Origin of the sequence: Acinetobacter colistiniresistens, assembly GCF_024582815.1 — a bacterium.
Classification (GTDB): Bacteria; Pseudomonadota; Gammaproteobacteria; order Pseudomonadales; family Moraxellaceae; genus Acinetobacter.
The window spans coordinates 2,420,499-2,478,169 of the sequence record NZ_CP102099.1; the positions used below are offsets into that span (position 1 = coordinate 2,420,499).

Annotated in this window: 62 protein-coding genes, 4 pseudogenes and 1 other annotated feature (2 of these 67 cut by a window edge); of the genes and pseudogenes, 46 read left to right on the forward strand and 20 right to left on the reverse strand. The window is 37.4% G+C overall.

The window, feature by feature from the left end; genetic code table 11:
- The 23 genes and pseudogenes from NQU59_RS11600 to NQU59_RS11705 all read left to right on the forward strand — a co-directional run.
- Nucleotides 1-160, forward strand: the 3' end of a protein-coding gene (locus NQU59_RS11600) for a hypothetical protein (protein ID WP_257063529.1). It extends 356 nt beyond the left edge of the window; the window shows 160 of its 516 coding nt (coding positions 357-516); its start codon lies beyond the left edge, outside the window; its stop codon occupies nt 158-160.
- A complete protein-coding gene (locus NQU59_RS11605; RefSeq protein ID WP_257063530.1) occupies nt 157-540 on the forward strand; it encodes a TonB C-terminal domain-containing protein in 384 nt (127 codons plus the stop codon). Before NQU59_RS11600 ends, NQU59_RS11605 begins: the two co-directional genes overlap by 4 nt.
- 615 nt (nt 541-1,155) lie before the next feature.
- Complete coding sequence (locus NQU59_RS11610) at nt 1,156-1,440, forward strand: type II toxin-antitoxin system Phd/YefM family antitoxin (RefSeq protein ID WP_257063531.1); 285 nt, start codon at nt 1,156-1,158, stop codon at nt 1,438-1,440.
- On the forward strand, nt 1,394-1,660 hold the full coding sequence (locus NQU59_RS11615; RefSeq protein WP_257063533.1) for a type II toxin-antitoxin system RelE family toxin: 267 nt from the start codon (nt 1,394-1,396) through the stop codon (nt 1,658-1,660). Before NQU59_RS11610 ends, NQU59_RS11615 begins: the two co-directional genes overlap by 47 nt.
- Before the next feature lie 181 nt (nt 1,661-1,841).
- The gene (locus tag NQU59_RS11620) at nt 1,842-2,060 is read left to right on the forward strand and encodes a hypothetical protein (protein WP_257063536.1); all 219 of its coding nucleotides are present in this window, start codon (nt 1,842-1,844) and stop codon (nt 2,058-2,060) included.
- Nucleotides 2,061-2,345: 285 nt separating this feature from the next.
- Entirely contained in the window at nt 2,346-3,098 is a 753-nt protein-coding gene (locus NQU59_RS11625) for a CAAX protease (protein ID WP_257063537.1), read from the forward strand.
- 292 nt (nt 3,099-3,390) lie between these two features.
- On the forward strand, nt 3,391-3,624 hold the full coding sequence (locus NQU59_RS11630; protein WP_257063539.1) for a hypothetical protein: 234 nt from the start codon (nt 3,391-3,393) through the stop codon (nt 3,622-3,624).
- 99 nt (nt 3,625-3,723) lie between these two features.
- Complete coding sequence (locus NQU59_RS11635) at nt 3,724-4,245, forward strand: hypothetical protein (RefSeq protein WP_257063540.1); 522 nt, start codon at nt 3,724-3,726, stop codon at nt 4,243-4,245.
- A gap of 110 nt (nt 4,246-4,355) precedes the next feature.
- Nucleotides 4,356-4,721: a hypothetical protein gene (locus tag NQU59_RS11640; protein ID WP_257063541.1), complete on the forward strand. Its 366-nt coding sequence runs from the start codon at nt 4,356-4,358 to the stop codon at nt 4,719-4,721.
- A complete protein-coding gene (locus NQU59_RS11645; protein ID WP_257063542.1) occupies nt 4,718-5,056 on the forward strand; it encodes a hypothetical protein in 339 nt (112 codons plus the stop codon). The genes NQU59_RS11640 and NQU59_RS11645 overlap by 4 nt, the downstream gene beginning before the upstream one ends.
- Nucleotides 5,040-5,240, forward strand: coding sequence for a hypothetical protein (locus NQU59_RS11650; RefSeq protein WP_257063543.1), 201 nt, complete (start codon nt 5,040-5,042; stop codon nt 5,238-5,240). The genes NQU59_RS11645 and NQU59_RS11650 overlap by 17 nt, the downstream gene beginning before the upstream one ends.
- A gap of 110 nt (nt 5,241-5,350) precedes the next feature.
- Entirely contained in the window at nt 5,351-5,806 is a 456-nt protein-coding gene (locus NQU59_RS11655) for a hypothetical protein (protein ID WP_257063544.1), read from the forward strand.
- A 243-nt stretch (nt 5,807-6,049) separates the two neighbouring features.
- Nucleotides 6,050-7,354 carry a hypothetical protein gene (locus tag NQU59_RS11660; RefSeq protein WP_257063545.1) on the forward strand — a complete coding sequence of 435 codons (1,305 nt, stop codon included), beginning with the start codon at nt 6,050-6,052 and terminating at the stop codon, nt 7,352-7,354.
- Nucleotides 7,355-7,434: 80 nt separating this feature from the next.
- On the forward strand, nt 7,435-7,848 hold the full coding sequence (locus NQU59_RS11665; RefSeq protein ID WP_257063546.1) for a hypothetical protein: 414 nt from the start codon (nt 7,435-7,437) through the stop codon (nt 7,846-7,848).
- Entirely contained in the window at nt 7,797-8,480 is a 684-nt protein-coding gene (locus tag NQU59_RS11670; protein ID WP_257063547.1) for a hypothetical protein, read from the forward strand. Before NQU59_RS11665 ends, NQU59_RS11670 begins: the two co-directional genes overlap by 52 nt.
- A 114-nt stretch (nt 8,481-8,594) precedes the next feature.
- Nucleotides 8,595-8,957, forward strand: a pseudogene (locus tag NQU59_RS11675) (LPD3 domain-containing protein); the annotation flags it as partial.
- A 267-nt stretch (nt 8,958-9,224) separates the two neighbouring features.
- Nucleotides 9,225-9,470, forward strand: a pseudogene (locus NQU59_RS11680) (hypothetical protein); the annotation flags it as partial.
- A complete protein-coding gene (locus tag NQU59_RS11685) occupies nt 9,469-9,906 on the forward strand; it encodes a hypothetical protein (protein ID WP_257063548.1) in 438 nt (145 codons plus the stop codon). The pseudogene NQU59_RS11680 and the gene NQU59_RS11685, both read left to right, overlap by 2 nt.
- A 120-nt stretch (nt 9,907-10,026) precedes the next feature.
- Nucleotides 10,027-10,998, forward strand: a complete 972-nt coding sequence (locus NQU59_RS11690; RefSeq protein WP_257063549.1) for an RES family NAD+ phosphorylase — start codon at nt 10,027-10,029, stop codon at nt 10,996-10,998.
- 14 nt (nt 10,999-11,012) lie between these two features.
- On the forward strand, nt 11,013-11,210 hold the full coding sequence (locus NQU59_RS18865; RefSeq protein WP_373463006.1) for an RES family NAD+ phosphorylase: 198 nt from the start codon (nt 11,013-11,015) through the stop codon (nt 11,208-11,210).
- 495 nt (nt 11,211-11,705) lie between these two features.
- The gene (locus tag NQU59_RS11695) at nt 11,706-12,056 is read left to right on the forward strand and encodes a hypothetical protein (protein WP_257063550.1); all 351 of its coding nucleotides are present in this window, start codon (nt 11,706-11,708) and stop codon (nt 12,054-12,056) included.
- Nucleotides 12,057-12,181: 125 nt separating this feature from the next.
- Complete coding sequence (locus NQU59_RS11700; protein ID WP_257063551.1) at nt 12,182-13,009, forward strand: hypothetical protein; 828 nt, start codon at nt 12,182-12,184, stop codon at nt 13,007-13,009.
- 10 nt (nt 13,010-13,019) lie between these two features.
- Entirely contained in the window at nt 13,020-13,421 is a 402-nt protein-coding gene (locus tag NQU59_RS11705) for a hypothetical protein (RefSeq protein ID WP_257063552.1), read from the forward strand.
- Here NQU59_RS11705 and NQU59_RS11710 read toward each other — a convergent pair.
- From NQU59_RS11710 to NQU59_RS11720, 3 genes are read right to left on the reverse strand one after another with little or no spacing between them, the layout of a single operon-like run.
- On the reverse strand, nt 13,399-13,740 hold the full coding sequence (locus tag NQU59_RS11710) for a hypothetical protein (protein ID WP_257063553.1): 342 nt from the start codon (nt 13,738-13,740) through the stop codon (nt 13,399-13,401). The two genes, NQU59_RS11705 and NQU59_RS11710, sit on opposite strands and share 23 nt — an antisense overlap.
- Nucleotides 13,741-14,484, reverse strand: a complete 744-nt coding sequence (locus NQU59_RS11715) for a hypothetical protein (RefSeq protein WP_257063555.1) — start codon at nt 14,482-14,484, stop codon at nt 13,741-13,743. It lies immediately after the preceding gene.
- Nucleotides 14,478-14,996: a PAAR domain-containing protein gene (locus tag NQU59_RS11720; protein WP_306436571.1), complete on the reverse strand. Its 519-nt coding sequence runs from the start codon at nt 14,994-14,996 to the stop codon at nt 14,478-14,480. Before NQU59_RS11720 ends, NQU59_RS11715 begins: the two co-directional genes overlap by 7 nt.
- 721 nt (nt 14,997-15,717) lie before the next feature.
- Here NQU59_RS11720 and NQU59_RS11730 point away from each other — a divergent pair.
- From NQU59_RS11730 to NQU59_RS11770, 9 genes are all read left to right on the forward strand, one after another.
- Nucleotides 15,718-16,086: a hypothetical protein gene (locus tag NQU59_RS11730; RefSeq protein WP_257066261.1), complete on the forward strand. Its 369-nt coding sequence runs from the start codon at nt 15,718-15,720 to the stop codon at nt 16,084-16,086.
- Between the two features lie 261 nt (nt 16,087-16,347).
- Nucleotides 16,348-16,539: a hypothetical protein gene (locus tag NQU59_RS11735; protein ID WP_005241116.1), complete on the forward strand. Its 192-nt coding sequence runs from the start codon at nt 16,348-16,350 to the stop codon at nt 16,537-16,539.
- Nucleotides 16,540-16,632: 93 nt separating this feature from the next.
- The gene (locus NQU59_RS11740; RefSeq protein WP_257063556.1) at nt 16,633-16,962 is read left to right on the forward strand and encodes a hypothetical protein; all 330 of its coding nucleotides are present in this window, start codon (nt 16,633-16,635) and stop codon (nt 16,960-16,962) included.
- Between the two features lie 275 nt (nt 16,963-17,237).
- A complete protein-coding gene (locus NQU59_RS11745; RefSeq protein WP_257063557.1) occupies nt 17,238-17,855 on the forward strand; it encodes a hypothetical protein in 618 nt (205 codons plus the stop codon).
- A 184-nt stretch (nt 17,856-18,039) separates the two neighbouring features.
- Complete coding sequence (locus tag NQU59_RS11750) at nt 18,040-19,911, forward strand: non-contractile tail sheath protein (protein WP_257063558.1); 1,872 nt, start codon at nt 18,040-18,042, stop codon at nt 19,909-19,911.
- Between the two features lie 215 nt (nt 19,912-20,126).
- Nucleotides 20,127-20,459, forward strand: coding sequence for a hypothetical protein (locus tag NQU59_RS11755; RefSeq protein ID WP_032865340.1), 333 nt, complete (start codon nt 20,127-20,129; stop codon nt 20,457-20,459).
- 197 nt (nt 20,460-20,656) lie between these two features.
- Nucleotides 20,657-20,938 (forward strand): hypothetical protein, encoded by a 282-nt coding sequence (locus NQU59_RS11760; RefSeq protein WP_005241127.1) that lies wholly within the window; start codon nt 20,657-20,659, stop codon nt 20,936-20,938.
- A gap of 186 nt (nt 20,939-21,124) precedes the next feature.
- Nucleotides 21,125-21,379, forward strand: coding sequence for a hypothetical protein (locus tag NQU59_RS11765; RefSeq protein ID WP_257063560.1), 255 nt, complete (start codon nt 21,125-21,127; stop codon nt 21,377-21,379).
- Nucleotides 21,380-21,547: 168 nt separating this feature from the next.
- Nucleotides 21,548-22,324 (forward strand): PDZ domain-containing protein, encoded by a 777-nt coding sequence (locus tag NQU59_RS11770; protein WP_257063562.1) that lies wholly within the window; start codon nt 21,548-21,550, stop codon nt 22,322-22,324.
- Between the two features lie 79 nt (nt 22,325-22,403).
- On the opposite strand, the gene NQU59_RS11775 is transcribed toward NQU59_RS11770, so the two are convergent.
- From NQU59_RS11775 to NQU59_RS11825, 11 genes are all read right to left on the reverse strand, one after another.
- Entirely contained in the window at nt 22,404-23,645 is a 1,242-nt protein-coding gene (locus NQU59_RS11775) for a mechanosensitive ion channel family protein (RefSeq protein WP_005241133.1), read from the reverse strand.
- A gap of 120 nt (nt 23,646-23,765) precedes the next feature.
- Nucleotides 23,766-24,305, reverse strand: coding sequence for a DUF2058 domain-containing protein (locus tag NQU59_RS11780; protein WP_005241136.1), 540 nt, complete (start codon nt 24,303-24,305; stop codon nt 23,766-23,768).
- Nucleotides 24,306-24,308: 3 nt separating this feature from the next.
- Nucleotides 24,309-24,989 (reverse strand): YoaK family protein, encoded by a 681-nt coding sequence (locus tag NQU59_RS11785; RefSeq protein WP_257063563.1) that lies wholly within the window; start codon nt 24,987-24,989, stop codon nt 24,309-24,311.
- Nucleotides 24,990-24,995: 6 nt separating this feature from the next.
- A complete protein-coding gene (sstT, locus tag NQU59_RS11790) occupies nt 24,996-26,198 on the reverse strand; it encodes a serine/threonine transporter SstT (protein ID WP_005241138.1) in 1,203 nt (400 codons plus the stop codon).
- Nucleotides 26,199-26,392: 194 nt separating this feature from the next.
- Nucleotides 26,393-28,093 carry a SulP family inorganic anion transporter gene (locus NQU59_RS11795; RefSeq protein WP_257063564.1) on the reverse strand — a complete coding sequence of 567 codons (1,701 nt, stop codon included), beginning with the start codon at nt 28,091-28,093 and terminating at the stop codon, nt 26,393-26,395.
- 81 nt (nt 28,094-28,174) lie between these two features.
- Nucleotides 28,175-28,486, reverse strand: a complete 312-nt coding sequence (locus NQU59_RS11800) for an ArsR/SmtB family transcription factor (RefSeq protein WP_005241140.1) — start codon at nt 28,484-28,486, stop codon at nt 28,175-28,177.
- Nucleotides 28,487-29,034: 548 nt separating this feature from the next.
- Nucleotides 29,035-29,601 (reverse strand): TetR/AcrR family transcriptional regulator, encoded by a 567-nt coding sequence (locus NQU59_RS11805; protein ID WP_005241141.1) that lies wholly within the window; start codon nt 29,599-29,601, stop codon nt 29,035-29,037.
- A gap of 473 nt (nt 29,602-30,074) precedes the next feature.
- Nucleotides 30,075-30,581 (reverse strand): hypothetical protein, encoded by a 507-nt coding sequence (locus NQU59_RS11810; RefSeq protein ID WP_257063565.1) that lies wholly within the window; start codon nt 30,579-30,581, stop codon nt 30,075-30,077.
- Between the two features lie 47 nt (nt 30,582-30,628).
- A protein-coding gene (locus NQU59_RS11815; RefSeq protein ID WP_107114716.1) for an IS3 family transposase occupies nt 30,629-31,848 on the reverse strand; the annotation gives its coding sequence in 2 pieces (ribosomal slippage) (nt 30,629-31,572 and nt 31,572-31,848; 1,221 coding nt in all).
- Nucleotides 31,457-31,573: a sequence feature (AL1L pseudoknot), on the reverse strand. (Overlaps the previous gene by 117 nt.)
- Nucleotides 31,849-31,929: 81 nt before the next feature.
- On the reverse strand, nt 31,930-32,973 hold the full coding sequence (locus NQU59_RS11820; RefSeq protein WP_373463007.1) for a linear amide C-N hydrolase: 1,044 nt from the start codon (nt 32,971-32,973) through the stop codon (nt 31,930-31,932).
- Between the two features lie 220 nt (nt 32,974-33,193).
- Nucleotides 33,194-34,354 carry a cupin domain-containing protein gene (locus NQU59_RS11825; RefSeq protein ID WP_257063567.1) on the reverse strand — a complete coding sequence of 387 codons (1,161 nt, stop codon included), beginning with the start codon at nt 34,352-34,354 and terminating at the stop codon, nt 33,194-33,196.
- A 192-nt stretch (nt 34,355-34,546) separates the two neighbouring features.
- Here NQU59_RS11825 and dnaX point away from each other — a divergent pair, with 192 nt between their 5' ends.
- Together dnaX and NQU59_RS11835 are read left to right on the forward strand one after the other, a co-directional pair.
- Complete coding sequence (gene dnaX, locus NQU59_RS11830) at nt 34,547-36,601, forward strand: DNA polymerase III subunit gamma/tau (RefSeq protein ID WP_257063568.1); 2,055 nt, start codon at nt 34,547-34,549, stop codon at nt 36,599-36,601.
- 321 nt (nt 36,602-36,922) lie between these two features.
- The gene (locus NQU59_RS11835) at nt 36,923-39,151 is read left to right on the forward strand and encodes a phosphocholine-specific phospholipase C (RefSeq protein WP_257063569.1); all 2,229 of its coding nucleotides are present in this window, start codon (nt 36,923-36,925) and stop codon (nt 39,149-39,151) included.
- A 50-nt stretch (nt 39,152-39,201) separates the two neighbouring features.
- On the opposite strand, the gene NQU59_RS11840 is transcribed toward NQU59_RS11835, so the two are convergent.
- From NQU59_RS11840 to NQU59_RS11855, 4 genes and pseudogenes are all read right to left on the reverse strand, one after another.
- Nucleotides 39,202-39,633, reverse strand: coding sequence for an acyl-CoA thioesterase (locus NQU59_RS11840; protein WP_257063570.1), 432 nt, complete (start codon nt 39,631-39,633; stop codon nt 39,202-39,204).
- On the reverse strand, nt 39,630-40,790 hold the full coding sequence (locus tag NQU59_RS11845; RefSeq protein ID WP_043969825.1) for an iron-containing alcohol dehydrogenase: 1,161 nt from the start codon (nt 40,788-40,790) through the stop codon (nt 39,630-39,632). The genes NQU59_RS11840 and NQU59_RS11845 overlap by 4 nt, the downstream gene beginning before the upstream one ends.
- Before the next feature lie 18 nt (nt 40,791-40,808).
- Nucleotides 40,809-41,678 carry an IS982 family transposase gene (locus NQU59_RS11850; protein WP_161419859.1) on the reverse strand — a complete coding sequence of 290 codons (870 nt, stop codon included), beginning with the start codon at nt 41,676-41,678 and terminating at the stop codon, nt 40,809-40,811.
- Between the two features lie 441 nt (nt 41,679-42,119).
- Nucleotides 42,120-42,709, reverse strand: a pseudogene (locus tag NQU59_RS11855) (TetR/AcrR family transcriptional regulator).
- A 440-nt stretch (nt 42,710-43,149) separates the two neighbouring features.
- Between NQU59_RS11855 and NQU59_RS11860 the strand changes: the two are divergent.
- Complete coding sequence (locus NQU59_RS11860) at nt 43,150-44,010, forward strand: hypothetical protein (protein ID WP_257063571.1); 861 nt, start codon at nt 43,150-43,152, stop codon at nt 44,008-44,010.
- A gap of 125 nt (nt 44,011-44,135) precedes the next feature.
- Here the strand turns inward: NQU59_RS11860 and NQU59_RS11865 are convergent, their stop codons facing one another.
- On the reverse strand, nt 44,136-44,471 hold the full coding sequence (locus tag NQU59_RS11865) for a hypothetical protein (protein ID WP_257063572.1): 336 nt from the start codon (nt 44,469-44,471) through the stop codon (nt 44,136-44,138).
- Between the two features lie 534 nt (nt 44,472-45,005).
- Here NQU59_RS11865 and NQU59_RS11870 point away from each other — a divergent pair.
- From NQU59_RS11870 to NQU59_RS11910, 9 genes are all read left to right on the forward strand, one after another.
- A complete protein-coding gene (locus NQU59_RS11870; RefSeq protein WP_005241167.1) occupies nt 45,006-45,452 on the forward strand; it encodes a BLUF domain-containing protein in 447 nt (148 codons plus the stop codon).
- Between the two features lie 41 nt (nt 45,453-45,493).
- Nucleotides 45,494-45,961, forward strand: coding sequence for a BLUF domain-containing protein (locus tag NQU59_RS11875; RefSeq protein ID WP_043969826.1), 468 nt, complete (start codon nt 45,494-45,496; stop codon nt 45,959-45,961).
- A 656-nt stretch (nt 45,962-46,617) separates the two neighbouring features.
- Nucleotides 46,618-47,133, forward strand: coding sequence for a low molecular weight protein-tyrosine-phosphatase (locus tag NQU59_RS11880; protein ID WP_257063574.1), 516 nt, complete (start codon nt 46,618-46,620; stop codon nt 47,131-47,133).
- 6 nt (nt 47,134-47,139) lie between these two features.
- The gene (gene murB / locus NQU59_RS11885) at nt 47,140-48,177 is read left to right on the forward strand and encodes a UDP-N-acetylmuramate dehydrogenase (RefSeq protein ID WP_005241173.1); all 1,038 of its coding nucleotides are present in this window, start codon (nt 47,140-47,142) and stop codon (nt 48,175-48,177) included.
- Nucleotides 48,178-48,185: 8 nt separating this feature from the next.
- Nucleotides 48,186-49,322: a YdcF family protein gene (locus tag NQU59_RS11890; RefSeq protein ID WP_005241174.1), complete on the forward strand. Its 1,137-nt coding sequence runs from the start codon at nt 48,186-48,188 to the stop codon at nt 49,320-49,322.
- Nucleotides 49,322-50,350 carry an alpha/beta hydrolase gene (locus NQU59_RS11895; protein WP_257063575.1) on the forward strand — a complete coding sequence of 343 codons (1,029 nt, stop codon included), beginning with the start codon at nt 49,322-49,324 and terminating at the stop codon, nt 50,348-50,350. The genes NQU59_RS11890 and NQU59_RS11895 overlap by 1 nt, the downstream gene beginning before the upstream one ends.
- 82 nt (nt 50,351-50,432) lie before the next feature.
- Entirely contained in the window at nt 50,433-50,951 is a 519-nt protein-coding gene (locus NQU59_RS11900) for a DUF4124 domain-containing protein (RefSeq protein ID WP_026040186.1), read from the forward strand.
- Between the two features lie 60 nt (nt 50,952-51,011).
- Nucleotides 51,012-51,740 carry a hypothetical protein gene (locus NQU59_RS11905; RefSeq protein WP_257063576.1) on the forward strand — a complete coding sequence of 243 codons (729 nt, stop codon included), beginning with the start codon at nt 51,012-51,014 and terminating at the stop codon, nt 51,738-51,740.
- A complete protein-coding gene (locus NQU59_RS11910; protein WP_257063577.1) occupies nt 51,741-52,385 on the forward strand; it encodes a hypothetical protein in 645 nt (214 codons plus the stop codon). It begins immediately after the preceding gene.
- Between the two features lie 53 nt (nt 52,386-52,438).
- Here NQU59_RS11910 and NQU59_RS11915 read toward each other — a convergent pair.
- Nucleotides 52,439-54,108 (reverse strand): annotated as a pseudogene (locus NQU59_RS11915) (FMN-binding glutamate synthase family protein).
- Nucleotides 54,109-54,474: 366 nt separating this feature from the next.
- On the opposite strand from NQU59_RS11915, the gene NQU59_RS11920 reads away from it, so the two are divergent.
- Entirely contained in the window at nt 54,475-56,181 is a 1,707-nt protein-coding gene (locus NQU59_RS11920; RefSeq protein WP_257063579.1) for a ShlB/FhaC/HecB family hemolysin secretion/activation protein, read from the forward strand.
- 61 nt (nt 56,182-56,242) lie between these two features.
- On the forward strand, nt 56,243-57,671 hold the 5' portion of the coding sequence (locus tag NQU59_RS11925; RefSeq protein WP_257063580.1) for a two-partner secretion domain-containing protein. The gene runs 10,145 nt beyond the window's last position; 1,429 of the gene's 11,574 nt are visible here — the first part of the coding sequence; its start codon is at nt 56,243-56,245; the stop codon falls past the right edge of the window.

Below are 57,671 nucleotides of genomic sequence, written 5' to 3' on the forward strand. Positions count from 1 at the left end.
GCCTAGAAACGAGAAATGTTTACCACTCTTTAAAGATTTAGCATCTACTTTAGCGAAAAAGGATGTTAATTGGGAAAATTTTAAGCAGTCAGAACAAGCTAAAAAATTAACTGATGATGTAATGAGATCTGCACAAGAAATAGTTACGGGGAAAAAATGATGTGTCGTTTCATCATTGCAACTATAGGTTTTCTATTTGCAAGTTGTGTATTTGCTAAAGAAAAACCAATTGATGATAAGCCTAAGCAAATCCAAGTTAATCCTGATATTGTAGAACTATCTGTCTTTAAGGCAGACATTCAACGTCAAATTTTACGCTCATGGAATATACCTGCTGGGTCAAGTGGTCAGGTAGCCAAAGCAGTATTAACGCTTGATGAGCAAGGCGGTATCAGTAACCTCGTGGTTTCAAGTAAGGATTTTGAAACGAAGCAAAGCATCGAGCGTGCTATTCAGGAGATTATTCCCATCAAATTGCCACCCAATTTAAAATTGACTGATGATAACAATATCTTTAAGTTTACTTTTACTGCTAGATAAAGCTAATATATTTATGCATTTAAAATTAATTGGGTAGTTGGCTTAATTCAAATACGATTAAAAGGGGTCAAAGTGAACGAAGAACTTGCAAGGTTGGTAGATAATTTTCATATTCATTTTTAGCAATAAAAACATAGGTAACTCTTTAAGTACAGCAAGCGCTTTATATAAAGAAATTCTCATTGGTGAAGAACCACGTTTACGAGATCAAATAAAAACTTTAAAAGAACATGGTCTGTCTGTAACTGAAAATAAAAAGCATCAACATTTCTTTGTGTTTTCTAATGAGGAAGCTTATGAAAAAAAAATTCATATTGAGCAGCCTGAACCTAACGATATTAGAGTGGAGAAATTTATGCAAGAATTGATTAAAGAATATAGCTAGCAAAATCAATAATTTGATTGGGTTTGGAACTATAAAAAAGCTCACGATTGGTGGGCTTTTTTATGATTGAGTTTTTTATTAAACCAAATAATAGACCTGTTAATAGGTCTTGTGATTGGTCTTTTGTTGGGTTATAGTGCTTAAAGATATGTAGCATTTTTAACTTTTTAGGAGCGGTTTTGATTAATTAGCTACAGATTAATGCAAAACAAAAATTATGAAGGTGAGGTATGAACCACTTAATCCACAGTCGATTTGTGGCTAGTGTTTCTGATCTTAAAAAGAACCCAATGGAAGTAGTTGGAAATGGTTTTGGTGAAGCTGTGGCAATTCTTAACCGTAATAATCCCGCCTTCTATTGTGTGCCAGCTGATATGTATGAAAAGCTGATGGATTTGATTGAAGATAAGGAACTTTTAAAGCTAGCAGAACAAGTCGATGATACTGAAACAGTTAAGGTGTCAATCAATGGCTTACGAACTAGAGTTCGAAAAGAACGCCCTAAAGAAGTTTGAAAAATTAAACCCGCAAATTGCTGAGCAGTTTATTCGTAAGCTGGAAGCTGTACTTGAAAACCCTAAGATACCCAAGAATAAGCTTAGTGGATCGGTTGATCTATATAAAATTAAGCTGAAAGCTGCTGGTTATAGATTGGTGTATAAGGTTAAAGATGAAACGGTAGTTGTATTAGTTCTTGATGTTGATCGTCGAGATGCTATCTATAAGAACATTTAATCATAGGGCCAGACTTGATTGGCCTTTTTCTTTAATTTTCAATTTTTATAACTCCTATTTTAAGGATCCTACATGAATTTAAAATTAATTATCATTAGTATTTTAGCTGTAACTATTTTAGTTTCAGGTTGTACCAAAACTGAAGAAAAAATATACTCCACCTGCGGCTAAAACAGTTCATATGGATATAGATACATCTGCTCAGCATGATCCAACGACAGATTTAGAAAAAGTATATAAAGAAAATGTGGGTGAGGAACCTAAGAAGGCTAACATATTTGATTTTAATGAGTTGAAGAATGGGCCAGCGTCAGCTGAAGAAGAAAAGCCTGTTGATCCAATGGCAGAAATACAAGCTACTGCTGAAGAAAATATTCGTAATCATGAGAAAATGAATTAAAGATTAATATTTTAGAGCTACCTTTGGGTGGATTTTATATTTGTAATTAATGTATATTTAACATGCTAAGATTTTTAGTTGTATATGGATTTTTCCATGGGGCGAGATGTACACTTCTAATTTAAATTCAACTATTGAAACCCTTTCAGTTGAAAGACTGGAAAGTTATAAATCGTATTTCAATTTGCCTTCACATGAAGATGGTCTTAATCTCTATCTTTGGAATGATGCATTGGCTTCTTCCTTTTTAAATTGATTAGTATTTTTGAAGTAGCATTTAGAAATATGATACATCGTGAGTTATCACATATGTACCATAAGAATGCGAAACAAGGTAATGTATTTAATAATGATTGGTATAATTATTTAGTTAGCTCAAAAATTTTAAATTATAAAACTTCTGAAATTCTCGCAAAAACTACCCATGTAAAAATAAGGGGAGCCCATAAGCTTAGGAAACCAGCACCTTTACCAGGCAAAGTGATCGCAGCTCAAACATTTGGTTTTTGGATTAAAGTAATTGAAACGACACAGAAGTCTATTGATTGGAAAACCATTTTTTTTAAAGGATTTAAGGGGCACTTTGCGATAAATGATACGTATTGGGATAGTAAGGCGATTAGTGACCTGCTAGTTAGATTGGAACAAATAAATGAGTTAAGGAATAGAATTGCGCATCATGAACCTCTATGGAAGTTTACCAAAATTACACATTGGAAAACAAAAGAAATAATATATGAATCAGCTTTTACACCCTCTGAAAGCATTCAAAGAATGAAAACGCTTAATCATCGGATATGTATTGTTTTGGGTTGGCTTTCAAAAGATAGGAGGCAAGATTATGAAAACTCCTACTATAAACGGCATTTTGATTGGTTTTGTCGTGAGCAGACTATTGAAATATTTAAAAATAACGGATTCTATAACTCAGTTAGTATTTCTAAAGGGAAGCGCGAATTGGGTAAATTTATGAGAAATAGTTGTTTGTTAGAAATCACTCATAAGAATGGTGCTATGCTGATCACCAGGGATTTCTAAAAATTAAATTAATGCTTTACATTTAAACTTAATCTTGTAAAATAATGGTATTACATGCTTTCTATGGTATTGAGGTCAGTAATAATTTTCTCGCTGACTGTATAGAAACGCTCGAATTGAAGACACCCTGCGGGGTGTTTTCGCCTTTCTGGCCATTGAAAAATTTTATTGAAACTATGTTTGAGTTAGTACCTTGTGTAAATAGTTTTTTATCCCCTTGAATTTATTTTATTTATCCTTATAAAAGTAATTCACAACAGAGTTTAAACCTACTATGCGGATGAAATAAAGAATGGCGACTTTACCCAAAAAGATGACAGCAGTATTTGAGAAATATGAAGCTATGAACCCAAATTCATGGAAAATGGGCGATTTTGAGCAGGATATTATTGCTATTTCAAGACAACCTGCAAATTATCAAGATGCAAAATCTGCTATTCGGCGAGCTCAAAAAGCAGGTCGCTATCCAATTACAACAAGTGCTTATGTTCAAAAGCATATTGATTTATTTGGAAATGCACCTTAGTGGGTTAAAGTTTCTGCTGATACTTTTTTAATTGGAACAAGCCCAAAACTTAAAAGCATTTATTGTCACAATAGCCTTATAGAAATATAAGGTTTTTTTATGGGTACTTTAAACTTAACGTCTATCACTCCAGATACGCCGTACATTAAAAAAATCAGAGCCGCCTTGGAAAAGGCAACAGGTCAGTCAATACCGCTTCTAGAAGTTAAAAAGGTTCAACGTAAAGCCGGTGTTAGTGTAGTACCTGTATTTTTAGTTTTTGCAGGTGGGCAAGAGCTCACTTTATATGTTCGGGCAAGTGCTGATGTAGTCAAAGCTGAATTGAATGGTAAGGAGTTTGTCTTACCTGGTGATTTTAGTGATGATTACCAACAGACTTTTGATAATGCCGTATCTGGTACAGCGAAGCTGATTCGTGAATCACAGTCAAAGGTTCAGCTACAAAATCAAAAAGAGAAGGTGAAATTGCCACCACGAAAAAATCGTAGTATCAACCAACAGATTTCTGACAAGAAAGAAGAAGAAAACCTGTTAGATAAAGAACTGACAGATATGACAGTGCAACGTGACCAATTGTTAGTTCAGCTTAAGCAAGTTGAAGAAAGCACAGCTTCAGTATGATTATTAGAAAACATGAGAGGTGACTTAGGTTGCCTCTTTTTTATTGGAACACTTAGCAATACTAATGACTGTAAGGCAATAACCTAATGTTTATGAATTAGGAGCCTCATATGTATTTAAACTTTCAATCTGTGATAGTTGACCTAGTTGTAATTGCTATTTTTATTTATCACGCATTTCTAGCATTTGCGGGTATAAAAAATATGTTGTTGCCCTTAAATACACTATTAAATAAAGGGGTGACAGATCATATTTTCAACAAAGTAAAAAAATGGTTTTATGCGTCGCTTATTCTACTGCTTGGGGTTACTTGCCTTATTACATGGCGGTTCTATGAAGTTGTTTCATTCTTTGATGTCACGGGTTATGGGGCACATATCTTAGTCGCCATATTTGGCATTTATGGCTTTACCATCTTAAGCATTTATATTTTCTGCAAATTGCTATTGGTTACGGCCCAAAGAGCTGGCTTATGATCGATTCAAAAAAAATAATGGCAATGATTGAGCATTGGCTGCAATCTGAAATTAATGGCTATCTAGGTTCGGATTATGTCCCAGATTGGAATGCCTTATTCATGGGGCCGTTAAGTGCTCCAGTTGCTAATACCTTCATTGAGAAAATGAAAAGAGATATACCGATCTTAAAACAATTAAGTGCAGATCATCTTCAATTGTGGTCCCAAGATGAGGGATTTGAAACAAAGATCATTTACTTACGAGTAGCAAATCAAATAGCAATTAATTTAAACCAGGTGCGAGATATGCAATTAGCACGAAATGGAGAGACATTCGATGTTGACGCAAGCTGATTTTGAAGCTCGCCTTGTCGAACTATCGCCAATTTTAAGAAGACTCGTTCCAGCGAATATTGTAGTAAAGGTAAATGCCAAAGAACTTGATGTGAATGGGGAGTTTCCCATGGCTGTTGGGTTGATTGGCAAAACATACCTAATAAATGACCAAAGCATTGGTATTACGGACAATAAAAAATAGTTTGGCTAGATTAGGAGTAATTGGAACTGTCCAAAAACGCTAAATCTTAGCAATGGTTTTATGTAATTGTTTGATGAAGAAACAACATAAACCATTGTTAGGATTTATACATGACTCAAGAAAATAATGAAGAATTTGCACTCGTTACCGATGTTGGAAGTGATGGCAACCTTATCGTGGAACAATTTTTAGGATTCGCGAATCGTGATGTAAACGATGAGGAGTTCGAGCAGGTTCTTACAGGCCAGCCTGTGGATGGAATTACGGCATATCAGCCAGGTACATACTATAAAATTTCTGCTGATCCTAATTCGATTGATTATAACGAGCCATTCGATATCCATATCCATTTTCAGGAAGGCCCAACCGTAATTGATGGTGTAAACGGCGCAACCAACGAATCTCTATTAAAAATTTTGATTCACCGCACCAAACTTTTAGATGCGCAGTTCCCATCAGAGCACAATAAACAAGCTATTGTTTCACTAGAAAGTGCTTTAAATGCTTTCAATGCACGTACAGCCGAACATCAGGAACGTGGTGTAAAAGGGAAACAAGCAGAATAGGTTTAAAACAAGCCTTGTAATAAGGAATACAAGGCTTGTTTCAGTAGTCGAAATTGTAGTAATGACAAAGGATAGATATGTATTAAATAATCTTAAAACTTTTAGTAGTAAAATTATTGTAAAAATCATCTATTTTATAAGATTGATTCTTTTATATTCATTGATAAAAACATTTTTGTTTGAGTTTTAATTAATAATTTTTGAGATTAATATTGATAAGGTAATAACTTAAAAAACAAAAAGGTGGAAAATGAAAAAATATTTATTCTATTAATTCTGGGGTTGGCAACACCTGTTCCTATTACATCATATGGAGAACCTATCAGTACGCTTGCTGGGGCGGCATCTGTTAGTTTGACTTTAAATGGAATAAAGGAGATGGTTTCGGACTCAATAGACAAAGGACAAAATGCTGGTGATTACTTGCTCTTCAAAGGTGGTACCGAATTAAAGAGTGTCATTTCTTCGTGGGAAGCTGCAAATAAGAATCTCTTGGATAAAAGTTTTAGTGAATTAAATGAATCTCAAAGAAAGTTCATTAATAATTTAAATGCAACGGCAACTCAGTTGAATTCTGATGTTACTGATCATGCTGAAACTGCTTTAAGAATTACTGAATTAGCAAATCAAAGTATTCAGGATTTAAGGGTGTTTGATGGAAACTTGGGACTTTTCAGATATTCACCAAGAATAGCGTATGCTGGTCTGCCGCAAGATATTAATTTTATAATAAGAGGAGTTAATTTTGATAAAGCTGACCCAAAGCTAGTACTTCCTAGTGGAAAAGAGGCAAAAAGGGTATCTTTAACAAGACAGGAAGCCATTTATACCTTTAGTAGTAATGAATTCAAGTTCGATGATACCAAATCAAGCTTCACAACTTTAAAATTAAAATATTTGGCTCCATCTAATTCATTTTGGGGTAAGTTGAAAGATAAATTTGATGGACGAACTTCGATTCAAACTACAGAAATATCAATTCTACAATTACCTATAAAATTAGGAGATTTTACAGTAAGTTATAAGACAATAGAAAATCTAAAAGAAACATGGGATGGTTCTGGGGTATTCCATTATTCAGGTAAAAACACTAGTCATATCCAAAATCAAGGCCCACATGATAACGGATGGAAAATTGTAATTTCGTCTTTAAAAAAAGTTAAAGAGTGGGGGCAAGCAGGTAAAAGTTGCACAGTTGAATCAATAAATGAATATGGTTTTTCTATTAGAATAGATGTTGGCGTAATTATAAATTTTCCGAGCATTTACGCAGATGCTTATCAGCATTGTCTATATAATTGGCAAGAATTCAAGGAATCACAATACGTGAAGGACTCACCTGAAATTGCAGGTAGATTGAGATGGAATGTGGATTCAGCTGTATCTTTACCTGAAAATTTGAAATCATTTAAATTGTTTGTTAATACATGGGATGGTAAATCAAAAATATTTAATGGAACAAAAACAGAGACATTTTATTCAATTGAAGAAAGTAACGGTTTATTGGTTATTAAACCTAAGATACCTAAAGATTTAAATTCGTTTTAGTTTTAATTGGAACAGTCAACTTCATTAAACAATACCCTTAAATAAAATAGCCCTAATACACAATATATTGGGGCTTTTTCATGGCTGCTATAAAAGGTCGTAAGACAAAAAAAATTACATACAACCTGTATGAACGGGGACGTATGCATTCAGGAAAAGACCGTAGCAATGTTGATATGAAAGAAATGATCAAGCGGATCAATGATCCTACGGTGCAGGATATGATCAAATCTGGAACTTTCTATGGCTATAACGGGCATGAAATTCGAAAGCGTTATGGAATGAACCCGCCGGACTCGGTCATTATTGATGGAAAAGTTGTCTATTTAGAACGATCAATTCGAACCCTTGAATCATATGCTCAACCTAATGGGGATGTTACCCACGTTCATGAATTTTTAGAAAATGAATCGGGTGAATATCCGGTGTGGCATGTAAGCATGTGCTCCGTGTTGCAAAATGGATTACTTCGCCAGCGGGAATTCAATATTTAAAAAAACAAGTAGAAGCTGACCGCAAGAAACAAGTTGGTGCACGATACAAACTTTCAGATTCTCAAATCCAAGATCAAATAAATCAACAAATTAATGATTTAGAAAGCGGTATGTCCAAGCCCATAGTTGGGAACGTACAAAAAGCAGAACAAGAAATGATGCGCCGTGCTGAAAAAGTGGCTAAAAAGCACTTTGCTAAGCAATTAAAAGAGCTGAAGGCATTAGAAAATAAACTTCATAAAGTCACTGTACAGGCGCAATTGGAAGCAGTTCTGCATACATTAAACAAAGATAAGCAAACTCAGGCCAGACGTATGGCTGATCTAGAAAAGTTAAAGCTTACAAAAGAGCTGCGTAGCCTTATTGAGTCAATACCTGAAAAAAAGGGGATGGAGAAACTTCAAAGCACCAAACGCTTATGTGAATTGATTGAGTTACTTGGTGGAAAGTCCAATGAAGTTGTGAATAAACTGTTTCAGTCTATCATTGACGGTGATGTCAAAGTTTCTGTTGAGCTACTACAAAGTGTTCGTAGTGAAGCCGAGAAAAACTTAGATGATCCACTGTTACTTGAGGCAGTAAATGTCTTGATATCTCAGGTTAATGAGATAGTTGGAACTGAGCAAGCCTAGACAAGAAATAAGCTTTCAAAATAGTCCTTAAATGGGCTATTTTTTTGAGTTTTATCAATGAACAAGATCGATAATATTTCTAACGATTCTGATGCATTAACCGCAATTGATGCAATGATTTCAAAATTGGGCAAACAGGTTATTACTGAATGGGATGGTGAAAAGGCCAGCAAAACTTATCAAGAGTATCTATCAAATTTAGATCAATACGATGGAAAACTTTTAACTGCATCGAAGGCTTACTTCAATGATCACCTCAATGGGAAAGTTGTTAATACAAAAATAGGTTTGGTCCGTATTAATTCAAGATCCCGTGGAAAAGTGCATGACCGTATGCGGGATGTGAAATATCTTGCAATTCCATATATTCCTAACGTTTTAATGACGGGTGAAGTTGGGGATTTAGTACCTTTAAACAAGGAGCGTGAAGATAGCGCCGTTGGTTATTATCATTTTACCAAGGGCATAAATCTCAAAGATTTCACATTAAACATAACATTGAAAGTCGCTTTAGATGCTGACGGCAATTTATTGTATTTCTTAGGAGCAGCAAAAGAAAAAGCCAACTTACGGTCTATCTCTCATGCTCAAGGCACCACAGACTCTAAAGCTGGCTTTGATTCTATTGAAGCACAGGAAGATGATGAAATCAATATAGATGTACAAGTTTTAGACAAAGATGGAAATGTCTTAACCGAAGAAGAAGCTGAAGAACTACTTTGGGAGGATAACCCGAGTAATCGTACGACAATTATAAAAGGGCGAACAAACAACGTTAAAACGGCGAAAGGCACCAAAGTCGCAACAGTTTTTGCCGTAATTGAATCTGAGCAAGCTATTGCTTCACATACGGCTACAGGCAGTGAAAATCCTAATTATCCGCAAGAGCTGCAACCACGGGACCGCAGCCGTGAGGCATCACAAGCATGGGTACAGAAAACATCAAATACACTTGATCCTGAAAGTTTGGGCCGTTCTGGTCGAGCTGATGAATGATTTACTCACTAAGATTCAACATACATGGTCTGAGTTTGATTCATGGGTAATGGATGGAAATTATGAGCACATTCCAGTCGATAAAATCAGTATTGAAAATGCCCCTAAAATCCATGAAAGCAAAATTAGCAAAGAGGACCCTATTGTCGTAATAGAAAAGCATGGGAAATACTTTCTTATTGCTGGAATTGATCGTCTTGCATTTGCTAAAAGTCGAAGCGAAAAATTCATTCCAGCAATCATTTTTGATGATAAAGATGTGAAAACTTCTATTATTCAAAAGGCAATAAGACAGGCAGGCTCAACCGTGGACCCTGTAGCATTGGCAGCACTTATTGTCGATGAGTTGGATAAAAGCCTTTTGAAGGGTTTTGATAATGCATCTATTACATATTTAGACATTCTTTATAAAAATAGCTTTACAAATTAATTAGCTATTATCTAATAAGCCTAAAAGTTGAGATGAACTTTTAGGCTTATTTTTATTGAGATTGATTTATGTAAAAATTTTATATAATTTCTTCTAAAGTTTCATCAATAGAGCCAAAAAATGGAAATAATAGAAGAATTTTCTATATGTATCAAATGTGTGGATGATGAATTCTTAAAGAATATCATACTTGAAAAAGATGAAATCCATAATTGCTCTCAATGTAATGAAAGTAACTTAGCAATTGGATTTGTAGACTTGGCTAAATTACTGGAAAGTGTAATAATTGAAAACTTCACAATAGGCACGTATCAAAAATATTTTAATAAAGGCAAAGGTTTTTCAGAAGAATTCCAGAGGGGAATCCTTCTGCAAGAAGTTATAGATGAAATTTTAGGACTTGAAGTTAAACATGGAAATGAATTGGTTCAACTTCTTATAGAATCTGAAAGTAGTACTGATCCGAATGATTATGATGACCGTGAAGGTAATTTTTTTACTGACGATGAAAACTATGTAGAGCTCCAAATTGATAATTTGAATCTTAACGGTGAATGGTATCAACTGATAGAAGAACTTAAAACCCAACGACGTTTTTTTAGTGACAATGCCAGAAAATTATTTAAATTTCTTTTTGAAGATTTAGATGAGCTCTGGGCATTTATTCCAATTGAAAATAAGTATGATAAGGGGTGGTTTAGTAGAAAAAAAAGAGATGTAATTGAAACGCTCCCAATAAGCACCAAAATTTATCGAGCGCGTAGGGCAAACTCACTTTCTGAAAGTAAACGTTACTTATTGAATCCTAATCAAGAACTAGCACCACCGCCTACCGAATATGCTCAACAAGGTCGAATGAATGCTAAAGGTATATCTAATTTTTATGGAGCATTTGATATAGACACCTGCATTGCAGAAATGCGACCCTCAATAGGTAGTTTTATTGTAGTAGGTGAGTTTGTAACAACGAGAGAATTAAAAATTTTAAATTTTGAGTATTTGGAAAATTCTTATGGTCATATTAGCTATTTTCTTCCAGACTACCAAGATCAATCTTCGCGAAGAAAATTTTTGAAAAACTTCATAAATTAATTAGTACTCCAATTATAAATGGTCACGAGGATGAATATTTAATAACACAAGTTTTAGCTGAATATTTAGCATATATGCATCCAGAAAACTTCGATGGAATTTCATTTAAATCTACCCAATCTGAAAATGGTAGTAATATTGTACTTTTCCCAAAAACAATTATACCAGTTGAACGGTATTCTTTAATGATGATAAAGATCTTTTCGAAATAGATGTAATTTCGATTGAGGATAAACACCCAGAGATCAAGGATGAATTAGATAAATTTAAGGTGAAATTTATTCAAGATAGTGCAAGTCTGCATCAAACTCAAAAAGTCGCATATACGTCAATAGAAAAAGCGTTTAAATTTATTGAACGCTCAGGAAAACAAAGTATAGCATTATTGGAAGATATTATAAATGAGGAGTACTAACTAGATAGATTCAAAAAGGAACTCTTTTAAAATTTTAAGAAATATTCCATGGATTAAGGTGTTAAACGCCTAAGCATTCAAAAAGTAGTAAACTAGCAGGCACAACTGTAGACTCTGTGACATTGATAGCAAATATTGTTGATGAGTTAGATAAAATTTTGACTATTAGACTATTTGGCTACTTAAAATTATTCTCTATATCGCTTATTATTAGATATCTATATCAATTAATAAATATAGATATATATTAAATTTAATAGAAGGGGTGTCTTATGAATGATTTTGAAAAACTATGTTATCGGAAAAGAATAAATATCATCAAAAATTTGGAGTATTGCCAGATATTATTGTAATCTCAAAAGGTGACGATAATGATTTATATGAAGATTTACTTAGTTCTTTTGGTGGTGTTGTCCCAAGGAAAAGAGATTTTGAGAACTGCAAAATTATTGTTGTAAATGAGTATCTTCAACAACCAGAATGCTATGAAGAAAATGACATTAAATTATTGTTAGAAAAACAGTCTATCAATCCTAAGATAGATTTCATTGAAAAAGTATTACCAGAAGAATCATCTAAAACTAAAAATAGCAATGAAGGTAAAGAAAAACTGAAAAGTTGTATATTTCAAGCTCCATTTTGAATGGCTTTAGTTCGCTGTAACAATTACTAAAGTAGTGATTAGAATTTAGTGGGATTGGAACTTACTAAATTTTATTTAAAAATTAGTGAAAAATAGCTCTATCAATATAGGGCTATTTTCATTTCATGGCAGACTTGTCACGAGCTCAAGCAGCCAATGCTCCAGAGACTACACAGCCAGAGGACTACAGTTCTGATCCCTTTTATGGCTATGTTTCTAAGCATAAGTTTGCAGAGTTTAACTTTTGTACGATTACGCGGGACGAAAACACAAATGAGCCTGTAGTTGCAATGGATGCGACAAAGCCAACTATTAGAGCTTTTCTAACAGATGGTGATAGTACCTTCGAGAGCCAATGGCAAACGCCCTTTGAGAATTCAAATCCTGAGTTAAAAATGCCTATGTTAATGGCTGGCCTACAAACAGGGCAGACTGTAGCTTCAATTGGTATCATGGGTGGTGCTGTATTAGGTGAGATGTCAAAAGGTCTTGGTTCAGCCATGCAGCCCATAGCAGATTTTGCAAAACAAGTTGAAGGCAAAACTAATCTCAACAAAGTTAACACTACTCAAGTATTTCTCTCCACAGCTTCAGTACATCTCAACTTAAGTATTTTTTTTATTGCCTTAAAAGATGCACGAAAAGAAGTCGAAGAAAAATTAATGCATCTTCAGTCATGGTCATTGCCGCAGCATTTATCTCAAGGGACTGTTTTGACTGATTTGGCAAATCAAGGAATAGAGGGCTTATTCTCTGGAATCATCCCTCCTTATTTGTCACTCACAACGCATGGCAAAACATTTTTGCCCTTTATCTTGCAAAGTGTTTCTGCGCCGATTGTTGCTCCAATTGATGAAAATGGAAATCGACTAAGCCTGACAGTGAATCTAAGCCTTATTAGCCGAACAGCTTGGGATGCCCAAGATGTTCGTAATTTATATACCGTAAATTAAGAGGATCAATATGTTAGTTTTTGACCCTATCCCCATTGGTGAAAACGCCTATCAATTAACTGAACTTACTTTCAATGATGCTTTAAAAGTTTCAGCAATAGACTATAAGTTAAATGAAAAACGTATTTCTGCATTCTTAGGACATGCATTAGGTAATCAGACTTTGCCTTTGTCGCTGACTGCCCAAGAACGATACTTTCTCATGTTGAAATATGTGCAAACACAAACTAATACACTGTTCTCAAGTGAAGTAAATTTTGAAAATTGCTTTAGATCAGAACAGAATTGGCTTTCTCAAGTCTCTGAAAATGGGGTAACTGTTAGGCAACTTATTGGTGCTGAGGCGAAAACTAAAAAATGCCAATTTGTAAGAATTGGCATTTTTTACACTATACTTTTGCTCTCTTTCTAAAGAGAACGATTAATAAAGCTATAAATGAACAAAGAGCAAAAATGAAATATACTGGCCCAAAGAAAATATTTTTATCAAATCCTAAGAAAATAAAAGAATCTAAAAATTCCTGCTGAGTGTGGCCAATATAGGTTTTACCGAAAACAAACCAGTTTAGAAGAAACGCTATAAATGCATTCAAAGATATTATGGCTAAGATCCTGATAACTAGATCTTTGATATAGCTTGTTAGCGTAATAGAACAAGTTAAAATTAATACACTAAAAACAGTGGCATACACTGCTATCCAATATTGCACCTCTGGTGATTCAATTTGCATTTATCCTCCTAAACTTGCATTAATAATATTTGCAGAAATTCGACCAGAACTATTAACAATTTTCACTATTTTACCGTTATGGAAAATTGCTCTTTTACCATGTCTGTAATCTTGTTTTGTTACCGAGGTTGTGCCGCCTATATTAGGATTTGCATAAGTCTGATGACCTATGACAACACTTCGAGTTTTCCCCGCACCATATAGTGCTTTCGACAACTCAGCAGCAAAACAATCATCTCCATTTCCTGTATTACACCCATGTATTTCTATTTTTGACTCATTAGTAAATGAACCTAAGCTGAGTTCAGAAATAGCATACTGATTTTTGACTTTATTCGTAGCATAGTTTAGTCCTCTCCAAAATGCTTGAAACTTTGTTTTATACAGATTGGAAGCTAAGGCTTGCCCACGCATATCAATATTTTTGTTAAATGATGCTCCAATAATAAAATAAACGCCATCAGGATCACCGTGGCAAAATAGATCTAACGACTGAATAGTATTCGCTGCTTGGCTTTTGATGGTGCTAACAAGCTCACCAGCACCTTCTTTTAGAAAAGTTGTCTTAATCGGTAGATCATTTTTATAATCGGCTGTTACGTTCTTTGATGCATACATGAAAGCAGAGTTATCACTTGCTTTTGAGGCTCCACCATAAATAATAAGGCGGGTGGGGCTATTGAGTCTAACTTGCTCAACTTTAGCATTTACCTTAGTTGTTGTTTTATGAGCTTGAGTTACCATGATTCACGCTCTGCAAGAGTGATTTCGATTTGATCAGCTTGATCAGTTTCAGCTAACTTTTGCGTGAATCCTTCTGCATCGGTTGTACCCTCTATTATTCGTCCATCAGGATACTTAATATTGTATTGGACATTAGCCATTGGTGCGCCGTCAATTTCATTTAATAACTGATATTGCCCTGAGTATTGTTTAGTTTTTACTACGGTTTGCTGATTTTGATTTGAACTGCCAGCACCAATACCCGGTCCCGTGTCACTCACAGCAAGATTTTGTTTTGGAAGTAACTTACAGCCACATGACAATGAGTCATTAACTCGAGCAGCAGCTTTACCTAATACTTGCATGTATGGATCGCCAGTTATAATTGTTGCCACTGTCTTGTGTTTTGGGCAAGTTGCTTTATCACCTACACATGCAATCGGAATTCCTTCAATTAAGAAGCTATTATTTCCAGAAATTACTTGCCCACCGCCAGTAGTGGGGCATCCAACAACGATATAAGGAGTTGCCATAATTAATTTTACCCTCTGTTTAATTTTTATGAGAGGGGATAATAGCAGCACATATACAGACAAGACTGTTTAATTTTTTTAATTTGTCTATGGGCGGTTGGGCAGAAAGGTAGGGTCATATAGGCCGAGCAGGTGAACATGATTCTTAGCTATAGGTTCGTAGTTTGCAGATATAACAGAGTCTCATACTTATCAGTGGAAAACTTGAAATGTAAAAAATTGAGCAAAATAGAAAAAATAAATTTTACGCCATTTCTTACGCCTAGATATATTTTTGTGTTTTAAGTAATTGTTTTATAATTGAATACTGCGATAATCAAACCATTGCAGCATTAGGTTTTCCTCTAAGACAAAGTACTAATTCAGCTTATGCTGTAGCATAGCAGAAAATTGATTTCATAACTGAGAAAAGCAATGACAAGAAAATTCAAATTTAAGTTTTTAGTAAAGATAACTTAAAGGGCATAACTGCATCGGATTTTTAAACCTATTGAATCAAAGTTTCTTTTAGCTTTTATGGTGGATAGGATGAAGATTAATATTAACAAGATTATTATTCGGAATATTCTATATATTAAAATTTATTTAGTTTGTCTTAACATTTATTTTTAATTTGTTAAATTGTTGGGTTATGTGGAAGGTGATTTTTTGTTCTTTTGGTGTTATAATGGATAGAAAATTAATATATATAGAAATGATGATGAAAATAATATCTACAGTTATGTTTATGCTTTTGTTTATTATGTCTTGCACGGTGGATGCTCAGAATTTTAAGGATGATTATGTTAGTTTGTCTGAGATTTATTTTAAATCGATTGATGATCAAATCCAATTTGAATATGCTTTGCGAGGAAAAGAAAAGTCAAGTAATGAACAGCTGGAAGCGAAGCAAAAAGAGTGTTTGGTCGAAAAAAGTAAAGTTAATTTGCATAAGTTAATTATTGATCGTTATTCAGATTATCAGGGGTATATGCAAGAAGCTGCTGAAAGTATCATGGAGAAGAATGAATTTAAATTCACACAAGAAGAAGCGCAAAAGAATTATTCTGCGCTTAAGAGTGAGTTGAAGAAAACACAATTTCCATGCTGAATGATGTAATTGCTTTCATGGGAATAATCCAGATTTAAATAGCAAGCAAGATACTTTTCAGTTAGGTACAATTTGTGTTGAGAACAGGTTTAATACCATGGGCTGGATGCTTTAGTGATATAGAATTGCATAATCGTTCTTTTTCTTTGGCGTGTAGCCTCGAAGATTGGCGGTTTTTATAAAGAAGAAAAAAGAGGGTACTATCGCTTAAGAAGTAGGCGTATACTGAATATGGATACTTGAATCTTGTAGGGTCAAAAAATGCTTCTCAAGTTTGCAATTCGATTTATGGCGGTTCTGTTCGCTGTATTGGCTTTAGCTGCAGTAATCATTCATTTCTTTTTTTCAAGTAAGTTAACCACTGATTTATGGATTATTGCGGTTCCTGTTATTCTGGCTGTGCCAATACTTAGTTCCATCATTGTTGCTAAAGACGATGAGTTGAGCATTTAGTTAGTTTTTATTTAAATTGTATAAAAGTTTATCAAACGATAGGCTTTTTCTTTTATATGGTATAAAAATAGCACCAATAAAAAGGAGCGTGATGTGGTTATATCTGAATTAGTTCGAAATTTAGATCGAGAATATGAATTATTTATACAATCCCAAAGCTATCATTCAAGTAAAAACAGCGAGATACAAGTAAAAGCACTGTTTTTGCAAGGTGCACTTAAAGCAATGAATTATCAACATACTCATCTCATTCCTTTGGGGGGCGGTGCTTATACAATACAGAATTTTAATAATTCTACATTAAATATTAATTTATTTAATACACCCCTATTTAAGAACAAAACAACTTTCGTAAATTGGCTGTCTAATGTTTTGCATAAAGAAATTTACACAGCACAACAACAGGAGCGATGTTTTGCTTAAAGGATATTGATAAGGCTGTTCTTCCCAATTTAAATGCTTATTTTCTTTGTAGATTTTGAGCATTTTGGGGCTTAAAAAGGTTGGAATTATGATCTGTGATGTTCAGTAATAATATGTGCTGAATCGCACCGAATATCGGTTTTTATTTTTTATTTCGTGTATTTATATAAAAATTATTTTTAAAGATTAAAAATAAACTACTCTCTAAGCTCTTATATTTAAATAAAAATAGGTATTCGAATGAAAAAATTGGGGTTGGTGCTATTGCACTCACTATGTATTTATTGGCGATAAATGGCTGGGCAGATACACCTTTACAGATTAATTATGGGGTGCCGCAAACTTTAGGGGAGCGTACAATTCAATCATCAACACAAGATGATCATAGTCAAATTAAAGGTGAACTTCAGACTTCTTTATTTGCAGAATATTCTGGGTCGCGATTGAAATCTGATGAGGTTGATGGCCATGAAACATTAAATGGTTTCGGTACTGGCATAACTTTTACGGCTTTAGATGTATTCAATACAACTTTTGGTGTGTATTACCAAAAAAACGCTGATTGGAAGAGTACTGAGCTGAATGTAAAGGGCGGATATAAATTTTATAATCAAAACAATACTTATGCGAATGCAAGTATTGGTGTCGGCTACGCTTGGCTCAAGGCTGATAATTATAACGTTAAGCTGCGTTATGTTACTTTGCCTGTTGAATTGGAAATGGGGCATTATTTTCAACCCAATATCGCGGCTTACGTAGGTTTGGGCTATAAATGGCTTTATATCGAAAACTTTAAAGATGTTTGTACTGGCTATTTTTGTGATAGTACGGCATCTGATATTTTGGATATGGATGGGTTAACTTATAAAGTGGGTATTCGTTATAACTTCTAAGCATTCAATAGCATGAATCTTAAAGACTTATCTGTAGATAAGTCTTTTTTTATTCATTTTTCGAGTGATTTTACATAAAGGCGATAAAATTGGTTGAGTTTTAATCAATGCTTACTTACCTAAACAGTTAAAAATTTGTGATGACTTAAGATAAAAGCTCAATGATTAATTAGAGCATTAACAAATGACAAATAATTTTGAATATAAACAAAAAAATTTAAAAACATCTCCTGCTTTGAATGTTGAAACTTCAACTATTGATCGTTTTAGTCCAAAGTACTGGCGTATCGATGGGCCCCAAACTATGTCGTTTGCGATTACCAATTATGCAAATGGCTTTGAGGCTGCTTTTAGGTCACGTACCACAACAGACCTTGCGGGTATTAGTTGGGATTCTTACGATGTAAAAGACCATAAGCTTCTGGCTTATGAGACCAAATACGACTATAGCGGTACCGTTTGGGATTTTGATATTGAATTATCTGCATCCATGCCTGCATTAAATAATGAAACCTTAACACCGACTTTAACCGTTTATTATCATGAAGATGGTGTAGATAAGGTTGCCTATGTTGTGTTGTTCAATTATGCAAATCAACCTGCTTCTCGATCTGCACATATCCATATCAATTGGGATACGGTCAAGGCTGGTTTTTCAGCTACAGATTCATTTCCTGTAAGCGATATCCAGCGAATTTCTTTGTCTGGCTTTACCTTAAGCTATAACGGCCATTCAACACTGCCTCTGGTAGAACCCGAAGATGGCTATATCCGTATTACAAATTCAGTCACGACGGGTCCGAACGCTAAATTGAGTTTAAGCCGAGTTTCTGTACCTTTACATGATTATGGTATCTGCACCAGTTATGATGATCATTATGATCTTAATCCTCAGCGACTGGTTGATAATATGGCGGCTTTGGGCTATCACGGATTGATCAATCATTACTGCGGGATGTCTAAATATCCAGAATTGTATTGGGATACGACGATCAACAAATGGCAAATCCCTGATACCTTAGTCACCAATCAAGCTGTTGTGAACCCATGTACACGTAAGTGGCATGAACATTTCGCACAAGCATTACACAGCGCAGGCATGCAACCTGTGTTTGGTGTGAGTTTTGAGATGTATTCATTGGGGGCAAAAGAGTTTTGGGCACAACGCGACTGGAACAGTAATCTGGGGCGGACTGGTTATGAACCACCAAGTTATTTCTTTAGTCCTTGTGATCAGAATGCGCTTGCTTATTTACACAAAGCATTTATCGAGTTTGCAGATACCATGGCTGTTGGCGGGTGTCCAGTTAATATGCAAATTGGTGAGCCTTGGTGGTGGTATAACCAAGGTACAGATCTTCCTTGTGTCTATGATTACCCAACAAAACTGGCATTTAATGCAGACACTGGATTGTATGCACCAGATTTGGGAACGATTTATGATGCGGTTCATAAAACCGGAACACCGTATGACGAATTTAAAGCCTGGTTAAGAAACAAGTTGGGGCAAACCTGTCGAGATATTCGAACTGTGATTAAGACTAAATATCCGCAAGCCAAAGTATGTCCGTTGATTTTCTTCCCAACGATTCGGACACCAATTGAAACTTTAGCAACAGATATTAACTATCCAAGTGAACACTATTCATATCCGAATTTTGACTACATTATGACCGAAGCCTATGACTGGATTTTGGAAGCCCGTTTAGGTTTGGCACATCAGGCAGTTTCCGAGATTCCGACATTGGATTTGCACTATCCCGTGGATAAAGTGGCTTATTTAGCAGGATTTGTTCCTGATTCATCGATTGCGCATCTTTATGGATTTGATAAGACAAAAGCTTATCGAACTCCAATTTGGCAGCGTGTGTTTGGGGATATGCAAAATAATAATGCTTTGGGCTTGATGAAACAATTTATTTGGGCCTATCCGCAAGTGATGCAGGATTCTGTAACAATTGATACGCTTCAGGCACCGAATGGTTTCTTTGTCGAGAATACCCTGTATACACCAATTAATGATGATACGCCGTATCCACCTGAGATTTACTTGTAATTCTCTGTAGCGAAAAGGCTTTGTAATTCAAAGCCTTTTTAGTGTTTATTAGAACCTTAAAGCGAGAGTTTCATAGCATCGAACATATGTAGATAAAGCTAAGTCTTAATTACAAATGTTAAGAAAAAGAAAGTAATGTAAAATAAATCTTCATTAATAAATAGAAAAATTGAGATACACTGCCTTGATCAGCTTTAAAAATTCAAATGATTTTTATGAAAACCAAAATTCTACTCCTCGGCTTAGTCTCAATCTTATTTGTGGGGTGTAATAAACAGCCAGAAGTCAAGAACGAGCAAGCACAAGAAAGCTTTGAAGTTATAGACAATAAGATTTCAGAGTATATGGATATTTTGGATAATCCAGATACGCCTAAAGAGGAAAAAACGAAGGTACTGTGTAAAGACTATCCGAAATTATATGAGTCAAAGTATGTTCCAGCATTGTTAAAGCTTGCGCCGAAAGACTATACCAGAGAGAAGTTAATGGCTGATCTTAAAGTCTCGACAGAATACTATGCCGAGAAGTTAGATATCATGTGTAAGTGATTCGTGATGGAGGAGGCGTGCTTCTCCATCTATCTTCAGAAAAACCAGCATGGTCTAAGGTCGCTTAAATCAGAAAAAATTGGAAATATTAAACTGTGCGCCAAAATCTGTCGTTTAGTTGGCTTGATTGACTTGAAAAACAGGAAATAGAACCTATTATAATTTTTTTCTTATTCTGATATCACAGGCGGAATACGGTGAACGAAGACATTTTGTTACCAGCATCACGAGCGACTGCAATTTCCAATGCAAATGTTAAAAAGTTAACAGTAGATAAAATTCTCTCAAAAATTTCCAGTACGATTAAATTAAGAGCCAGTGATGGTGATCGAGATGCCTTACAGCAATTTTCAAAGCATGAAGTCAGTAGCGAAGACGCAGATATAGTTGTGAATGAATTAAAAACAGCTGGTTATCGGGTATTTCTTAACCCTAATTTTACCAATACCAATATCCAGTTCCAGCTCGAATGGGACTGAGCTAAAGATCATATAAAAGCCCCAGATTTGACTGGGGCTTTTATATTGTATTTTGAACTTATTCTTGTTGTGCTGAGCAATGCTTGGAGTTCTTTGTGAGCTTACTTCATCACTTATAAAGAAAACATATTCCTAAAATGTTGAATAAAAATGCCTATAATGTAAAAAAACATCATAGAGCAAAAAATGAGTTTAAGAAGGTGGTTACTGATCCTGCTAGGATTAACATTCACTTTGATCAGCTATCTATATTGGGATTACAAGCAAACAGGTGGTTATAGCAAGAATAGTGACGCTTATTATGGGTATTCCTTTCCAATCGACAATCAATTAAAAAATGCTGTTGATTGTGAATTGGCGAATACAGAACATCCAGATCAACCACCAGTCTCACAGGCGTGGATGGAAGGGTGCAAGAAATATTTTGAAATTAATCATTAAACTTTCTATTGAAATTAATGGACGCTGCTTGATGAAAGTAAAAGCAGACGTACAGCGTCTAGTTTCACTACTTTATAAAAATAACTTTCTAAACGACTACCTGATTTGATTGAAGATTTTATTTAAGTTTTCTGTTAGTTTATGTATAAAAATAAAAGTGATTTGAATATGAAACATTTAAATTTAATTGCAGTTATTTTGTTCAGCGTAATTGCACTTCCTTTCAGTACCACATTATCAGCGAATATTTATATACCGATTTCTCTTTTTAAAAAGGCCGATAAGTCTAGATTTGTTAAAGCTCAAGCCCTGAAGACGGACGAATTTGATGTTTCAACAATACAGCTATTAGAGGAGGGCTTTGTGCCGATTAAGTCACAAAAGTTTAATGGTAGGGATAGTACTAAGGGCTATGACTATATTGTTCATGAATTAGAAAAACGAGCAGACTCACTTGGAGCACAGATTGTACTGTTTAGTAATACCCAATCAACAGAATCAATTGGATATTATAGTTTTTTAACGCCAGCTCCTCGGGGACCTCAGAATCAGACAGACAATAATGGATTTGGTAGTGTAAATACATCTAATAATGTGAGTAGTTCTTTAAGTCAATCAGCGCCCATTTACCAACCGCAGAAAGAATATACGGTGAGTTATTTTTATAGATTTGAGTCAATTACAGGGATTTATCCTATAGATTTATCGGATCTAGATAAATTTAGAACGGGTAATTTAGAAGGGGTTAAGGTTAAGGTCATATCGAAGAAATCACCTGCTTTTGGCGAAATCTTGGCAGATGATATTATTTTAAAAATTAATGATATCGTTGTAAGAGATGTGAGTAACTTTGTAGATATCTCAAACTATTTAAATAAAGGTACGATTAAGTTCGAGATTTTGCGCAAAGGCCAGAAAATGGTAAAAGAAATCTCGATTACATGATGTGCTTGGTAAACTGCTGATTGCTGTGTTTGCAGACTGATAAAAAAGGCCTTTAATCAGGCCTTTTTTATCAGCTAAATTATTTGCTCACAATTGCTTGCCCTGAGAGCATTTGCAAGTCATGACCAGAAGGCGCTTGATAAATTCTGAGACCAAACTCAGGGATAATTGCAATTAAGTGATCAAAAATATCAGATTGAATTGCTTCATAAGACGCCCATGCAATGGTATTGGTAAAGGCATAGATTTCTAAAGGTAAGCCTTCACTGGTGGGCTGCATTTGACGAACCAGAATGGTTTGGTTTTGAGCAATGCCTTGATGTTGACGTAAGTAGAATTCAACATAAGCCCGGAACGTGCCCAAATTGGTTAAACGACGCTGGTTGTATTGAGACTGGTTGCTAAGGTGATTGTTGAACTCTGCAATCTCCGATTTTTTTGCATCGAGATATTGGTCTAAGAGCAAAAAGTCTTTCAGCTTTTGTTGCTCTTGGTCACTCATAAAGTGAACACTACTTTGATCTAGAAAGAGTGAACGTTTGATACGGCGGCAACCTGAGCTGCTCATCCCACGCCAGTTTCTAAAGGTATCAGTTACGAGCTTGTTGGTTGGGATTGTTGTAAAGGTCTTATCAAAGTTTTGTACAGTCACTGTATGTAATGACATATCAATGACATCGCCATCTGCATTCAAGGATGGCATTTCGATCCAGTCACCAATACGTACCATGTCATAAGAAGCAATTTGTACGCTGGCAACCAATGAAAGAATGGTATTTTGGAAGACCAACATCAACACAGCAGCCATGGCACCAAAACCTGCCAGTAGGGTAAACACATCTTTTTTCAAGAAGGTTCCCAAAATCATCAGGCCGCAAACCACAAACAAAATAAGCTTAACGAGCTGTAAATAGCCCTTAATCGGCTTATTCTTAGATTTTGGATTGCGTTGATAAATTAAGTTAAAGATATTCAATGCTTCACTAACAGTAAGTGCAAGTGTCAGGAAAATGAAGGCCTGTGCGCCCATTTGTACAAAGCTAATGAATTTCTCTGGTAGATGCGGAATCGTCGTAATGCCATTCATGATGACAATCGCAGGAACGATATTTGCAAAACGTTGAGTGACGCTATGCTGTGCGAAAATCGATTGATTTGGAGATTTAAATTTTGTAATTAAATGGCGAATACCACGGACGATAATTCTTTTCGCGATAAAGTTCGCAAGTGCAGCAAACAAAATCAAAATGATCAATGCAATCGCTGTTTCTAGCCATGGGTAATGGCTCAACTCACTACGCAAATACTTTAAATAATCCAAACCCAAAACACCTTATAAATTCTTTGAGCAGGAATTGTAAGGTGTAATGAGGTTTTATATTAACTTGATCACAGTTTATATACGATTTGTAAAGGCGTTTTTACATAACGGTTTGAAGCTTTACCACATCAAATCATCAGGAATGACATAAGCTGCATATGGATCTTCTTCATCTGTGGTTTGATCATTATGCTCAGTATTGTTATTCACCAAGATAAAACCCTGCATTTTTTGATCAATTTTGTCTGCAAGAGCTTTAGGTAGATAGGCGTAGCTATCCTGATCTTTGGCGATAACAAGAGAGCCTGCGACCAGTGCATTATAAACCTGTTGCGAAAGGTAAACTTTTTTGATTTTGCCTTCATCAATAAATTGGTAGGTTACATCACCTTCTGTTTCCTTGATCTTGTGATGTTTGATCATTTGAATGATCGAAGCTTTTAAAGCTTTCTCTTCCAAAATATTCTGTTTTTCTAAATTCAGGGCTTGGTCTTTTGCCAACTTTTCTTGCTTGGCGCGGTCAATTTCTGCTTTTAGGACAGCGTCATCATTTTGGCCAAGGCGCTGCTCATGTTGTGCTTGCTTGGTTAATTTTTTTGCTTTTTTATTGTCAACCAAACCCGCTTTTAACAGTTGAGCTTGCAATGCATTTTTAACCATAATTCAATCCAAATTTGAGTTTGATGAAGAACGAAAATAGAAAAACCAGTAGGCTAGACTCATGGCTAAGCTTAATCCAGCTGGAATGAGAAAGGTCTGTAAGTTTAAATAAGGATAAAGCACACTCGCAATAAGTCCACCGCATAAAAAACCGATAAAGATCAATAAATGCAGAAAAATACGCCGTTTTTCTACGTTCAAGCCGCATGCTTTATAACCCAGTGCTAAACCAATATCAGTAAGGACACCAGATAAGTGCGTTGTACGAATAATTGCACCTCTATAGTGGCTCACCATTGCATTTTGCACTCCCATGGCGGCACAGGCCCATAAGAGGCCATAGCGAGGGAAATAGGGCAGTAATAACCAAGTAAGAAGCAGAAAGATTGCAACTAAACTAAGCGGCAGGCCATAACGTCGTCCAAATGCAACATTACCGTTGCCGAGTATCAGACCACTATAAAAAGAACCGATGACAAAACAAAGGATGACAAGACTGAGATAAATAAAATGCTCAGGTTGCCAGTCAAGTAAACTCATTGCAAGCATACTGACATTGCCTGTCATATGTGAAACGGATTGGTGTAGGACGGTAAATAAGCCTAAAACGTTTACCATCCCTGCATTCAGTGCAAGTAAGAAAGCACCAAGTTGAATCCAGTTGGGTAAACGTTGAAGTGGCATATCAACCTATGATCTTGGATGGTCTCTGAAGTCAACTGCTGCGGTAAACAAGACATCCGTTGATGAGTTTAAGGCAGTTTCTGTTGAGTCTTGCAGTACGCTGATAATCATACCAATGGCAACAATCTGCATGGCAATCTCAGATGATATACCAAACAGGCTACAAGCGACAGGGATCAACAATAAAGATCCACCGGCCACACCCGATGCGCCGCATGCTGAAACAGCAGCTACAACTGATAAGATGATCATGGTACTTAAATCAACTGGGATACCAAGCGTATGTACAGCAGCGAGAGTCAGTACGGTAATGGTAACGGCTGCACCAGCCATATTAATCGTCGCACCGAGCGGGATAGAAACACTAGCCGTTGCTTCATTAACCCCCAAACGTTGCGCCAAGTCCAGATTTACCGGAATGTTGGCTGCTGAACTGCGAGTAAAGAAGGCCGTGATGCCGCTTTCTTTTAAGCAAGTGAAGACCAAGGGATAAGGATTCGCTTTCATGGTGATCCCCACTAAAATGGGATTAATTACCAATGCAACGAATAACATTGTTCCGATCAGTACTGCCAATAGATGTGCATAGCTGGTGAGTGTTGCTAAACCTGCACTGGCAAAGGTAACTGCAACTAGACCAAAAATACCAATTGGGGCAAAACCAATAACGGTATGAATAATCTTGTTTACAGCGTCGGCGACATCAGTCATTACCTGCTTGGTTGTATCAGAGCTATGACGTAAAGCTAAACCAAGACCAATCGCCCAAGCTAAAATACCGATAAAGTTCGCTTCACTAATTGCCTGTACAGGGTTTGCAATAAAACTTAAAAGAAGATTCTTTAAAATTTCTGCAAGACTACCTGGTGGCTGAAGTCCACTTTCTGCAGGTAAATGCAAAAAGAGCTGGCTAGGAAACATAATGCTCGCTGCTACTGCACTAAATGCGGCAAGTAACATACCAATCAGGTAAAGGAAAAGCACAGGTTTAATCTTTGAGCTTTGACCAATTTGAAAGTTTGCAATTGAAGATAGAACTAAAACAAAGACTAGAATTGGTGCAACAGACTTTAATGCTTTAATGAATAATTCACCCAATAGACTTAAATAGGGTGTAAAGTTAGGAAAGAGCAGAGCGACGCCAATCCCTAGAAAAATAGCGATAATAATTTTGCTTACTAAGCTCAAGCGAGACAGTACATTAAACATATAAAGGCCTTATAAACCTATGCACGGTTTAAGGTTAAACAAGCGCGGTATTCTATACCTAAGAACCGTGAATAATAAAATTTTTTTGCAATTCAATTACTTTAAAAATCCCGAAAAAATTAACACAATGTTTTTAAAAAAATTATGAAAACATGACACATCCTTTTGTATAAAAATAACCCAATAAAAGTCGATCATTCTACAAGCATTTCTGGGGAAAGTGTTTGTATTGCTTGATAATGTGATAAAAATATCTGTCCTGTAAGATCATTTTTAAGCCTTGATTTAGACAGTCGATCCATAACAGGACTTTTCACTTCAGATAAATGCATCTGAATATTCAATTGATCCAACTCGCGATTAAGATCTTCTAACATTTCTAATGCGCTGAGATCAATATTGCTAATACTTGAGCAGTTAATGACAACATGCTGTAAGAGAGGGTTTTGACTTACTTCGGTAATTACATAACCTTTTAACACGTGGGCATTCAAAAAACTGAGATTTTCGTCAACACGAAAAGAAACAATCGCTTTTGTTGTAATTACATTGTAATTTGATATGTTTCTAAAGTGCTGAGTTCCCTCGATTAAACCAATTACTGCGATATGTGGACGACTGATTCGCCAAAGCAGCAGTACAAAGGTTAAAACGACTCCAATGATGAGTCCAGTTGAAATATCCAAGCACGTTACACCGAAGAAGGTAACCCACATTGCAATTCCATCTGCCTTTGAATATTTCCAGGTTTCAATAAAAGGAGTGAGACGAATCAATTTCCAGATTGAAACAAAAATTGTTGCTGCTAAAACAGCGAGCGGAAGATTTTCGAAGAAACTGGTAAAGTAGAGACTTACTGCAATCATTAATAATGAAGAAATTATCCCAGACATGGGGGTTTTTGCGCCAGCATCTGCATTGACAACCGTACGTGATAAGCTGCCAGAAACTGCAAAGCCTGAATTAATACCTGCGGCGATATTGGCAAAACCAAGGGCGATAAGTTCTTGGTTGCTATCTAAATCATCACGTTTTTGTAACGCTGTTGCTTGCGCAATTGCCAGTGATTCAACAAAGCTAATCATGGCGATCATGAAAGCGCTAGGTAACAGCTGTAGCACTAATTGAGTATTCCATGTAGGAAAATGGAAATTGGGTAAACCCGCTGGAATAAGACCAACAGTCTGAATGTTATACTGCGCATTTCCCATAAAGGTAATGACAGCAATCGAGACCAGAACGATGACTAAGGGCAATATTTTGTTCAGAAAATCTGATGCAATTAATTTCGGAAGAATAAAGAGTAACAGAACTGAAAGAAGCCCAAAGCTGACACCCATCAATGTAATTTGATCAATATTCTGAGAAAGGCTAACGATAAACTCAGGAATATTGCCTGCTTGTAAGGGGATGTTGAGCAAAAATTTAAGCTGCCCTAAGGCAATTAATAAGGCAGAAGCAATGATAAAACTCTGAATAACGGGATGACTAATCAGTTGAATCAGGAAACCGAAACGTAATAGACCTAAAACCAGAGAGATAACTCCGATTAATAAGGCCAGTAGATAAGCGGCTTCGATATAGGCGGTTGATCCTGCGCTAAATAGCGGATCAAGTGCAGCAAAAACCATCATCGAAATAATTGCGACAGGACCTATTGAGAGTGTTGTGCTGCTGCCTGTAAAAGCATAAACAATCATTGGCAATATACTGGCATATATTCCCATGGCAGGCGGTAATCCTGCCAGCATTGCATAAGCCATACCTTGAGGAACCAGCATGGCCAAAACGATAGCAGCTGCAATTAGATCAGACTTAAAACTTGAAAACCGATAAGAACTTAGCCATTTTCGCGCAGGAAATAATTTAGATAAGCCAAGGTTGAACAATTTCATGCACAATATTCTAAATCATAAATTAATATATATTATGCATAAAAAATGCTAAGAGCGGTATGTTTCTATTTAACTGACAAGTTATTGGTGGGGGCAGTAATGTTCATACAAGGTGTTCAATACAATTTTCAGTTTTGGATCAAGAATTGAGTAGAAAATTTGTTTGCCATCACGCCGAGTAGAAACAATATGACTTTTTCTTAACATCATTAATTGTTGCGAAAGGGTCGGTTGAAATATCTGGGTTAATTCTTCGATCTGTGAAACATTTAGTTCTTGTTTGGCTAAATGACACAAAATAATTAAGCGATCAGTATTAGCTAGAGATTTTAGTACAGTTACAATTGTACCAGCAGACTCTCTCATTGCTTCTATCTCGAAATCCTTTTGCATGCATATACTCACTTGGTTACAGCCGTGGCTAGTATAAAGTCAGTGATAGGAAAAATTGTAGTAAAACTGAATAATTGCAATGGTTTTTAATGAAAAAGCATATAAGTAAAAGTGATAAATGCGCTTCCATGTGTCAATTATTTAGTTTTTTGTACTGTATATTGTGATTTATTTCGCATTTTCACTTTTTGGGTGGATTTCTATCTATTGGGAAATAAAAATACAGGAAATAGCTCAAAGTTTTTAAAAAACTAAACAATAAAATTAAGTGATTAATATAATTAATGAATATAAAAAGTTTAAAAAAGATTGTACTTTAGGTAAAACTATATATAATGAGAAGCAAGACAGAACGATCTGTCTGCATAAGAAGGATCGGAAGTACGAAAGTGCAACCGCCAGAGGGTAATAATTTTTATTATTCTTTTTACACTCAGACGCAAGCGTGAGACACAATAATAATTATAAATCACGCTTTATTTTTTTCAATTATTTCTATCTTTGCGATATATAAAAATATCCCTTCATTTTAAAGGGATATTCTAGATCTATACCAGTGCTTTTTCGAAATTAATCAGGTGCTCGACACGTTTCCAATATTCATCCATTTGAACAGAGTGTCTGTTCACATGCGCTTGAATGGTCATACCATCTAAAATACTAACTATCAATGTTGCGAGATGGGTTGGATGACGAATGTCCAGATTCTTGAGTAAATTTTCGATTAAGGCTGTTAACCAAATTTTGTACTGGGTTGCAGGTTGCAAGGTAGAAGGATAAATCTTGATGACTTCTTCAAGTGCTTTCTGAAACATACAGCCATTAAAGTCTTCGCTATTAAACCAGGCTGCGTACCATCCAAAGATTGCTTTAAGTTGGCTAAGGTAATCATCTTGATCACATTCTGCCAAAGTTGCATTTAAAGACGTTTGGAGATTGATGTTACGTTGCACAAGACATTCTTCAATTAACTTTTCCTTTGAGGGGAAGTATTTGTAGAAAGTCATTTTTGCAACGCCTGATTCGCTAATGATTCGATCTACGCCGATCGAGTTATAGCTATGCGAATTAAAAAGTCTTAATGCAGTGGTAATAATATCTTCTTTTTTTGACATACAACGCCTCGAGTTCGCCCATCGCCAAGAGCATCATGTTGCATTTCATCATGCAATTTTGGCAGGCATTTTACATGGTATTTTAAAAATATCATAGGGAAAAATAACATTATTTATTTAAATGATTCTTTAGTCCGCATTTTCAAGTGACACGGCTGAAAATAATATGATTTCACTATAGAAAATAACTATTAGAGGAATCTTAAAATACGATAAACGATTAGTCTAATTTGTATGTGGTTAATTTGAGATTATTCATATAATTGTTTTCAAAGGAAAACAGATTTTGATACTTATTTTGAATGAATAGCTGAAGCTATATTGAATGTACTTTTCTTTGTAAACTTATGTATGTTTGAATGATTGGAAATTTACTCCTGTATTTATTTTGAATATGTTTACTATATAAAAAGTCAGTTAGTTATAGTTAAAATAAATAACTGACTTTAATCATATAATTTCTGTTTTTCGATTTATTTCTGATGTGTAGGTAAACTAGCTATAAGTTTAGTGAAGTTTTGGTAGAGTGTTGATTGTTGGGTAGGTGTATAGACGGAATGTTTAATATTGCCTTTATCTGTTTCAATTGAAAGTTCGACATTTTGTGCTTTTTTAAGCTCTAACAGGAATGTACTTGGAAGAATAAAACGATTTGATGAGCGTCGCGGAATGAGTCTGTTGATGTTCTTTTGTTGTGTAGGGCCAACAGGCTGATATGTAAACGCTTTACCATCAATGAAGAAGGTAATTCCTTTGATGTCATAGTAATCATAGCTGCTGTTAAGCACCGTCTCTACGCTTAACTGTTGTTTGTGTTGCTTGTCCCATTCAACAAAAACATTCGGGCAGAGTTCATTTGTTTTGCAGTTTAATGAACCTGCTGTGGCTAAATGACCTGTTGATGTTGTAGAAGTGTCAGGTAAGGTCGAACAACCGTTCATAACAATACAAAGGCTCAATAAACTTAAAGTTTTTTTCATCTTTTAACTGAACCGTACCGGGTTTGTCGGAGACTTTTTTATTTAAGTTAGGCCACCTGACCTAACGGGTTAATCTTATCATAGTACATTGCTTCAAACTCAAAAGGCGATACATAACCCAGTGCACTGTGTACACGCTTTTTATTGAACCAATCTACCCAGTTTAGTGTCGCAAGTTGTACATCTGCTAAACCTTGCCAATCTGCTTTTAAATATTCAATCACCTCTGTTTTGTATAAGCCATTCACCGTTTCAGCCAGAGCATTATCGTATGAATCACCTGTCGTACCGACTGATGCTCGTAAATTTGCAGCATCTAAACGATTGGTATAGCGAATAGAAAGATATTGAACACCTCTATCGGAATGATGAATCACATTCTTTGGCATGCCTCGATCGTGCAATGCTTGCTCCAATGCATCGAGCACCATATCTGTATTCATCCGTGTAGATACTTTCCATCCAACAATTGCTCGTGAGAACACATCAATAATAAAGGCGGTATAGACCCAGCCTGAATGTGTTTGAATATACGTAAAGTCACTGACCCATAATTGGTCAGGTCGATCAGCACTAAAATTCCGTTTCACTAAATCATCTGCTCGTTTTTGATCATCTCGGCTACGGGTGGTTTGTTTATTCTTACCACGCCAAACACCTTGTATACCTAGCTTTTGCATCAATCGAGCAACTGTACAACGTGCAATAACATAACCCTCACGTTTCAATTTTTGCCAAACTTTACGTACACCATATCGACCTGAACTTTCTTTCCAAATACGTTTGATTTGCTCTGCATGATGTAAATCATGCAGAGCACGTTTCGCTCGATGTTCTGGGTTATCAACGAAATCTAAAGCCCGATAATAGGTCGAAGCTGCAATCGGTAAAATTCTACAAATCGCTTCAACACCATATAACGCCTTATTGTTATGGATAAAATCCACCATTATTTGTGTGGGCGGTCGAGCTCCGCCTGGGCGAAAAAAGCGGCTGCTTTACGTAGAATTTCATTGGCACGTTTTAATTCTTTAATTTCACGTTCCATTTGCTTCATTTTTTCTTGGTCAGATACCTGTTGTACTTTGGCGGGATTTTGTTGATCTAAGTATTTTTGATACCAAACACGAAGTGTTTCAGGAGTACAGCCAATTTTAGGAGCAATTGCGGAAACTGCTGCCCAATTCGATGGATAATCTTTTTCAGATTCAATTAGTAATTGAACCGCTCTTTCTCTAATTTCGGGGGTATAGTTTGGTTTTTTCATCGGAATAGTCTCTCAGAATATTGAGTCTCCGACAAACCCGGTACGGTTCAAACTCTCTAGAATGTATTCAATATTTCGGTGTCAATGATGTAACTGTGGACCAAGAAATTCAAATGGTTTTGAGACTTTAAATTGATCGGTTGCATCGCCAGCAAAAGTATTTTGTTGATCTTTGCCAAGATCAAGTTTACGTGTTAAACCATCTTTAAAGTTAATTTTCTTTAAATCTACCCAAAATACATTTGGCGAAACAGCGGATTCAAAGAAATAAAGTTGCTGCTTATGATCCGCAACTGTTCTCCAGCGTGTAGAGGAAATATTAGGTTCTTCTGCCGTATTTAAACCATAGGGAACAGATGCATTACGGATCACACTAAAGACGGAAGCTAAAGCATCTTTAGGGTTATCACTCTTTGGAATTGCATTGATATAAAATGACGCGCGCGCAAATCGATCCGCAGCACGATTAGTGCCTGGTAGCATCACGGTTCCACCAATTTGTTGCCAGTAAGTATTTAGTGCAAGTTGTTGATCAAAGGTTGGGGAGTTAGTCATGACTTGGTATTTTTTGTTGTGATGAATTACCTGTTTACCGCCTATATATTCAATAATTGCACTATCACCAGTTTTATCAGAAATAGATAAATGTAATGTTGCTAAACGCTGTTCACCAGGAACACTATCGGTAATCAGATCAAATGGTTCTTTTTCCAATGCATTTACTGCTTCGGAAACCGTTGCATAGTTATCGAGTACATATTGTGCCCAAGCAGAAATGCTGAGTTGCGGTTTATTCGATTTTTTGGTGTCTGGATATTGTGACTCGACCAGCCATAATACGTTTGCAACAAGTCCCGCTTCATTCATGCCATCGGTGGTTGAGATATCATAACCTGTTGCGATAACACTGCCATATTTGGCTTTCCATTTTAGTGATTTTGACCCAGCATTACTGTCTCTCATCACGCCACTTGGAAAAATCCATAAATTGGTCCCGACATCAACTTTCCAGTCCATTGAACGCGCTGTAATGATGTGGTTGTTATTGCCTAAATAAACGGCACGAGTACAGGCATGACTGGTTTGTAAGATCAGTGATGAGCTAAGAATGGAAAGACACAATATTTTTTTAAACACAAGTCGGACTCCTTGCTGTTATATAAAAGTGATTTATATCGAATGTTTTTATAATGACTTCGCTTTAGTCTATTAAATTTTTTTCTTATTCAAGCATTAAAATGTAATCATTAAAAAAGTATGGGTTTATTTTTTGTTCGCATTATCGTGAAACGATGCCAAGGCTGAAAATGAAACGGCCTTGGCATCATTGAAATAGCTTAGAGCCTTAGTTTGGTGGCAAGAGCATCACAACTGCGCTATTGAGCAGTAGGGTGATATCTTCTAAAATCTCTGCTGCATGAAAACGTTGATCAAGCATCAAGCTTTCGCCATCTGCTATTTGCTTAAGGTAAGGGGCGAATGTTTCAGAAATGCAAATGGTATCGCCATTTGCCCAAAACTCTAAATATTCACCTTGTTTTCTATAAAGTAATCGAGAAGCTGGCTCTAGAATGATTTGATAATCCGCGCCAATCACCTCGGCAACATCATTCACATTAACTTCTTCTGGTTCTGGAATGTTGTTGGGGTAGCTTGCTTCGCTCATATACGCCATGATTGCCGCATCGAACTCAGGCGCTTGCGTGAGATAATCCAGTAACTGAGTTTTTAAATATGAAAACTCGGTACTGTTAATTTCCCCAAGATTTGCAGTTTGCTGGCGCGCAATATCAGCCAATGGATTTTTGAGAGAAGTATTTTCCGCAAATTTGTCACTGACCTGATCAATCATTTCTGAAAGATTTGGCATGCGGAAACCGAAAGAGAAAGTTAAGCAATCATCTTCTGCAACGCCGTAATGTGCCAGGCCTGGGGGGACATATAGAAGGTCACCAGGGGCAAGTACTTCATCAAACTGGATATCCAGTTCAGCTAACAGTTTTAAGGGTTGATCTGGTAAAAATTGAGTCGATTCATCACACATTTGACCTAATTGCCAACGACGGTGACCGTGTCCTTGTACCAGAAACACATCATAAAAATCAAAGTGTTTACCGACAGAACCGCCTTGAGGTGCATAAGACACCATGATGTCATCGCGACGCCATTGAGGAATAAAGGGAAATTTCTTCCAAAGTTCAGCGATATCGAAAGAGTAGTGATCCACTGCCTGAACTAAAAGTGTCCAGAGATTAGGCAGTTTTTGGAAGTCGCCTTTGGTTAAAGGCGATGATTTAACATGCCATTCATTTGGATTTTTATTTTTTTGACGAATTAAGCGGGCGGTGACATCTTCTTCAAGTGCCAGCTCTTGAACATCTTCTGGTTCTAATAAACCGATAATTTCAGGCATTGCATTACGAACCAGCAAGGGTTTTTTCTGCCAGTATTCCGTAAGAAATTGTTCTGCGGTAATGCCGCCGAGTACCGCTAAAGATTGAGACATGGGAAATGAAACCAACAACATTTAAATTGGCGCATATTGTCCCTTGAGTTGAATATTGACGCAAGTCCTGTGTGAATGTGATGAAATCCGCATGAAAAGTTATAGAATGTACTTAATCTTGATCAATTAGCAGCGGATTCGTTCACAGTCTTTCAAAAAAACAGTATGCTTAACATGCAAAAAGGAGCATACATGTATCAAGTACTGGCAAGAAAATACCGTCCACGTAATTTCAATGAGTTAGTGGGGCAAAACCATGTTTCTCGTGCTTTAACCAGCGCATTGGAACGTGGGCGTTTGCATCATGCCTACTTGTTTACAGGAACGCGTGGTGTCGGGAAAACCACGATTGCCCGTATTTTGGCCAAGTGTTTAAACTGTGAGACTGGGGTTACTTCGACGCCATGTGAAGTCTGTACAACCTGTAAGGCAGTAAATGAAGGCCGTTTTATTGACTTGATCGAGATCGATGCAGCATCGCGAACCAAAGTTGAAGATACCCGCGAGTTACTTGACAATGTGCCTTATGCACCGACGCAAGGCCGTTTCAAAGTTTATCTGATCGATGAAGTGCATATGCTTTCAACGCATTCTTTTAATGCGTTATTGAAAACTTTGGAAGAGCCGCCCGAACACGTCAAATTCCTATTTGCAACAACAGATCCTCAAAAACTTCCAATTACCGTGATCTCGCGCTGTTTGCAATTTACCTTGCGTCCTTTGGCTGTCGATGAAATTACTGAACATTTGGCTGCAATTTTAAATAAAGAACAGATTGAGGCCGATCAAGATGCGATTTGGCAAATTGCTGAATCTGCACAAGGTTCATTGCGTGATGCGTTATCGTTAACTGACCAGGCGATTGCTTATGGTCAAGGTGCTGTCCATCATCAAGATGTCAAAGACATGTTGGGTTTAATTGACCGAACCATTATTTATGACCTGATTTTAGCGATTCATCAAAATCAGCAGGCTCGAGTCAGCCAGTTATTGCTACAGTTTAGACAGCAAGCTTTAGATGTGTCTTTGGTTCTGGATCAACTGGTTTCGACCTTGCATGAATTGGCTTTATTGCAGTATTTACCTGATCTTGCACTGAAATATAGTGAGGAAATTAATCAGAAAATTATACAGCTCTCCAAGCTGGTTTCTGCTCAGGATTTGCAGCTTTATTATCAAATTGCCTGCAAAGGGCGTGCTGAGTTGCAGCTTGCGGTGACACAAGAGCAAGGCTTTGAAATGACAGTCTTGCGGTTACTCGCATTTAGACCAATGAGCATGCATGAGGTAACGGTGGTCAGCGCAACACCCGTAACCCAGATTGCAGCCGCTGTTGTCGCTGAACAAGTACAGAATTTAAGTCAAGACAATCAGCTTGCAGTTCAGGCAGAAGTGGGTCATGTTGAACCTGAACCTGAACCTGAACCTGAACCTGAACCTGAACCTGAACCTGAACCTGAACCTGAACCTGAACCTGAACCTGAACCTGAACCTGAACCTGAACCTGAACCTGAACCTGAACCTGCGACAGAAAATCAGGAGAGCAGTCTGATGGTATTCGATGCAGAAGCGGGGCAATTGATTGGATTGGAAGCATCTGCAGAGCAGCATTTAACTCAATCAATGCTTACAGAAAGTGATGATGTTTTAATTTTCCCTGTTGAACCAGATGCAGCGGTACAAGTTGTAGTGGAAAGCCCGAAGCTTGAAGCTCGTCCTGTTGTCGAGCCTGAGCTTTCTGTTCAAACGGCTGAAGAGCCGATCAGTCAGCCTGTACTTGAAAAAGTAGTAGTTGCAGCGGAGGGCATGGCTGAGCAAAGCCATCTTATGCCGCAGGATATTCTAAAGTTAGCTGAGCAAGTTTTAGAAGGTGATTGGGATTTAGCAAAATGGGAGTTTTGGTTTAGAACCAGTCAGTTATCGCCTGCGGTTCAAGAGTTGGCGCAGCATGGCATTATGCAGGGACAAATTAATGGCGCTTCAACCTTCCAGATTCCGCAGGAATACGAAGGTATGTTGTCGCAATTACAGCATGGTTTAGAGGATGCATTAAAAGCGCAATGGCCGCAAACGCAGTTTAGTGTGCAATACGCTGTCGTTGATTCAAATACGCCGTTAGTGATGCAAAATGAACGTAAAGAACGTGCGTTTAGCCGTGCAGTTGAATTACTTCATCAAGAGCCAACCATTAAAAGTTTGGTGGATAGCTTTGATGCTGAACTTCAAAACGTTCAATTAAAGCCTTAAATGTGTGATTGGTGGCTGCTGCAGGTCATCATTAGAATAATAAGACCCCGATCTTTTCATTAAATTGAAAGATTTGGGTCACGTCCCTGTCATTGTACTTTTCTATGTTAGTCATCTTGGTTTCAGAATGGATTGGACATCGCAATGAACAGGCAGGGCGCAGGCGTCGTTTTCTTTAAATATTCGCATTTTTTGTTAATGAGTGTCATTTTGCTGACTGGCTGCAACGATTCGGCAAATGATCATTCAACCACATCAGAAACAGGAAAAAAGCCTGTTATGCGCTGTGCTCCATAAAACAACAATAAGAAGACTTTAATCATGATTACACGCCGTAAATTTTTAAACTATTCTCTCAATATGGGTGTCGGTGCTGCGGCATTGACAGCTTTCCCATCCAGCATCCAAAAAGCACTCGCGATTCCTGCAAACAATCTGACTGGTAGCATTCAAGATGTTGAACATGTTGTGATTTTAATGCAGGAAAACCGCTCCTTTGACCATTACTTTGGAACATTAAAAGGTGTTCGTGGTTTTGCCGATCGTTTTACCATTCCTTTGGCAAATGGCCGCCGTGTGTGGGAGCAGTTGAGACGCAATGGGCAGGTTTTAACCCCCTTCCATTTAGACGGTAGTACCAATAATGCACAACGTGCAAGTGGCACACCGCATACCTGGAATGACAGTCAACAGGCATGGGACAATGGCCGAATGGGCAGCTGGCCGACCTATAAGACTGATATTTCAATGGGATATTTTAAAGAGCAAGAACTTCCATATCAGTTTGCTCTTGCCAATGCCTTTACCCTTTGTGATGCTTACCATTGTTCAATGCATACAGGTACCGATGCGAACCGTTCATTTCATTTGACTGGGACAAATGGCGCAACACCCACCAAAAGGTCATTTGTTAATAATGAATGGGACTGGATTGATGGCAATCCAGCTACCGCAGATCGTGGTTATAGCTGGAAGACCTATGCAGAACGCTTGGAAGAAGCGGGTATCAGTTGGATGTGTTATCAAAACATGCCCGATGAGTGGGGTGATAATATGCTGGGGGCATTCCGATCCTTCCGAAAGGCAAATATAGCATCAGGTTATCCTGTTTCAAGTGGCGGTGAACCCAATAAGCCCTATGCCGATACAGGACAGAAATTACCCTATAAAGCCTATGATCGCGCAACGGATAATGCAAAAAATCCATTATATAAAGGCATTGCCAATACTTTGCCAGGGAATAAACCTGAAGAATATCTGGATGCATTTAAACGAGATATTCGAGAAGGTAAATTACCACAAGTTTCTTGGATTAATGCGCCATCCATTTATTGCGAACATCCTGATCCATCAAGTCCTGTACAAGGCGCATGGTTTATTCAGGAAATTATGAATGCGTTAACGGCTGTGCCAGAAGTATGGAGTAAAACCGCTTTATTGATTAATTTTGATGAAAATGATGGCTATTTTGATCATGTGCCGTCACCATCTGCGCCATCACGGCTTGCAAATGGTCAATATGCCGGTAAGTCGACACTCAGTACGGCTGATATGCAAGATGAATATTTTAATCACCCTGCACCAGAGGGGAGTCGCTCGCAACCGCTACCAGATGGTCGTGTATACGGGCCCGGACCACGTGTTCCGTTATATGTGATTTCGCCTTGGAGCCGTGGCGGTTGGGTGAACTCACAAGTATTTGACCATACCTCGGTGTTGATGTTCCTGGAGCAGCGTTTTGGGGTAAAAGAACCCAATATTAGTCCATACCGCCGCGCTGTCTGTGGTGATCTCACCAGTGCTTTTAATTTCAAAAATCCAAATGCGGATGGCGTACCCTCATTAAACGGGCAACAAACACGTTTAGATGCGGATAATTTAAGAACACGTCAGGAGGCTTTGCCGGCTGTACCTGTGCCAAGTGAGATTAAAACGCCGATTCAGCAAAGCGGGATACGTTTTTCGCGTGCCTTACCTTATGAATTACATACCAGTGCAAAATGTCAGACCGATGGTAAGGTACAGTTAATTTTTGCGAATACCGGTACACAGGCGGCAGTATTCCATGTATACGACAAATTGAATCTAAACCGTGTTCCTCAACGCTATATTGTGGAACCGAACAAAACTTTAGAGGATGTTTGGGATGCCTTGAAAGATAATTTAGGGCGTTATGATTTATGGGTACTCGGACCAAATGGTTACCATCGCCATTTTAAAGGTGATCTACAGCGTATTGTCGATAGTGGTGTTCAACCCGAGATTCGGGTGTGTTATGACATCGCCAATGGGGATGTTTATGCAGAGTTGATGAATCATGGAACCAAAGATGCACTCTTTACACTAAAACCCTGTGCCTATCGCACCGATGCGCCTTTGCAGGTGAGCGTAAAAGCGGGACAAGTAGCGAAACAGCATTGGGCATTGGCAGAAGTCGGATATTGGTATGACTTTGAAGTGACATGTCAAAGTGATGTGAGTTACTACCGCCGTTTTGCAGGGCGAGTTGAAACCGGTGAGGATTCATTTAGCGATCCTGCCATGATTTAACCGATTGTTCGGGCAAAAAGAATGATGCATTTTCTTTTTGCCCCATACTTTTACATAAAATGGGTTAAAACTTCCCGCATACGCTCAGGAATGGGGATGCTTTTTCGAGTTTCACGATCTACAAACACATGCACAAAATGACCTTGTGCTGCTGCTTGTTGTTGGCCATGTTTAAAAATTGCCAGTTCATACCGTAGTGATGAATTACCAATTTTTCCAATTGCAACGCCGACTTCAATCATTTCGGGAAAAGACAGTTCTTGAAAGAAACTACAGGCTGAGTCAACAACCAGACCAATGCTTTCACTGCGATGAATATCGAAACCGGTTTGCTGGATCAGCAGTGCATTTGCAGCAGTATCAAAATAACTATAGTAAGTGACGTTATTTACATGGCCATAGAGGTCGTTGTCTGCCCAACGGGTTTGAATCGGCAGAAAGAATTTAAATTGTTCTCGTGTTTTTAATACGGGTTTGGTCATGCATAAATCGCCTGATAAATGTGTAAAGCATCCTGTTCCGTCATTTCTCTTGGATTGTTTTGCAAGAGTCTGGTTTGTAACATCGCATCTTTGGCCAGCTGTGGTAGTTTGGCCTCGGCAATGTTCAAATCTTTTAATTTTAGTGTTAAACCACTGTGATCCAGATGGTTTTGCATATGATCAATGAACAGGTCACATAAGCCATCGGTACAGCCTGTACTGCGTGGATCTAAGAGTTGCATGAGCTCGGCATAATGCTGTTTAGCCTTTGGTGCGTTAAATTTTAAAACCTCAACCAGCACCAAGGCATTGGTATGTCCATGCGAAAGGTGAAAATGTCCACCTAATGGATATGCAAGTGCATGCACGGCACCAACGGGTGCATTGGCAAAAGCCTGACCTGCCAACATTGAACCCACCAGCATATTCTGTCTTGCTTCAAGATCAGCTCCATCTTTGAGGACTTTGGCTAAATTATGGTTGAGTAGTTTTAAAGCATTTTTAGCCAGCATATCTGCATAAAAATTCTTTTTGAGATTGGACGTATAGGCTTCTATCGCATGAACCATAGCATCTATGCCTGTTGCAGCAGTAATATGTGCTGGTAAGCCTTGGGTGAAGGTAGCATCTAAAATGGCCACATCTGCATATAGAACCGGAGAGACCACGCCCATTTTTGTCGTAGCACCAGTGGTCACGATTGAAATAGGGGTGACTTCTGAGCCTGTTCCTGCTGTGGTTGGAATTAATATCAGGGCTAAACGAGGTGCTTTGGCCTGATTGACACCATAAATTTCACTAAGATTTTGTTGCTGTTCAGGATGAGCCAGTAAAGCAATGATTTTGGCTACATCCATGGAGCTGCCACCGCCAAAGCCAATAATCACGTCGACCTGTTCTTGCTTCGCGAAATCAACAGCTTCGAGCACAACATGTTCAGGTGGATCTGCTTGAATATCTGCATAAACAATATGTTTAAGTCTGATTTGGTTTAAAATTTCTAAAATCGGCAGATGTAATTGATGTTGAATCATGCCTGCATCGGTCACGATTAATGCTTTATGATAATTCTGCTGAGTAAGCACTTGTTTAAGTTCTTGTATCGAACCTAGTCCCGCGATGATGTTGGGAACAGTTTGAAATTGGAACGGGTTCATACATAACCCGGATCCTGCTTAAGCCGATGATTCCTTAATTTGAATTGTTGGCTTATTTTGATGGGTTAATTGATATGCGCATAGCGAGGCATAAATTCCTCCAAGAAATCCATGAATACTACGTGCTTTACTCGTCACTAAATTGTATTGCCCCTTCAATAAACTGAATAATGTTTCTATCTTATTGCGTTGTCTTAGGTGATATTCATCTGATGCACAGAGTTGAATAGCCTGCATATTCTTTCGATGATAAGTAATTAAATCAATACCTTGATCTTTCAATCTGATTTTTAATTCTTGGCTGATGTAACCTCGATCCCCGTAAAGTTTTGCTTCTATACCAGCAACCAATTGCTCAACCATTTTTATGTCAGCAACATGTCCATTCGATAAAGCAGAACAGGCAATTTCACCAAATTGATTCATCGCAATATGTAATTTACAGCCATAAAACCAGCCCATTGAGCTTCTACCACGTGATGCAATTTGGACTAATGATTTATGACGCTGAATCCGTTGATTTTTACAAACTGGCAGAGTTGTTGAATCAATCCATAAATATTGTGTAGTTTGGTCTTTCATCAGCGCCACATGTAAAGCGTGTAGAGCCAATTGGTGCATATTGATCAGATGAATCATCCTTTGATAGCAAGGCAAGTACTTAAATAAATGGCTTTTATCTTCTTTTAACCAGGTGAAAAAGGCTTTGAAATTATTGAAATGAGAGCATTTGTACCAAATGGCAATAAAGCAGATTTCTGAAATTTTGAGTTGAGCAGTTCTGATTCTTAAGGAACCACAGTTTTGTTTGAGAAACTCCCAATAAGTTGATTCAAATTTAAGAAAAAAATCATCAATTACGCAGAATAATTCGGTACTATTGAACATCAGGACTAGAGTTGTGAGTTTGGTGTGGTAACTCAACTGATGGCTCTAGTCCTCTTATTTTTCAAGTCAATTTCTTATCCGCGATTCGGGTTACATACATCCTTATTTTTTCATAATAAACACAACATTTTTATCCAAAGTGATTATAGGTTTCACTACTCAATAAATTAGCATAAGACGCGGTTAAAAACTGTAGCTTTGAGGTGATTGTGCCTTCCCAAATGCCGAAAGACACTAAGCTCTTAGAAACAATCATTTTCTAGATTTAACTAATTTTAATCATATAGCGCCAAGCAATGCGGTGAACGAAACACTAATTACAAATGAACTAACGCTCTTCAACACAGAGTTGTCACGTTATATTTGTTTGACAGCAAATATAAAACTTGCCGCTATTTTATTTCAATATTCTGCATGGCCAATCAATAATAAACTATTTTTTTAACTAGCAAATGATAGTTTTGAGTCAGCTTGATCTAGCATTATAAGTCTTTCTATGTATTCCCAAGACTGTTCAATTTTTTCATAGTTATCATTCATATTAGCGTAAACCGTCATACCATCTAAAATATTGATAAACATAGAAGATAAAATTTGAGGTTGAGTAACATTAATTTTCAAAAAGAGTTCTTCAGATAAGTCGTGTAGCCATACTCGATAGTTTTCAATCGGATTAATAATGGAGGGGTACTGTTGAAGAACTTCAACTGTTGCTTTTGAAACATGCATCCGTGAAAATCTTCTGATTTAAACCAGTTTAGATACCAAGTATAGATTGCCTTTATTTTTCCTAAATAATCATTTTCTTTATATAAGGAAAGTTCAGTTAAAATAGCGCTTTGAATACTTTCATTTCGTCTCACTAAACACGCTTCAATCAGTTTTTCTTTTGACGGAAAATATTTGTAGAAGGTCATCTTTGCTACCCCAGATTCAAGAATAATCCGATCTACCCCTATCGAACTATATGTGAAACGATTGAACAAATCTAATGCTGTTTCAAGAATATCTTCTTTTTTGACATATTTTATTATCCTTTAAAAAATTTATAACCTAAATAGCAAAGCTATGACATCAATGGCAGCCATCTGGTTAGTTCCTTTTTGGCGATTTTTGAATTATACGCTAAAATTATCATCTCCCGTCGCAAGCAGCAAAAAATATTATAAATATTCTGTTTTTATAATCTATAATATTTTGCTTGTCTTATTCAAGTCTTTTTAATAGGTTGTTAATTAAAAATTAACAATATTGTACTTTTCACCTAAATAGTAAAACATTTGCTTATTATTCAGTGGAATTAAATTTTTAGACTTTTTAAAATTGATTTTAATTAAAAATAAATTTATATTCCTATGTGTCCAATAAAAACGCTTTCGGGTAACATCAGTAAATAGCATGTATAAGTGAATAAAAGGCTAAACTGAAGGCAAATAGGATAGTAATAATACCAACAGAAAAGGAATAGACCATGGTTAAAAAATTTGAAAACTTTAATGATCCAAGAAAAAATGCTTTGAATGGAATGAAAAACAGCGTTTCTACGGAAGTTTGGCAAAAAAATATTAAATTTCTCAATAGTTTGAGGTTGGATATATCAAATCATCCTGTATCTAGACATCCCGCTATTCAAATGCTGAATGATGGTGTCATTGATAAAGTATCATTACTAAAAATTCATTTAGAATATCGACAAGCGATTGTACAAGTTTTTACCGATGCTTTACTTATGGCACAGTTTCAAACTAGACAACTAGAACCACGTTTAGAATCGGGGGCGAAGATGTTTCCTCGGTTTTTATTGAGTTTAAATATTTTAGATGAATTTGGTTTTCGTCCAGGCTTAGACCAGGAGGGATATTACACTGGAAATCCAGAATATGCTCATTACCCTTTATTTGAAGATGTACTCAATGATTTTGGAGTTGGTGAGGTTGAGCGTAATGCATACCGAGCTTCAAATATAGCAGATAAAGTACGAGCTTATTTAGAAAGCTCTTTTGAGGATTATAAAGCTGTTTCGGCACTTTTAGCTGTTGCTGAAGAAGAAGTGATTTTATTTAGTCCAGCGTTACGTCAAGCTACTCATTCAATTGGTATCGATGTTGATAGTGGTTATTACTATGTGCATGGTGTTTCACACGATGCTACTGCTGAAGCAGCTGATGATGATCACGAAGATGATTTATGGTTTGTGTTAGCTCAAGCTTGTACAGAAGATGATTATGAGTTTATTACCAAAATTTGTTTCGAGTATTGTGATTTATGGCAACAATTCTGGGATAAACAAATAGCTGATTTACAGTATGAGCCATATCAAAAGTTAGCTTAATATTTAAAATAATCTATAAACGACCAACTTGAAAAGTTGGTCGTTTATTTTGATGCCCTTATTGATTTTTCTAATTATTATGTTTTATGTGAAATAAGAATAAATCTTGCTGTAGGGGGTAGTCGTTAAAAAGTGTCTGTTTTATAAGTAGAGATCCTGAGATCATTCTTTAATTTTAGTGTGAGTGTTTTGATTAAAATGAGTGTTGATATTGAAGTTAAAAACATTAGAAATACTTCCAGAGAATTACTTAGTAGGAATAGCATCGAGTAAAATGCAAAAAAGCATAGTAGACTAACCAGTAATTTTTTGAAGTACATGGTAATAAAGGTTGAATATAAGAAGGCGGAAAAGAATAAGTTAAAGTTTTTATTCATTCCAAATTTATCAAATAAGATTATAACCAATGAAATAACGACTACTGAAATACTAAACATAAATAAATTCTTAATCAGATTCATAGTTTTTCTCTATTCATGCCATATGAAAACCCCACCTTTAAGGGCCTCATCTCAAAGGTGGGGAGTCGGTCATACACCATGTTCTAAAGTAAGCCTTTATGTTGGTATTGTCGTTTAAAATTATCATGGCTATATATTTTAAACTCAATGAAATAATGGGTTATCGAGATATTGGTGTATTTAAAAATTATAGTTATCTAAGAAAGTATCGGTATAAGCTTTCGCTTACATGGTTATGAGAAATTTCGCACATATGGTTATAAAACAACCAGTTATTTTGTGGTGATAAAAATTTATTTGAATATATATCAATAAGTTAATTTTAATTTTAGATAAATTATGAAAAATACATTAATATTTCTTAACAGAAGTGTTGCATAAGGTGTACGCTACGAAATAAAAAAGTAAAATAGTATTAAAAACAAAGACCTGTATTTTGGGTTTTTATCAATGGTTAGATTTATTAGCTCAGTACTTTGAGTTGAATTTTTAACCTTTTCCTATTATCTAATTTTATAGCTGGATGTTACCCAAATGGAGTTCGTGAGACTTTTGTATGCAAGTAAGGCTTCTAATGTCTATCCAGACCTTAAACAAGATTTATTGAAAATTCTTGATAGAGCAGTAGACTTCAATTCTCGTAACGACATCACTGGCGTTCTTTATTATGGGCATGGTTACTTTGTTCAGTGTTTAGAAGGCCGCAGAAGTAAAATTGATGAGCTATTTTATCAAAAAATTTTAAAAGATAATCGTCATAAGAATTGCGAGATCTTATTTTATGAAAAATGCGATGTTGGACTTTTTAAACACTGGAACATGAAATTTGCACCTATTAATAAAAGGCTAGGTGATTTCTTCTTAGAAAATCATAGAGATGATTTTAATCCATTTTTACTCACAACTGACTCTATTCCTACGTTCATAGAGCTTCTAGCTTCAGAATATGCGACAGAGCCATATGTTTTTGATGTAAATTAATAAATGTAAACCGTCCATAGCATTCTAGATATGAGAAAAATATGAAAATTCAATTGTGCTATGCAAGCTCACGTCAAGGTCAAGCTGATGACTTGATTGATGATCTAAGTAACATCTTAACCATAGCTAGAGACTTCAACGCTAAAAATAATGTTTTTGGTGTACTGTATTACGCCAATAATTCTTTTTTTCAATGTTTAGAGGGAGAGGACTTTGTTGTTCTTCCTCTGTTTGACCATATCAAACGGGATATTAGGCACACTTCTATTATTGAATTTGATGTTAAACAAATTCAGAAATACAGTTTTAAAAGTTGGTCTATGAAATACGTGCAAAAAAGCTCAAAGGTTGATATCTATTTTAGTCGGCTAGGTCATGAAGAATTTTTACCTTCAGCCCTGACTGATCAGAATCTGGAAGGTTTACTAGAGGCATTACTGAATGAGACTCAGACCCATGTGCGGAAAAAAGTAGGGCTAAACCAACGTGGTATCCACCCATACTTTTAAATTTTGCTAAGTTAGATACCGCTAAACCAATGTCTTGACGATAGAAGCTGCACTGCTTGCTTAGAGATTTATGAGTATCTAATTTTATCTGTGGAGTTAATTTCAATAACTTTATAAAGCTTGTTTTTATAGTGAATAACTTTATTTAGATAGGCGTTGTCTAGTTCATCCCAGATATCAAAATTAAAAATTCTGCGGTTTCGGCATAGATCCACAACCAAGTTGAGACTCTGCTCTTTTGGCTGAGTCATATACTGAGTCTTGAACTCTTTTGAGTTTATGTAATTTTGAATCTTCATCCTGAAGAATGACTGCTTTAACTTTCAAATACAATACCGTCAAAAATAGAAAGTAGTCTTTATTTTATACAATTAGAAAAACTAGTCACATTTCAGAATGTAAAATTTTTTTAAGCGAGTTATGTTCGGTTAATTTATACAGACTGTTAATTACTAAAAAGTAAACATTTATGAAAAATATACAATAAGGTTAAACACTAATTCCTTTCAAATCCCTGTAATTTTTGACAAAATACCAGATATCTGAATAGTCAACACATGCATAATGGCATTCATTCATTTTGTATTTATTTTGCAGGAATCTTGCATGCAATTTTTAAAACTCCTTATAAAACATGGCGTCGGAGTGATTTTTTAATGGCAAGGCCATATAAGGTGTTATGTGTCTGTTTAGGAAATATTTGCCGTTCTCCAACAGCAGAGGCAATTCTCAGACATTATTGTGATGAATCTCACCTCAATGTGGTCGTCGATTCCGCAGGAACTAGTAATTATCATCCAAATAAAGCGCCAGATGTACGTAGTCAAAAACATGCGCTAAAACGTGGTTATGATTTATCCCAGCTACGCGCAAGACAGATTACTTTAGCTGATTTTATTGAGTTTGATCTCATTCTTGCCATGGATCATGAGAATTTTAATGATATTCAAACGCTCATGTCACAGGCAGTACGTCAATTTGGTGCTGATCAGATCCGTGCTAAGCTGGCGTTGATGAGTCAACATGATCCGCATTTTAGTCAACAAGCGGTACCAGATCCTTATTATGGAGGAGCGGATGGTTTTGACCGTGTGCTTGACCAATGTGAGTCTAGCAGCCAAGCATGGGTTGGTATTTTTAAAAAACAGATGAAAGCAGGTAATAGGGTTTAATTTAATATGCAGGTACAAGCGCAGGTTCAGCTCAAGAACTTAAATACATTAAATTTGAATGCTATTGCTTCGCATTATATTCAAATCAATCATGCTGAAGAGATAATTGAAGCTTTAGCTTTCGCCGAGCAACAACATTTGAATGTTTTAGTGCTGTCTGGTGGGAGTAATGTGTTATTGCCACAGCAGATTCAAGCTTTGGTCTTACATTTGAATATTCAGGGAATAGAGCTTCAGACTGAGGATGAAGATAGCATTACTGTCAAAGTGGGGGCTGGGCAAGTTTGGCATGACTTTGTTGTATATAGTACACAACAACAATGGTTTGGCTTGCAAAATCTTGCATTGATTCCTGGTTTGGTTGGTGCTTCACCTGTACAGAATATTGGTGCTTATGGTGTGGAAGCTGGTGAGTTCATTGAATCTGTGCAAGTCTATGATCGTGAATTGAAGCAGTTTACTTCTATCACAGCCCAAGATTGTCATTTTGCGTATCGCCATAGTATTTTTAAAGACCACCCGAATCGTTACATCATTGTCAGTGTGACTTTCAAACTGCTGAAAGAAGCAGAGCTTAAACTGAATTATGGTGATCTCAAACAAGCAGTCGGTGATGAACTTACAGCGGAAAATTTACAAAATCAGGTAATTTATATTCGCCAAAGTAAATTACCGAATCCGAAAGAGTTTCCGAATGTCGGTAGTTTTTTTAAAAACCCGATTTTGACACAAGTAGAATTCGACAAAATTACTCAACAATTTCCAAACATTCCGCATTATCCGCAAACCAATAGCAATGTTAAAGTGGCAGCAGGCTGGTTAATCGATCAAGCTGGCTGGAAAGGTAAGCAACTTGGTTCGGTGGGGATGTTTCAGAAACAGGCTTTGGTCTTGGTTAATTATGCTGAGGCGACACTTGCTGATGTACAAGCGACCTATCAAGCTGTACAAAGTGATGTAAAACAAAAGTTTAGTATTCAACTTGAACCTGAACCTGTGTTATATAGTGAACAAGGATTAATCCAGCCTCATCATCTTGGGTAAAGAAATCTATGGCGAAAATGCATTGGATGGTCAGTTTGGTACGGGTAATTACCATATTATTCGTGCTATTGGGCTGTTTTGTGCTTTTTTTATACTCGCCTTTTTACTCACAACTGGTTGTTAAAGGGTTAAATCGTTTTGTTCCTGTTGATGTCAATGAAGTTGCAGCACAAAGCCAGCGACCTGCTGCTCTAAGCGAGCATGAAACTCTGGAACCAGGTTCCAATTTATGGATCGCTCGACAGGCTTATCTGAAACTGATGGAGAAAGCACTTCAATCTGAAAAGTCAGAAAACTTAAGATTGATTCAAGCGCGTTATAAATTGCTGCAAGCGTTGATTGCAGAAGAACAGGACAAAGAAACGCAGGACCAGAAAAAACAGACCAATATTCCATTAATGAACGATCAGCAACCTGTACGAGATCAGGAAAGTTCGGCGGTTGTGATTAATACACCACTGGATTTTCTACAGTGGAATACACCCGATAATCAGGCACTCGTGGGTAAATATATTGCATTTTTAGAGACTTATCCGATTGCATTGCCTGTCAATGAAGACAACAAAGATCAGACCAATAAAGATTTGATTGAGCTAAAAAATAGTAAAGAGAATATGGTTGAGCAGCAAAGCCTGTCGCAACCGAATGCGATAGTGGTATTGGGTGGTGGACTTACGCTCGGTGCGAATGGTAAAGATATTGTGGTGAATAACTACACCCGTTTACGCTTGGAAAAAACCTTGCAAGTAGAGAAAAAATACGCTTTACCGATTGTGCTCAGTGGGGTTGAAGCGCCTTATATGCAAGCTTGGTTAAAAGAACGTGGCGTAGATGCAAAGCTGCTTGAAAATCGGAGTATGAATACTTGTGAAAATTCGAGATTCAGTTCTTTATTATTACAAAAGAAAGGTGGTGCGCCTACCGTGATTCTGATTACGGATGAATATCACATGCCGCGTACACGACGTTTATTTGCTTTAAACGGCATTGAAACGGTGCCTGTGATTGCACCAATGCCTACGACGCTCACCCAGTGGCGCCCGAGTGAACAAAACTATGACCATAGTCGTCGGGCCAATTATGAAATGCTCGCAACAATTCGTGATATGTTATTTGGCTCAAGTGATTGTCGAGAGATACCATAATGTCCGATATTCCATTTTTAAATCCGACAATTCTTAAACAACTGGATTTACCCGTCCCGAATCGGGAGACGACTCCACAGGTACTTGAGGTTCTGGATTTATCCTGCGTCACTGAAATCTCAAAACCATTACAGGCGTATCGTAAGTTATACGGTTTGCATTTACTGGATTGTGAACATTGGCAAGGTTATGTGGAAATGCCTTTGTTTCGCGTACACGTTCAGGTATTTCAGCCAAAACAACAAAACATACAGGGCACGGTGTGTTTACTTCATGGTTATCTGGAACATAGCGGCATTTATCAACCGATTATTAAAGAAATTCTTGATCAAGGTTTTAGTGTAGTTACTTATGATCTTCCTGGTCATGGTCTTAGTAATGGTTCACCAGCCAGTATCCAAAACTTTGATCATTATCAGCAGGTTTTACATGCTGTTTATGATGGTGTACGTGGTGCGAAACAATTACCGAAGCCCTGGTTGGGGATTGGGCAAAGTACAGGGGGGGCGATTTGGATGCATCATTTACTTGAGTATGCGGAACGCCGCGAAGACCCCATTGTTGATCGAGTGTTGTTATTATCGCCATTGATTCGGCCAGCAAAAACAGCATGGTGGCATAACTCTGTTGGGCTCGGTATTATTCGTCGAATCAAAAGCCAAGTACCACGACATTTCCGCCGTAATAATCATAACCCCGAATTTTTACGTTTTGTCCGCCTAAAAGATCCTCTACAGCCTCGCATGATGGGGATGGACTGGATTCTGGCGATGTCAAAATGGATGTTGGAAATGGAGCAACGACCAGCATGTCGTATTCCAGTCTGGTTGGCACAAGGTGCGTTGGATCAAACTGTAGATTGGCGCTATAACATCGAATATATCCGTCGTAAGTTTAGGTTGCAGACCTTATTGATGTTAGAAGAAGGGTCACATCAATTGATTAATGAGCGTGCAGATATTCGTGCTGCACTTACCGGATTGATTCCTGCTTTTTTACATGCCAAACCAAATCATCATTATTATTAATTTTGCTTTTTCACTATTATTTAAATGATAGAATTTTTTACATCATAAAAATATCAATAAATTTTAGATATTTGGGGAAATAATGGGAAAAGGTACATTAAGGGGGCTGTGTGTCTTTATATTGTTATGTTTTTCTTCTGCTGTCTTCGCACAAGAGCTATATAAGTGCGTAACAAATCAGGGAACAACATACCAAAGTAAGCCATGTACAACTAAAACAGCGCAAAGAACAGCATGTACAGGATCAGCTGCCGATGGTTTCTCGGGAGATTGTCGATCGATGCAACAACAGCGCCAACAAGCCATGAGTTATGAGAAAAATGCATATACTCAGGATTTAGCAAATAACAAAACCAGAACAGAAACGAGACAATCACAATTCCAACGAGTAATTGTTGAATTTGCTGAATGCAAACAACGGATTATGGCTTTACAGCGATTTGCTCGTTATTCTGACCACCGATCTCAATTGGTCGAAAATAACAGCCAGTTTTATGCGGCAAGAGTGTGCACGGATGATGGGAGTGTATATGTCAGTTGTAATGCAACCACTAATACATTATTGACTCAGAAGAGTCCGACTTGTCCATTCAAAAGATAGAGCGATCCTGTATTCAAAGGATTGGTGTGTAAAAAATTAACAATGAATTGGTAAATATCCATGAAATCAGCATTTATTGTAATTGGGGCTATCTTCATAATTTTCTTTCTGCTAAATCGTTGTTCTCATCACGATCCAGTATCAGATCAGTCAAACAATCAGAATCCTATTGGACAGCGGCAACAGAACTTGGATCAGATTATTTTACTTCAGCCTTTGAAACAGCATCTACCTAAAGAATACGAGACTATTCAGCAAACAGCAAATGCGTCGGTACAGTCGAATGAAATGCTGGCTGCTGTGAGTAGTACATTATGGTGGAAGTTGCGAGATATTGTGGAAAAACAAGCGGATGATGAAGGACAACGATTGTGGATAAAGGCCTATTTGCAACAACTGTATGATGCTAAACGCAAAGGAAACTGTTTTCCAATCGCATTTCCTTTGTACAGCAAGACCAGTATTGAAGAGCGAAAAGCATTGTTGAGTATAACGACACAGCAGCAAACAGCGGCAGCATTAACTTATATTTTGACGCATAAAGGGAAGCGATCTCCTGTTGATCACATGCAGGCACCGTCAACATGGACAGGAATTGCAGATAAATTACGACAAGATTATGGTCAGGATGCCAATTTACTCAATGCTGGAGAAACTGCAACAGACAAAAATAAACAGTGTGAAGTGGTGATACGAACTTTTGAATATATTTTGTCTTTACCTCAGGAAGAACAAGCTCCAGTGATTCGTTGGATGTTAAACAGACATATTTCGGTGAGTGTTTTTTAAATGAAAAGAATCTTTGTGCATGCTCACCTAAATTTTAAAGATCAATGCCTTCGATTGATATTTTTGCTAATCATGACTTTAGGGTTATTCGCATGTGGAAAAGTTGCTCATGCGCCTAAGAATGGAGAAAGTTTGGTTAACTCCATTCTTTTAACGCCGAGTGAAATTGGTGCCTTAAATCAAGCTGTTATTGAAAAACCAAAGGACACTTTTAAAAGACCTCATGTGGGGATAAGTTTTCAAGCAGAGCACAGTAAAAATCCATATCGTTTTGTTATAGTCATTAAAGGCACTGCCCAACAACAAGGTAAGGTTGCGGTAAAATGGATTGGGGGCGTGCAAAGTGAAGCTTCTAATGGTTACCATCCTGAGGTTTTTCAAAGTGATGATAAGCATTCTTATGATTTAAACGAGCCTTTACTATTGGTCATTAGCTCGGATCCATTTTCGGTGAGTGAGCAAAGTAATGGTATGAATTATGATATTTACGCAGAATTGATGGAAGCTTCAAATATTCAATTTCAGTCTGTTGAAGTTCAGGTTTGGCAAGGAAAAGGCTCGGAATATAGTTGGGCGTCTTATCTCAAATTTTTAGTCATTTTAATGGTGGCTATCTTCGGCATTTATCGTTTGATTAGTCGATAGTGTATTCAGTGTTAAATCAAAAAAAGCCACCATATGGTGGCTTTTTTTGGACTTTAGAATTGATTTGCGTCTGCCATTTTCCACATACGATAGTAGAAATTGTCGTCATCATTTAAATCACTATGTAGCAATTCATTTTCTTTCAAGAAGAAATGAATCTGTGCATAGTTTTTAATTTCACGGTCATTCATGCGTTGTGCCAAATGGTGTGCTTTGATGTCTGATGGGTGATTTAGCCCTGCCGCAGCAATCATTTCTGATAGAGCATGCAGGGTGTTTTTATGGAAGTTAAACACTCGTTCAGCCTTACTTGGTACGTCGATGGCTTTCTGGCGATCTTTATCCTGAGTGGCAACACCAACAGGGCATTGGTTAGTGTGACAGCTTTGCGCCTGAATACATCCGACTGCAAACATAAAACCACGCGCAGAATTGACCCAGTCTGCCCCTAAGGCAAAGGTACTGGCAATATCGAATGCACTGATCATTTTACCACTGGCACCGATTTTGACTTGGTCGCGTAGTCCGGCACCCACTAAAGTATTGTGGACAAAACGTAAGCCCTCTCTGAGTGGTGTACCAATATAGTCACTAAACTCGATTGGTGCTGCGCCCGTACCACCTTCCGAACCATCAACCACCACAAAGTCAGGCACAATTTTGGTTTCTAACATGGCCTTGACAATGCTCATGAATTGCCAAGGTTGACCAATACACAGCTTAAAACCGACAGGTTTACCACCTGATAATTCTCGAAGTTTCTGGATGAAATGCATCATTTCAATTGGAGTGTTGAAACTTGGATGTTTGGATGGCGAAACACAGTCATGATCTCTGGAAATACCACGGATACGTGCAATTTCTTCAGTAATTTTATGTTTTGGTAAAATACCGCCGTGTCCTGGTTTTGCTCCTTGTGAGAGTTTCACCTCGATCATTTTAATATTCGGGTTCTTGGCTTGCTGTGCAAACTTATCTGGGTCAAATAAACCTTCAGGGGTACGACAGCCAAAATAACCGCTGGCAATTTGCCAGACAATATCTCCACCATGCTCTAGATGGTAGGGACTTAGGCTGCCTTCACCTGTATCGTGATAAAAGTTACCTAAATGTGCACCTTTATTCAGGGCACGAATGGCATTTGCACTCAAACTACCAAAGCTCATCGCCGAAATATTCATAATCGATGCACTATAGGGCTGGCTACATTGTGCATTCCCCACCGTGACACGGAATGATTCTGGATTTGCAGGTGGACAAGGCGCAATGGAATGTACAATAAAGCGATAATTCGGGTCATAGACATCAATGATTGAACCAAAAGGTTTATCTGCATTTTCATTCTTAGCGCGCTGATACACCAGACTGCGTTGCATCCGTGAAAAAGGCAGGGCATCCTGATCTGATTCAATAAAGTATTGGCGAATTTCGGGGCGAACATCCTCAAACAGAAAGCGGAAATGTCCAAGAATTGGATAGTTTCTTAAGATCGCATGCTTCTTTTGTAATAGATCATGTAAACCGACGATACTGAGTAGCCCTGTTACCAGCCAGAGACCGTTTAAAAGCGTATCAGAAATAAAATAGTAAATTGTATGTGGGGTATAAGTAAATTTAAACCAAGTAATAGTTAAAGCAGTAAAAATACAAAGAAACCAAACGGAATGTCTGGAAAAAAAGTATTAAGTAGTTTATGTCTTATAGCTTGCGCTGGGCTGGCCATAGGTAGGAGATTCCTATAATGAAGCAACTGACAAACGATGCCAAGAAGCAGCCTTAACCACAAGTAACGAATTGTTAGACTTGAGAATTATTCTCTTATAAATTAGTTCAACGATCATGTTAATCCGCTTATGAACCTATTTTTAAAATGATCTCATAAAGTAGCTATGTGCTTTTTAAAACTTGATAAATTGTTGGCTTTTTATAATGATGTATATTTATTGTTAATCTCATCACTTAAATTAAAAAAATGAGAAAAATTAATTTTTTTATTTACAGAGCGTAATCAATTGGTAATAATTCACCTGAAATTTCTTACTATTTGTTTGATATGAACCTAAAAAAATCAAAAAACCAAATATTCATTATGTTAAGTTTACTTGGTACTTCTATTTATGCGGCTGAACCGCCACCACGTAATGTTCTAGCGGCAGATGCAATCCAGCGTCAGCAACAACGTGATGAGGCTTTACAAAAGCAATTACAACCTGAGCCATCGGTTCAAACAGGCTTGGAAACACAATTACAGACAGCACCTCAACTACAATATTTGAAATCGCATAGTGAAGATGTCTGTTTTGAAATTAAAAAATTTGTGTTAATGGGTGAGGATGCACGTCAATTTACTTTTGCCATGCGTCCGGTTACCCAAGGCCAATATAATCTGATTGGACGCTGTATTGGGGTACAAGGGCTCAATCAGGCACTCGATCTGATTCAAAACAGCTTGATTAGTCACGGTTATGTCACGACACGTATGCTATTGCCGCAGCAGAATATTGCCTCGGGTACGATCCAGCTTAAAGTGATTGCCGGTAAGGTCGACCAAGTTCAGTTTATCGAAGGTACTTCAAAACGCGCGCATAAGTTCAATGCCTTACCGGTGAAATCAGGCGACATTCTCAATGTTCGTGATATTGAGCAAGGCTTGGAAAATTTTAAGCGTGTGCCTACCGTCGAGGCCGATTTCAAGATTAAGCCTTCCGAGCAACGAGCTGAGCCAGGTTATAGTGATCTGGAGTTGGCTTGGCAGCAATCCAAACCTTATCGTCTGCATCTAGGCATTGATGATGCAGGATCAGATTCAACTGGTAAATACCAAGGGACTGCAACCTTATCTCTAGATAACCTGTTGACTGCCAATGACCTATTCTATGGCAGCTATAATCATGACTTGGGGGGCGGTGATTCTGGTAAACGGGGAACTGATGGTTTCTATCTCAGTTATAGCATTCCTTATCAATATTGGTTACTCAGTAGCAGTTATAGTCAATCCAATTATAACCAGACGGTCGCTGGTGCTAGTGAGAGCTATAACTATAGCGGTAAAAGCAAACTGATTGGTCTTGATCTATCGCGGGTATTGTACCGTGACGCCAAACGCAAGACCTCTGCCAGTGTAGGTGGCTGGTATCGAGAATCACAGAACTTTATCAATGATGTTGAAGTCGAAGTACAGCGTCGAAAAACGGCGGGCTGGAAAGCCAGTTTAGAGCATAGTGAATATCTCTCCAATGCCACGCTGACAGGGAATCTGACCTATAAACGCGGTACAGGTGCATTTAATGCCATGCGTGCCCCAGAAGAAGCGTTTGGTGAAGCGTATACGCATGTTGGTATTTTACAGGCCAATGCCAGTTTACAAGTGCCATTTCGAGTGGGACAACAGAACTTACAGTATCTGGCCGAATGGCGGATGCAAAACAGTAAAAAAGCATTGACTCCTCAAGACCGCTTCTCGATTGGTAACCGTTATACCGTGCGTGGTTACGATGGTGAGCAGACCTTGATGGCCGATAATGGTTTCTTGGTTCGCAATGAACTGAGTGGCTCGATTGCGAGACTTCCGATGCAATGGTACAGCGGCATTGATTATGGTCAGGTGGGCGGAACCACTGCACACTATCCAAATCCATTGGTTGGCACCAGTTTGCTGGGGGCGGTTGTGGGCTTACGTGGACAGGTATTTAAGTCGGTCAGCTATGACGCATTTGTCGGTGCGCCGTTGAAAAAGCCAGAATATTTTAAAACCGATGATTTCACTACGGGTTTTAGTGTGAACTGGATGTACTAGTCCGCACTTTTGGTTGTTTTTTTTGAATTAATTAAATAAATAAAGATTGGGTATTTTAGGTATGAATAAGAATCGATATCGCGTTATTTTTAGCCAAGCACGTGGCATGTTTATAGCGGTTGCTGAAATTGTAAAAAGCCGAAGCAAAACAGCGGGACAAAGTGGTTCCACGGTAACAGATACCATTGAGACATCGACTGTTCATGCTTATAAGAAACTGAATCCACTCAATTTTGCTGTTATTAGTCTGTTGGGTGCAGTAGTCTATACCATGCCATTAAGCAGTATTGCCAATACCCAGATTATTGCAGACCGTTCAGCACCCAATAATCAACAACCGCAAATTCTCAATTCTGCCAATGGTACGGTACAGGTGAATATCCAGACCCCGAGTGCAGGTGGCGTATCGCGGAATACCTATAAGCAATTTGATGTCGGTCAAGAAGGTGCAATCTTAAACAATGCACGCAATAATACCCAAACCCAGATTGGCGGTTGGGTACAGGGCAATAGTAACCTTGCACGGGGTGAAGCTAAAGTTATTCTTAATGAAGTGAATAGCAGCAACCCTAGTCAGCTCAGAGGCTACCTTGAAGTTGCAGGCAAGTCGGCACAGGTGGTGATTGCCAATCCAGCAGGCTTGGTCTGTGATGGATGTGGCGTGATCAATGCAGATCGCTTTACCTTAACCACGGGCCAAGCGGTGATGAATCAAGGCTATCTTGAATCTTTCCGCGTGCGTGAAGGGCAAGTGACCATCGAAGGTAAAGGCTTAAATGGTAGTTTAACGCCGTTTACTGATATCTATACGCAGGCATTGAAAGTCAATGCAGGTTTATATGCCAAAGAACTCAATGTAGTTTTAGGCCAAAATGATATTCAGGTTAAAGACCAGACCACACCACAATACCGCCCAAACCCAAATGGCAATGGTGCATCTAGCAACCCATCTGGTTATGCACTAGACGTGGGGAAACTGGGCGGAATGTACGCAGGCAAGATTTTCTTGGTCGGGACTGAACAAGGACTTGGCGTACGTAATGCGGGTTCGATCAGTAGTACTGAATCCACTTTAATGCTCAATGCCAATGGGGATTTAATCAACCAAGGCAATATTGTCGCCGCCAAAGATCAAATCGAGCTTAAGGCACAAAATATTAGCAATACTGGCAATATTAGTAGTACCAACAATAAAATTCAGTTGCAGGCTACAGACATCAGTAATGCAGGTCTGATTGCCAGTATGGATGAAGTCAAGCTCGATGCCAAAGGTAATATTAATAACAATCAAGGGGTCATCAATGCAGGCCGTATTGATTTAACTGCAAAAAACCTCAGCAATGAGAAAGGCCAAATTGAACAAGTCGGTGGCTCCAAGCTGAATATTACTGCCCAAAGTCTAGACAACCAGCAAGGTCGGATTGGTCGGGCTGTCGCAGACAGTTCAAATGGCAATAGTGGTTCAGACAATAATACAGCACCGCCAACTG

Coding starts and splice junctions, on each gene's coding strand:
- NQU59_RS11840 (WP_257063570.1), bottom strand. CDS start 39,633: ATGACCAAACCCGTATTAAAAACACGAGAACAATTTAAATTCTTTCTG.
- NQU59_RS11615 (WP_257063533.1), top strand. CDS start 1,394: ATGGCTTACGAACTAGAGTTCGAAAAGAACGCCCTAAAGAAGTTTGAA.
- NQU59_RS11640 (WP_257063541.1), top strand. CDS start 4,356: ATGTATTTAAACTTTCAATCTGTGATAGTTGACCTAGTTGTAATTGCT.
- murB (WP_005241173.1), top strand. CDS start 47,140: ATGCAGGTACAAGCGCAGGTTCAGCTCAAGAACTTAAATACATTAAAT.
- NQU59_RS11875 (WP_043969826.1), top strand. CDS start 45,494: ATGAAAATTCAATTGTGCTATGCAAGCTCACGTCAAGGTCAAGCTGAT.
- NQU59_RS11755 (WP_032865340.1), top strand. CDS start 20,127: ATGAAAACCAAAATTCTACTCCTCGGCTTAGTCTCAATCTTATTTGTG.
- NQU59_RS11795 (WP_257063564.1), bottom strand. CDS start 28,093: ATGAAATTGTTCAACCTTGGCTTATCTAAATTATTTCCTGCGCGAAAA.
- NQU59_RS11785 (WP_257063563.1), bottom strand. CDS start 24,989: ATGCCACTTCAACGTTTACCCAACTGGATTCAACTTGGTGCTTTCTTA.
- NQU59_RS11665 (WP_257063546.1), top strand. CDS start 7,435: ATGGCTGCTATAAAAGGTCGTAAGACAAAAAAAATTACATACAACCTG.
- NQU59_RS11860 (WP_257063571.1), top strand. CDS start 43,150: ATGGTTAAAAAATTTGAAAACTTTAATGATCCAAGAAAAAATGCTTTG.
- NQU59_RS11880 (WP_257063574.1), top strand. CDS start 46,618: ATGGCAAGGCCATATAAGGTGTTATGTGTCTGTTTAGGAAATATTTGC.
- NQU59_RS11730 (WP_257066261.1), top strand. CDS start 15,718: ATGTTTATGCTTTTGTTTATTATGTCTTGCACGGTGGATGCTCAGAAT.
- NQU59_RS11620 (WP_257063536.1), top strand. CDS start 1,842: ATGGATATAGATACATCTGCTCAGCATGATCCAACGACAGATTTAGAA.
- NQU59_RS11780 (WP_005241136.1), bottom strand. CDS start 24,305: ATGGTTAAAAATGCATTGCAAGCTCAACTGTTAAAAGCGGGTTTGGTT.
- NQU59_RS11850 (WP_161419859.1), bottom strand. CDS start 41,678: ATGTTCAATAGTACCGAATTATTCTGCGTAATTGATGATTTTTTTCTT.
- NQU59_RS11835 (WP_257063569.1), top strand. CDS start 36,923: ATGATTACACGCCGTAAATTTTTAAACTATTCTCTCAATATGGGTGTC.
- NQU59_RS11605 (WP_257063530.1), top strand. CDS start 157: ATGATGTGTCGTTTCATCATTGCAACTATAGGTTTTCTATTTGCAAGT.
- NQU59_RS11710 (WP_257063553.1), bottom strand. CDS start 13,740: ATGCAAATTGAATCACCAGAGGTGCAATATTGGATAGCAGTGTATGCC.
- NQU59_RS11700 (WP_257063551.1), top strand. CDS start 12,182: ATGGCAGACTTGTCACGAGCTCAAGCAGCCAATGCTCCAGAGACTACA.
- NQU59_RS11690 (WP_257063549.1), top strand. CDS start 10,027: ATGGAAATAATAGAAGAATTTTCTATATGTATCAAATGTGTGGATGAT.
- NQU59_RS11645 (WP_257063542.1), top strand. CDS start 4,718: ATGATCGATTCAAAAAAAATAATGGCAATGATTGAGCATTGGCTGCAA.
- NQU59_RS11650 (WP_257063543.1), top strand. CDS start 5,040: ATGTTGACGCAAGCTGATTTTGAAGCTCGCCTTGTCGAACTATCGCCA.
- NQU59_RS11735 (WP_005241116.1), top strand. CDS start 16,348: ATGCTTCTCAAGTTTGCAATTCGATTTATGGCGGTTCTGTTCGCTGTA.
- NQU59_RS11750 (WP_257063558.1), top strand. CDS start 18,040: ATGACAAATAATTTTGAATATAAACAAAAAAATTTAAAAACATCTCCT.
- NQU59_RS11865 (WP_257063572.1), bottom strand. CDS start 44,471: ATGAATCTGATTAAGAATTTATTTATGTTTAGTATTTCAGTAGTCGTT.
- NQU59_RS11625 (WP_257063537.1), top strand. CDS start 2,346: ATGATACATCGTGAGTTATCACATATGTACCATAAGAATGCGAAACAA.
- NQU59_RS11870 (WP_005241167.1), top strand. CDS start 45,006: ATGGAGTTCGTGAGACTTTTGTATGCAAGTAAGGCTTCTAATGTCTAT.
- NQU59_RS11890 (WP_005241174.1), top strand. CDS start 48,186: ATGGCGAAAATGCATTGGATGGTCAGTTTGGTACGGGTAATTACCATA.
- NQU59_RS11810 (WP_257063565.1), bottom strand. CDS start 30,581: ATGAAAAAAACTTTAAGTTTATTGAGCCTTTGTATTGTTATGAACGGT.
- NQU59_RS11845 (WP_043969825.1), bottom strand. CDS start 40,790: ATGAACCCGTTCCAATTTCAAACTGTTCCCAACATCATCGCGGGACTA.
- NQU59_RS11705 (WP_257063552.1), top strand. CDS start 13,020: ATGTTAGTTTTTGACCCTATCCCCATTGGTGAAAACGCCTATCAATTA.
- NQU59_RS11765 (WP_257063560.1), top strand. CDS start 21,125: ATGAGTTTAAGAAGGTGGTTACTGATCCTGCTAGGATTAACATTCACT.
- NQU59_RS11715 (WP_257063555.1), bottom strand. CDS start 14,484: ATGGTAACTCAAGCTCATAAAACAACAACTAAGGTAAATGCTAAAGTT.
- NQU59_RS11745 (WP_257063557.1), top strand. CDS start 17,238: ATGTATTTATTGGCGATAAATGGCTGGGCAGATACACCTTTACAGATT.
- NQU59_RS11900 (WP_026040186.1), top strand. CDS start 50,433: ATGGGAAAAGGTACATTAAGGGGGCTGTGTGTCTTTATATTGTTATGT.
- NQU59_RS11800 (WP_005241140.1), bottom strand. CDS start 28,486: ATGCAAAAGGATTTCGAGATAGAAGCAATGAGAGAGTCTGCTGGTACA.
- NQU59_RS11610 (WP_257063531.1), top strand. CDS start 1,156: ATGAACCACTTAATCCACAGTCGATTTGTGGCTAGTGTTTCTGATCTT.
- sstT (WP_005241138.1), bottom strand. CDS start 26,198: ATGTTTAATGTACTGTCTCGCTTGAGCTTAGTAAGCAAAATTATTATC.
- NQU59_RS11910 (WP_257063577.1), top strand. CDS start 51,741: ATGAAAAGAATCTTTGTGCATGCTCACCTAAATTTTAAAGATCAATGC.
- NQU59_RS11770 (WP_257063562.1), top strand. CDS start 21,548: ATGAAACATTTAAATTTAATTGCAGTTATTTTGTTCAGCGTAATTGCA.
- NQU59_RS11635 (WP_257063540.1), top strand. CDS start 3,724: ATGGGTACTTTAAACTTAACGTCTATCACTCCAGATACGCCGTACATT.
- NQU59_RS11720 (WP_306436571.1), bottom strand. CDS start 14,996: ATGGCAACTCCTTATATCGTTGTTGGATGCCCCACTACTGGCGGTGGG.
- NQU59_RS11695 (WP_257063550.1), top strand. CDS start 11,706: ATGTTATCGGAAAAGAATAAATATCATCAAAAATTTGGAGTATTGCCA.
- NQU59_RS11685 (WP_257063548.1), top strand. CDS start 9,469: ATGAATGATTTACTCACTAAGATTCAACATACATGGTCTGAGTTTGAT.
- dnaX (WP_257063568.1), top strand. CDS start 34,547: ATGTATCAAGTACTGGCAAGAAAATACCGTCCACGTAATTTCAATGAG.
- NQU59_RS11655 (WP_257063544.1), top strand. CDS start 5,351: ATGACTCAAGAAAATAATGAAGAATTTGCACTCGTTACCGATGTTGGA.
- NQU59_RS11825 (WP_257063567.1), bottom strand. CDS start 34,354: ATGTCTCAATCTTTAGCGGTACTCGGCGGCATTACCGCAGAACAATTT.
- NQU59_RS11630 (WP_257063539.1), top strand. CDS start 3,391: ATGGCGACTTTACCCAAAAAGATGACAGCAGTATTTGAGAAATATGAA.
- NQU59_RS11805 (WP_005241141.1), bottom strand. CDS start 29,601: ATGTCAAAAAAAGAAGATATTATTACCACTGCATTAAGACTTTTTAAT.
- NQU59_RS11905 (WP_257063576.1), top strand. CDS start 51,012: ATGAAATCAGCATTTATTGTAATTGGGGCTATCTTCATAATTTTCTTT.
- NQU59_RS11920 (WP_257063579.1), top strand. CDS start 54,475: ATGTTAAGTTTACTTGGTACTTCTATTTATGCGGCTGAACCGCCACCA.
- NQU59_RS11895 (WP_257063575.1), top strand. CDS start 49,322: ATGTCCGATATTCCATTTTTAAATCCGACAATTCTTAAACAACTGGAT.